This window comes from Cupriavidus sp. 09_S30 (genome assembly GCF_056930435.1).
Window position 1 is genome coordinate 445,011 of sequence record NZ_JBXOWI010000001.1, and the last position, 55,298, is coordinate 500,308.

A 55,298-nucleotide genomic window follows, 5' to 3' on the forward strand; every position below is an offset into this window, starting at 1 on the left:
GCGGCCTTCACGCCCGGCGACGACATCGAAGGCCTGATCTCGGGCGCCATCGACGGCGCGCGCCAGCAGGTGCTGGTGCAGGCCTACCTGCTGTCGAACCGGGCCATCGTGCGCGCGCTGGTCGCCGCGCATGGCCGCGGCGTCGACGTGCGGGTGCTGGCCGACCGCGAGCAGATGATGCGCCAGGGCGGCAGCCGCGTGCCGGAGCTGGCCAGCGTGGGCATTCCGGTGCGGCTGGAGGTGCGCTTTGCCAATGCGCACAACAAGGTCGTGGTGGTCGATGCCGACGGCGCCGAGCCCGTGCTGATCACCGGCAGCTTCAATTTCACGCAAGGCGCGCAGCGCAAGAACGCCGAGAACGTGCTGGTGCTGCGTGGCCACCCCGAACTGGCGCGCCTGTATGCGCGCAACTGGCAGCGGCATGCCGACGAAGCGCTGCCTTACGGCGCGTCCGTGGACAACGGCACACGCTGACCACGCCCCAACCGATCCGTCCGCAAGGACCCATCAATGAACAGCAATACCCTGACCGACCTGAACGTGGCCGACCTCAAGGTCACGCACTCCATGTTCGGCAAGATGCTCGATGACCTGATCCGCGATGCCGGCGGCCCGGGTTTCATCTGGCAGCTCGCCGTGCTCGTCTTCTGCCTGCTGTTGGCCTGGCTGCTGGCGCGCTTCGTGAACAAGCGGCTGGAGGCGCACTACCAGGGCTCCAGCTTTGCGCTGCGCTTTGCCGCTGCCAGCCTCGAGCGCGCCATGTTCCCGCTGTTCGGCTGGCTGCTGGTGCTGGGTGCCCGCTCCGGGCTGGCGCCGCTGATGTCGGTCAGCGTGCTGAAGCTGGCCCTGGTGCCCCTGTTCGGCATCAGCTTCCTTTACTTCGCCTTCTACATCCTGCGCCGCGTGCTGTCCGGCGCGGGCCAGCTGCACAGCCTGCTGATGCTGGTCGAGAAGGTGCTGACCACCCTGGTGTGGTGCGCCATGCTGCTCTATGTCCTCGGCGTGCTGGGGGACGTGGTGGGCTGGATGGAATCGGTGCGCTTCTCGGTGGGGGGCAAGCAGCAGGTCAATCTCGCCGATACGCTGATGGCGGTCGTCTGGATCCTCCTGACGGTGCTGGTCGCGATGTGGTTCGGCTCCTGGCTGGAAGAGCGGCTGATGCGCGCGCACGGACTGGACAGCAACCTGAAGATGGTGCTCACGCGCATCGCGAAGGCGCTGTTGCTGCTCGTCTCGCTGCTGCTCAGCCTGTCGCTGGTCGGCATCGACCTGACCGTGCTGTCGGTCTTCGGCGGCGCGCTGGGCGTCGGCCTGGGCCTCGGCCTGCAGAAGATCGCCAGCAACTACATCTCGGGCTTCATCATCCTGCTCGACCGCTCCGTCAAGCTGGGCGACCAGATCACGGTGGACAAGTACACCGGCATCGTGTCGCAGATCCGCACCCGCTACACGGTGGTGCGCAACGGCGACGGCGAGACGCTGGTGCCGAACGAGCAGCTGGTGGCGCAGGCGGTACAGAATCATTCCTTCTCCAATTCCAATGTCCGCGTCGCCACGCGTGTGCAGGCGGACTACGACGCCGACCCCGAGACCGTGCTGGCGCTGCTGGCCGAGTGCGTGCGCGGCATTCCGCGCCTGCTCGAAACGCCGGCGCCGAGCGCCTTCCTGGTGCAGTTCGCGGACAGCGGCATCGAGTACGAAGTGGCCGGCTATATCGCCGACCCGCAGAACGGCAAGCTCGGGGTGCAGTCAGCGATGAACCGGGCCATCTGGCGTGCGTTGCGCGAGCAGGGCATTTCCATCCCCTACCCGCAACGCGAGGTGCGCGTACTGGGCCAGGACCAGGGAGGGCCGGCGCCCGGCCATGACGCCGAGGGCGCACTGAAGGTGATGCAACATGCGTACGAAAACAGCAAGATGTGATATTTAGTACACTGCGAGAACGAAAACCGTTGCGGTCCGTCAAACTCGGGAAAAAGCGGATGTCCGGCACCACGCGATCCGGTAGAATTACGAGTTGTCGTGGGCTGCCTAGGCGTCCCGACCCCACATGAGACAGCCGCCGGATTGCAGCGGCTCGTGCCCCGTCTCGCCAGCCAAGGCTGGCGCCAGGCAGGCGCACCAGGGGATTCCGCCGAGACAGGCAGGGCCCGTGGCAGACGCCTCCGGATATATCGCAATCACCTGATTTGCAGTCCTTTTTCTGCTTCACGCGTGCGCCGCGCCATCGCGACGCACGGCTGTACCCTGTTTAATCGACGGAGAACGGTTTGTTCGACACTATTCTTGACTGGGCCGCCAACGGCCTTGCCAACTGGTCCTGGTGGGAGATCGTGATCTACACGCTGGTGGTGACTCACATCACCATCTGCGGCGTTACCATCTTCCTGCACCGCTGCATGGCCCACCGCTCGCTGGACCTGCACCCGGTTGCGCAGCATTTCTTCCGCTTCTGGCTGTGGCTGACCACGGGCATGGTGACCAAAGAGTGGACCGCGATCCACCGCAAGCACCACGCCAAGTGCGAGACCGCGGACGACCCGCACAGCCCGCAGACCCGCGGCATCCGCAAGGTGCTGCTGGAAGGCGCCGAGCTGTACCGCGCCGAGGCCAAGAACAAGGAAACCATCACCAAGTTCGGTCACGGCACGCCCGACGACTGGGTCGAGCGCAATGTGTACTCGCGTTTCGGCTGGCAGGGCGTGGGCCTGATGCTGATCATCGACGTGGCGCTGTTCGGCGTGATCGGCCTGACCGTCTGGGCGGTGCAGATGCTGTGGATCCCGATCCACGCCGCCGGCATCATCAACGGCCTGGGCCACTTCTGGGGCTACCGCAACTACGACTGCGAAGATGCGTCCACCAACGTGTCGCCGTGGGGCATCATCATCGGTGGCGAAGAGCTGCACAACAACCACCACACCTATCCGACCTCGGCCAAGTTCTCGATCAAGTGGTACGAGTTCGACATCGGCTGGGGCTATATCCGCGCGATGCAGGCGGTCGGCCTGGCCAAGGTGAAGAAGACGCCGCCCAAGGCACGCCTGGTGGCAGCCCGTCCGGTCGACGAAAATACGCTGGAGGCGATCATCGCCAACCGCTACGACGTGATGGCCCGCTACGCCAAGGCCGTCAAGACCGCCTACAAGGAAGAGCTGCACAAGCTGAAGGCCGGCAGCCTGCCCGCCTACCGCGACTTCAAGCCGGCCCGCAAGTGGTTCCACCGCGAGGAAGGCAAGCTGGCCGCCACGCAGCGCGAGCAACTGGCGGACATCGTCCAGCAGAACAAGTCGCTGCATACCTTCGTGGAAATGCGCCGCGAGCTGGCCGCGATCTGGGGCCGCTCCAACCTGACGCGCGAACAGTTGCTGCAGCAGCTGCAGGCCTGGTGCCAGCGCGCCGAGGCCAGCGGCATCCAGGCGCTGCAGGAGTTTTCGCTGCGCCTGCGCCGCTACGCCTGATACAATCAGGCCCGCGCCCGAAAGGCTCGAGAAAAGCCCCGCCCCTTGGCGGGGCTTTTCTTTTCGCTAGACTGCACCCATGTTGTATCCGCAGATCTCGCGGGCCTGCCGGAGCCGCCGAGCGACAAGAGGAGCACCGGGAAGCACCGGGAGTAGTGGAGGGAGTAGTACGAAATGACCCCAGAGACGATCAAGACCGTCGAGTTCGAGAAGCCGAACCTGGCGGATGACGCCGGCGCGGCCGGCGGCAGCTGCGTGGCCCATGCCTGGGCCAAGGTGCCGCCGGCACTGACGGCCGACCAGCGCAGCGATCTCAAGGCGCGCATCCGCGCGCTGCTCAAGGCGCGCGACGCTGTGCTGGTGGCCCACTACTACGTGGATGCCGACCTGCAGGACCTGGCCGAGGAAACCGGTGGCTGCGTGTCCGATTCCCTGGAGATGGCCCGCTTCGGCCGCGACCACCCGGCCAAGACGCTGGTGGTGGCGGGCGTGCGCTTCATGGGCGAGACCGCCAAGATCCTGAGCCCGGAGAAGACCATCCTGATGCCGGACCTGGATGCGACCTGCTCGCTCGACCTGGGCTGCCCGGCCGACGAGTTCGCGGCCTTCTGCGACGCCCATCCCGACCGCACAGTGGTGGTCTACGCCAACACCAGCGCTGCCGTGAAGGCGCGCGCCGACTGGATGGTGACCTCCAGCATCGGCCTGAAGATCGTCGAGCATCTGCATGCCCGCGGCGAGAAGATCCTGTGGGCGCCCGACAAGCACCTGGGCGGCTATATCCAGCAGCAGACCGGCGCCGACATGCTGCTGTGGCAGGGATCCTGCCTGGTGCATGACGAGTTCAAGGGCATCGAGCTCGACCTGCTGCGGCGCGAATTCCCCAAGGCCAAGATCCTGGTGCATCCGGAATCGCCGGCCAGCGTGGTGGCCCAGGCCGACGTGGTCGGTTCCACCTCGCAGCTGATCGCGGCCGCGCAATCGCTGGACGCGCGCGAGTTCATCGTCGCCACCGACAACGGCATCCTGCACAAGATGCGCATGGCCGCGCCCGGCAAGCATTTCATCGAGGCGCCCACCGCCGGCAACAGTGCTACCTGCAAGAGCTGCGCGCATTGCCCGTGGATGGCCATGAACGCCTTGACCAACCTGGCCGAGGTGCTCGAGACCGGGCGCAACGAGATCCATGTCGATGCGCAGCTCGGCCGCCAGGCCTATACCTGCATCGACCGCATGCTCGGCTTCGCCGCCGCGCAGAAGGCCAACGTGCGTCCCTCGGCCGACCTGGCCAAGGAGCAGGCGCTTTTCCAGGGAGTGGGTCCGGCATGAGCGCGGCCAGCATCAATCCGATCTTCGATAGCTACGGCCCGGCCCTCGCGGCCGCGTTGGCTGCCAACGTCCAGGCGGCCATTGCCGAGGACGTGGGCAGCGGCGACCTGACCGGCATGCTGGTTCCCGCGGACAAGGCGGCGCGCGCCCGCGTCATCGTGCGGGAGCAGGCGGTGCTGTGCGGCCAGCCGTGGTTCGACGCCTGCATGCGCGCGGTCGACCCGCAGTTGCAGGTGCGCTGGCTGCAGCAGGAAGGTGCGCTGATGGCGCCCGACTCGGTGGTCTGCGAGATTGCCGGGCCTGCGCGCTCGCTGCTGACAGCCGAGCGGCCGTCGCTGAACTTCCTGCAACTGCTGTCCGGCGTGGCCACCGCCACGCGCCGCTACGCCGACCTGGTGGCGGGCACGCGCGCGCGCGTGCTCGACACCCGCAAGACCTTGCCGGGGCTGCGCCTGGCGCAGAAATACGCGGTCAAGGTGGGCGGTGGCGAGAACCAGCGCCTGGCCCTCTACGACGGCATCCTGATCAAGGAAAACCATATCGCCGCCGCCGGTGGGATCACCGCTGCGCTGCGGGCCGCCGCCGGGCTCGGCAGCGGTGCGCCGGTGCAGGTCGAGGTGGAAACGCTGGCCGAACTGGAAGAAGCGCTGGACGCCGGAGCGGTCTCGATCCTGATCGACAACTTCACCGAGCCGATGATGCGCGAGGCCGTGCGCATCAATGCCGGGCGAGCGCTGCTGGAAGTGTCGGGCGGCGTCAACCACGAGACCATCCGCGCCTTTGCCGAGACCGGCGTGGACCGGATCTCGGTAGGGGCCCTGACCAAGGACGTGCGCGCGACGGATTACTCGTTGCGGATCGTCGAGTAGACCTGCGCGCTCGCGCATGTTGCCGGCCGCTGGCGGCCGGCAACAGCCTTCTTCTTTCCCTCTTTTCCCTTCTTTCCTGTTGCTTACCTGCGCCGCGCGGGCGGTTGCATGACGGTCGGCAATGCCTTGGGCAGCGTGTCCGGGTAGTCGCGGCTGAAATGCAGGCCGCGGCTTTCGTGGCGGGAGTAGGCGCTGTCGACGATCAGCGAGCTGACCTCGACCAGGTTGCGCAGTTCCAGCAGGTCGCGCGTCACGCGGAAGTTGGCGTAGTACTCGCCGATTTCTTCGCGCAGCAGCCCGATGCGGTGCTGGGCACGTTCCAGGCGCTTGCTGGTGCGCACGATGCCCACGTAGTTCCACATCATGCGGCGCAGCTCGTCCCAGTTGTGCGACACCACCACTTCCTCGTCGGCGTCGGAGACGCGGCTCTCGTCCCAGGCCGGCAGCGCGATATCGGGCTTGCCGGTCTTGCCCTGCGACGCCATGTGCTCGGCCGCCGCGCGCCCGATCACCATGCATTCGAGCAGCGAGTTGGAGGCGAGGCGGTTGGCGCCGTGCAGGCCGGTGCAGGCGGTTTCGCCGACCGCGTACAGGTTGGCGAGGTCGGTGCGCCCGGCCGTGTCGGTCACCACGCCGCCGCAGGTGTAGTGGGCAGCCGGCACGACCGGAATCGGCTCGCGCGCGATGTCGATGCCCAGCTCCAGGCAGCGTGCGTGGATGGTGGGGAAGTGCTCGCGCAGGAAGGCTTCCGGCTGGTGGCTGATGTCCAGGTGGACGCAATCCAGGCCGTGTTTCTTCATCTCGAAGTCGATGGCTCGCGCCACCACGTCGCGGGGCGCCAGTTCGGCGCGCGCGTCGTGCGCCGGCATGAAGCGGGTCCCGTCGGGCAGCCGCAGCAGGCCGCCTTCGCCGCGCACCGCTTCGGAGATCAGGAAGGACTTGGCGTAGGGGTGGTACAGGCAGGTGGGGTGGAACTGGATGAACTCCATGTTCGACACCCGGCAGCCCGCGCGCCAGGCCATGGCGATGCCGTCGCCGGTGGCGGTGTCGGGATTGGTGGTGTACAGGTAAACCTTGCCCGCGCCGCCGGTGGCCAGCACCGTGTGCGTAGCCGTGATGGTGCGCACGCGGCCGCTGGCGTCATCGAGCACATAGAGGCCGTAGCAGCGCTTGCCCGGCAGGCCGAGCTTGCTTGCCGTGATCAGGTCGATCGCGCAGTGGTCCTCGAGGATGGTGATATTGGGGTGCTTGCGCGCCTGCTCGGTCAGCGTGCTGACCACCGCATGCCCGGTCGCGTCAGCGGCGTGGATGATCCGCCGGCGGCTGTGACCCCCCTCTCGCGTCAGGTGGAAGCCCAGTTCGGCCTGTTCGTCCTTGGTGAACGGCACGCCGCGGTCGATCAGCCACTGGATCGTTTCGCGGCCGTGCTCAACGATATAGCGCGTCGCTTCCTCGTCGCACAGGCCGGCACCCGCCACCAGGGTGTCCTGGACATGCTCGTCATGGCTGTCGCCGGAATCGAGCACGGCGGCGATGCCGCCCTGGGCCCAGTCGCTCGCGCCCTGGGTCATGGCGCGTTTGCAGAGAATGACGACCCGATGGGTCTCGGCCAGTTGCAGCGCGACCGTAAGTCCGGCGAGTCCGCTGCCGACAATGGCGACGTCGAAGTTCATGATGCGGGAAGGGCGCAAATGCGTGAGCGTGCGCGGAGGAGGCGGGAAAGCTGAAAAGTGTACACCCGCTATGCTGGCGCCGGACGCAAAAAAGCCCCGCACTGGCGGGGCTTTTTGCCTGCATGCCTGACGGCATGCGAAGGATGACCAGGATCGATTACTTGATCTTGGTTTCCTTGTAAGCGACGTGCTTGCGGGCGACGGGATCGAACTTCATGATCTCCATCTTTTCCGGCATGGTGCGCTTGTTCTTGGTCGTGGTGTAGAAGTGACCGGTACCCGCGGTGGATTCCAGTTTGATCTTGTCGCGTCCGCCTTTGCTGGCCATGGTGTACTCCTAATTAGACTTCGCCACGTGCGCGCAGGTCGGCGAGCACGGAGTCGATGCCTTTCTTGTCGATCAGGCGCAGGCCGGCGTTCGAGACGCGCAGGCTCACCCAGCGGTTTTCCGATTCAACGAAGAAGCGGCGGTTCTGCAGATTGGGCAGAAAACGACGCTTGGTCTTGTTGTTCGCGTGGGAAACGTTGTTGCCGACCATCGGCGCTTTCCCGGTCACTTGACAGACGCGTGCCATGAAGCACTCCTAAATCTCTATTCGTGGACAATGTCGCAACAGATCAACAGAAGGCGCACGGGCCCGGACTGCAGCGGTTGGGACTTCAGCAAAACGAGCATTGTAAACCGAAATCGCAAGGTAGATCAAGAAGTTCTGGGCTTTCGCCGCCGTGCCGCGAGGTGGCGCGCACCACATGTTACGCCTGAGCCACCCCGCATGCCCCTTCGCCGGATCAGAGCTGATGGTGCTCGGCCAGCGAGTAGGCGGCGCCGGCGGTAACGATGAAGTGATCCAGCACCTGGACATCGATCAGGGCTAGAGTCCGCGCCAGGCTGCGCGTCATGTCGAGGTCGGACTGGCTGGGCGTGGCGTTGCCCGAGGGATGATTATGCGCCACGATCACCGCGGCTGCATTGTGCGCGAGCGCCCGCCGAGCCACCTCGCGAGGATAGACGCTCGTGTGCGTCAGTGTGCCGCGGAACAGTTCCTCGCTGGACAGCAGCCGGTTGCGCGCGTCGAGGAAGAGGCACATGAAGACTTCATAGGGCAGGTGGGCGATCGACAGGCGCAGATAGTCGCGCACCGCCTGCGGCGAGGCGAGGTCGGTCGCCAGCCGCAGGTCTTCGGCCAGCGCGCGCCGCGTCAGTTCGAGCGCGGCCTGCAGTTGCGCGTATTTCGCATGCCCCATGCCCCGCACTTGCGCCAGTGCGGCGGCGTCCGCCGCGAACAGGCGCGACAGCGAGCCGAAGCCGCCGATCAGCTCGCGCGCCAGGTCCACGGCGGTCTTGCCCGCCACGCCCACACGCAGGAATACCGCCAGCAGCTCGGCATCGGAAAGGCTGGGTGCCCCGTTCTGAAGCAGTTTTTCACGTGGCCGCTCGTCGGCCGGCCAGTCGGTGATGGACATCGCGCGGTCTCCAGTGGAACGGTTAGGGCGGGTTTGGCCCTGGTCGCTTACAATAGCGGTTGTTTACCGGTTGAACACCCATGAATGTGCAAACTTTTGCCTCGGAGGCAGCGGACGGGCAGGCCCCCGGCCGCAAGACCGTGCAGGCGGATTCCTTCCTGACCCTCCACTACAGCATTTCCCTCGAGAACGGCACGGAAATCGTCAGCACGTTCGAGGACAAGCCCGCCACGCTGCTGCTCGGGCAGGGGCAGATGGCGCCCACGCTGGAGCAGGCGCTGCTGGGCATGCCCGAAGGCGAGCGCACCACGTATCGGCTCGCGGCGGAACAGGCCTTCGGGCCGCGCAACCCCGAGTTGCTGCAACGCGTCTCGCTGACGACCCTGCGCGAGAACAGCTCCTTCGAGGAGGACTACGCGCCGGGCGACCTGGTGGAATTCAACGCGCCGGGCGGCGGCAAGTACGCCGGCGTGCTCAAGGAGATCGGCCCGACCTCGGCCTTGTTCGACTTCAACCATCCGCTGGCCGGGCAGGCGATCCTGTTCGACGTCCAGCTGATCGGTATCCTCTGATGCTCCGCCGCCTGGCGGCTTGAGCGCGGCATTTGCCCGCTCGCCGCCGACGGCCTTCCGTAAGAACTTCAGCATGCCTGAACTCAACACCGCCAACGACGCCGAGATCCTGCTGGCACAGCCGCGAGGCTTCTGCGCGGGCGTCGACCGCGCCATCGAGATCGTCGAGCGCGCGCTGCTGCGCTTCGGCGCGCCGATCTACGTGCGCCACGAGATCGTCCACAACGCCTATGTGGTGGCCCAGCTGCGCGAGAAGGGCGCCATCTTCATCGACGACCTGGCCGAGGTGCCGGAGGGCTCGACCGTGATCTTCAGCGCCCACGGTGTGTCGCGCCAGGTGCGCGACGAGGCCGCTGCGCGCGGGCTGACCGTGTTCGACGCTACCTGCCCGCTCGTGACCAAGGTCCACGTCGAGGTCGGCAAGATGCGCGCCGAGGGCTGCGAGATCGTGATGATCGGCCACAAGGGCCACCCGGAGGTGGAAGGCACCATGGGGCAGGTCGAAGCCGGCATGCTGCTGGTGGAGTCGGCCGAGGACGTGCAGCGTCTGCAGGTCACCGATCCTTCGCGCCTGGCCTACGTGACCCAGACCACCCTGTCGGTCGACGAGACCCAGGAGATCGTGGCGGCGCTCAAGACGCGCTTCCCGCAGGTCAAGGAGCCGAAGAAGCAGGACATCTGCTACGCCACGCAGAACCGCCAGGACGCCGTCAAGTTCATGGCACCCAAGGTGGAGGTGGTGATCGTCGTTGGCAGCCCGAACAGCTCCAACTCGAACCGCTTGCGCGAACTGGCGGCGCGTCTGGGCGTGCCTGCCTATATGGTGGACTCGCCCGACCAGGTGCAGGCCGAATGGGTGGCCGGCAAGCGCCGCATCGGCCTGACCGCGGGCGCGTCGGCACCCGAGGCGCTGGCCCAGTCCATCGTGGAGCGCCTGCGCACGCTCGGCGCCACGCAGGTCCGCGCCTTGGAGGGCATCGAGGAGAACATGTCCTTCCCGCTGCCGCGCGGCCTGCAGGTCGACCCGACCTGATCCGTCCCGGCCGGGTGCAAGGCCCGGCCGCTGCCGCCCGCACCGTTCGCGGGCGTGCCGCCGATCCCGATCTGGCGGCATCCCCCGCCTGAATCGCTTTCCGCATTTCCTTTCCGCATTCCGCTTCCCTTGCGACCGGGGCAGCGTCTTGCGCGAATCGCCATTCGCGATCCGCCTTCCCCCGCGAGCCTTTCCTTCGCATCCCGCTGCATCGTTGCGATGCGTGGCGCCGCTTCGGTGCCGCAAATCGGTATGCGCGCTTTGCGTGCCGTATTGCGCACGAAACCAGTGCGGGATTACTCCCGCCTGTCTGTGGCGAAAGACAAATCAGGGTAATCCCCATTTATCGGGTTTTCCCTATTATGGTGCGAGCGCAATATTCTGCACATTAGGAATTGGCGTACCCTTATAGGAATGGAGCACATAATTAATTCAGAAGTGTCTGGGTGCGGCTTCCTAAACAAAACGCCAGTTTGAATGGCTTGGGCATGAATCTTGTTAGGTTGTAGGCGGGGAGCCGTCCTCTAGGCGGGAATTGCCCCAATCTGGGCATTGGGGAAATTCCCTAGCTCGATTAACGGGTTATTGAATCGGGTTGTTGCGTCGCATATTGCGTCCGCAAAGAAAGGGGATACAATGCGCGCGTTTCAAATTGAAACAAAACATAAGGCGGTTCAGGGGAAACGTCTGGGAGGCGTTGCAGTTCCCTGTCTTGTGAATCCTAGGAGATCACTCATGCAAATCACGTTGGCCAAGATCGTGCCGCTCGCAGCAGCTGTGGCACTGGTCGCAGGTTGTGGCAAGAAAGAGGAAAAGCCTGCCGAATCGGCAGCCTCGGCGCCCGCGGCTGCCGCGCAGGCCGGGGGCGGCGAAGTGGTCGTCAAGATCGGCCACGCCGCGCCCCTGACCGGCGGCATCGCCCACCTGGGCAAGGACAACGAAAACGGCGCCCGCCTGGCCGTGGAGGAGGTCAACCAGAAGGGCCTGGAGATCGGCGGCAAGAAGATCAAGCTGGAGCTGGTGGGCGAGGACGACGCCGCCGACCCGAAGACCGGCACCGCCGTCGCGCAGAAGCTGGTGGACGAGAAGGTCGTCGCCGTGGTGGGCCACCTGAATTCGGGCGTCTCCATCCCGGCCTCCAAGATCTACAGCGATGCCGGCATCGTGCAGATCTCGCCGTCGTCGACCAACCCCGACTACACCAAGCAGGGCTTCAAGACCACCTTCCGCGTGGTTGCCACCGATGCCCAGCAGGGCCCGGCGCTGGCCAACTATGCGGCCAAGAACCTGCATGCCAAGAGCGTGGCCATCGTCGACGATGCCACCGCCTACGGCAAGGGCCTGGCCGACGAGTTCGAGAAGACCATCAAGGCCGCCGGCGTCAACGTGGTGGCGCGCGAGGCCACCAACGACAAGGCCACCGACTTCAAGGCCATCCTGACCAAGATCAAGGGCAAGAAGCCCGACGTGATCATGTACGGCGGCATGGACGCCACCGGCGGCCCGTTCGCCAAGCAGGCGAAGGAACTGGGCATCGGTGCCAAGATCGTCGGCGGCGATGGTGTCTGTACCGACAAGGTGGCCGAACTGGCCGGCGACGCGGTGTCGAACATCATCTGCTCGGAAGCCGGCCTGGCGCTGTCGAAGATGGAGCAGGGCGCGGATTTCGAGAAGCGCTACGAGGCTCGCTTCAAGTCGCCGGTGCAGATCTACGCGCCGTTCACCTATGACGCCGTGATGGTCATCGTCGACGCGATGAAGCGCGCCAATTCGACCGACCCGGCCGCCATCCTGGCCGAGATGCCCAAGACCAACTACAAGGGCCTGATCGGCAACATCGCCTTCGACGAGAAGGGCGACATGAAGGAGGGCACCATCACGCTGTACGAGTACAAGGACAAGAAGAAGACTGTACTTGACGTCGTGAAGATGTAATCTGGGTTTATCGGCCCGAATGGACGGCACCGTGAGGACCTTGCGGTGCCGTTTTTTTCGCCTCGCCCCTCGTGGCATCGTCCTTACCAGGGACGGCGCAGGGCAGGCAGCTTACCAGCTATCGACTTTTCGTTACCCAACCCGTCACGTACCACCGCCCCCGGCATCCACACCATGCCGTGCCGCAAGGCCTGGGGCTGAAGTAGGAGCTCTTCATGGATATCTTTATCCAGCAGATCGTGAACGGCCTGGTGCTCGGCAGCATCTATGCGCTGATCGCACTTGGCTACACCATGGTTTACGGCATTCTCGGCATCATCAACTTCGCCCATGGCGACGTGCTGATGTTCGGCGCGATGACCGCGCTGTCGGTGATCCTCGGTCTTCAAAAATTCGCACCCGGCCTGCCCGACTGGCTGGTGCTGGTGATTGCCACGCTGGTCGCGATGCCGGTTTGCGCGGTGCTGGCCTACACCATCGAGCGCGTCGCCTATCGGCCGCTGCGTAATGCGCCGCGACTGGCGCCGCTGATCACCGCGATCGGCGTTTCCATCATCCTGCAGACGTTGGCGATGATGATCTGGTCGCGCAATCCGCTGACCTTCCCGCAACTGCTGCCCGCCGAGCCGATCGACATCGGCTCCACCGGCGCCACCATCACTGGCAAGGAGATCGTCATCATCGCCATGGCGCTGATCGTGATGTCCGGCCTGCTGGCACTGGTCAACCGCACCAAGCTGGGCCGCGCCATGCGCGCCACGGCCGAGAACCAGAAGGTGGCCGGGCTGATGGGCGTGAACCCGAACTTCGTGATCTCGGCCACGTTCATGATCGGCGCAACGCTGGCGGCGCTGGCCGGCGTGATGATGGCGACGAACTACGGTAACGCGCACTTCTACATGGGCTTCATTCCCGGCCTGAAGGCCTTCACGGCGGCGGTGCTGGGCGGCATCGGCAACCTGGCGGGAGCCATGGTCGGCGGCATGCTGCTGGGCATGATCGAGGCGCTCGGGGCCGGCTACATCGGCGACCTGACCAACGGGGTGTTCGGCTCGAACTACCAGGACGTGTTCGCGTTCATCGTGCTGATCACCGTGCTGGTGTTCCGTCCGTCCGGCATCATGGGCGAACGCGTGGCCGAACGCGCGTGAGGAGAACTGCATCATGACTACCCAGATTCCCTCCTCCGCAACGCAGGCGGCAGCGCCTTCGCGCACGCCCGCCAAGACCCTGGTGGCGCTGCTTGCCCTCCTCGTCGTGGCGCTGTGCGCGCCGTTCATCGTGCAGACGCTGGGCGGCAACTACTGGGTCCGCGTGATGGACTTCGCGCTGATCTACATCATGCTGGCGCTCGGCCTGAACATCGTGGTGGGCTTCGCCGGCCTGCTCGACCTGGGCTATATCGCGTTCTACGCGGTCGGTGCCTACCTGATGGCGCTGCTGGGCTCGCCGCACCTGTCCAACCAGTTCGAGTGGATCCACCAGCTGTTCCCCCACGGGCTGCATGTCAGCGTGTGGTGGGTGCTGCCCCTCGCGGTGCTGGTCGCGGCCACGTTCGGCGTGCTGCTCGGCGCGCCCACGCTGAAGCTGCGCGGGGACTACCTGGCCATCGTCACGTTGGGCTTCGGCGAGATCATCCGCATCTTCCTGAACAACCTGGATCGCCCGCTCAACATCACCAACGGACCCAAGGGTATTACCGGGGTGGAGCCGATACGCCTGTTAGGCTTCGACTTTTCCAAGACGCATGACATCTTCGGCCTGAAGCTCACGCCCGTGTTCCTGTATTACTACCTGCTGGTGGCGCTGGTGGCGATCATCGTCTTCATCTGCCTGCGGCTGCAGAACTCGCGCATTGGCCGCGCCTGGGTGGCCATCCGCGAAGACGAGATCGCCGCCAAGGCGATGGGCATCAACACCCGCAATATCAAGCTGCTTGCCTTCGCCATGGGCGCTTCCTTCGGTGGCGTGTCGGGCGCGGTGTTCAGCTCCTTCCAAGGCTTCGTCTCGCCGGAATCCTTCGTGTTGTGGGAATCCATCTACGTGCTGGCCATCGTGGTGCTCGGCGGCATGGGCCATATCCCCGGCGTGATCCTCGGCGGCATCCTGCTGGTGGGCTTCCAGGAATTGCTGCGCGCCACGGCGGGGCCGGTGCAGAACATGCTGTTCGGGTCGGTGATCGTCGATGCCGAGGTGCTGCGCCAGTTGCTCTTCGGGCTGGCGATGGTGGGCGTGATGCTGTACCGCCCGGCGGGCCTGTGGCCTTCGCCGCGCAAGGAAGACCGCCCCGTGGTGCGCCGCGCGGGCACGGTTGGCCGTTTCTGAGCAGGAGGATACGATGAGCAATGACAACTTCCTCCTGTCCGTACAGGGGGTCAACAAGCGTTTCGGCGGCCTGCAGGCGCTGTCCGATGTGGGCCTGCAGATCAAGCCAGGCGAGATCTACGGCCTGATCGGCCCCAATGGCGCCGGCAAGACCACCTTCTTCAACGTCATCACCGGCCTGTACAACCCGGACTCCGGCGAGTTCCGGCTGGCCGGCGAGGCCTATCAGCCCACCGCCGTGCATGAGGTGGCCAAGGCCGGCATCGCCCGCACCTTCCAGAACATCCGCTTGTTCGGCGACATGACGGCGCTGGAGAACGTGATGGTGGGGCGCCACGTGCGCACCAAGGCCGGCCTGTTCGGTGCCATCTTCCGTCCGCCCGCGGTGCGCCGCGAAGAGGAGGCGGTGGAAGACATGGCGCACGACCTGCTGGACTATGTGGGCATCGGCAAGTACGCCAACTTCACCTCGCGCAACCTGTCCTACGGCCACCAGCGCCGGCTGGAGATCGCGCGTGCGATGGCCACCGAGCCCAAGCTGCTGGCGCTGGACGAGCCGGCAGCGGGCATGAACGCGACCGAGAAGGTGGAGTTACGCGGCCTGCTCGACAAGATCCGCAGCGATGGCAAGACCATCCTGCTGATCGAGCACGACGTGAAACTGGTGATGGGCCTGTGCGACCGCCTGACCGTGCTCGACTACGGCAAGGTCATCGCGCAGGGGCTGCCGCATGAAGTGCAGAGCAATCCCGCCGTGATCGAGGCATACCTCGGCGCTGCGGCGCACTAAGGGCGGGAGGACGGCATATGAAACAAACGATTCTGAAGATTGCGGGCCTGAAGGTTGCCTACGGTGGCATCCAGGCGGTCAAGGGCATCGACCTGGAGATCCAGGACGGCGAGTTCGTCACGCTGATCGGCGCGAACGGCGCCGGCAAGACCACGACGATGAAGGCCGTCACCGGGCTGCAGGGCTGGGCCGGCGGCGACGTGGAGTACATGGGCAAGTCCATCAAGGGCGTGCCCAGCTACACGCTGCTCAAGCAGGGCCTGGCGATGGTACCGGAAGGGCGCGGTGTGTTCGCGCGCATGACCATCACCGAGAACCTGCAGATGGGCGCCTACACGCGCACCGACGAGGCCGGCATCAAGGCCGACGTCGAGCGCATGTTCGGCATCTTCCCGCGCCTGAAGGAGCGCGCCAACCAGCTGGCCGGCACCATGTCGGGCGGCGAACAGCAGATGCTGGCGATGGCGCGTGCGCTGATGAGCCAGCCCAAGCTGCTGCTGCTGGACGAGCCTTCGATGGGCCTGTCGCCCATCATGGTGGAGAAGATCTTCGAGGTGGTGCGCGATATCTCCGGCCAGGGCGTGACGGTGCTGCTGGTCGAGCAGAACGCGCGGCTGGCGCTGCAGGCGGCGCACCGCGGCTACGTGATGGAGTCGGGGCTGATCACGATGAGCGGCGAGGCCAAGCAGATGCTGGACGATCCGAAGGTGAGGGCGGCGTATCTTGGAGAGGGAGGGGAGTGAGGCCAGGGCGGCCTTCTCCTTGCCGCGGGTTTGCTGGCGCGTTGGCTTTCGCCCCGCGCCGGTTTGCTCCCCTCTCCCGCTTGCGGGAGAGGGGCTGGGGGTGAGGGCGGGCGCTGGCGAGCGGCGACGTGCTGGACAACACCGCGGGCTTCGTCTTGGCCTTGCGATGCTGGATCACACCGACGGCTTCGTTTAGGCGTGGCGCCTTGCTAGACCACCCCTCACCCCCGCCCTTGTATCTTTACGACTGGGAATCGGACCGGCTCAGTAGCCCGACCGCCCTCTGGGACAAAAAGAGCCCGCGGGAGAGCACTGGGATCTGAGCCGGACCGTCCTTTCTTGCAGCCCGAACGGTTGTAGGAATTCACAGTTCGCATAAACAAGGAAGGGAGCGAAAGGACGTGTCCGAAGACCTGTTCATCGGCATTGATGTCGCTAGCCAGATGCTAGAGGTGGCTAGCAGCGCGCAATCAGGAAGTTGGCAGATCAGCAATGACACCCCCGGCATTGAGCAACTGGTGACAGAGTTGACTGCGCAGAAGCCGGCCATAGTGGTGCTTGAAGCCACGGGCGGCTACGAGTTCGAGGCCGCGTGCGCACTGCAGGCCGCAGGTCTTGCAGTGGCGGTGGTCAACCCGCGCCAGGCACGCGACTTTGCCCGCGCCATGGGGACGCTAGCCAAGACTGATGCTCTCGACGCGCGCATGCTGGCGGAGTTTGGCCGGGTGTTATACCGGCACCCGGAGCGGGAGCGCTTCATCAAGCCATTGGCCGATGCGCAGTTGCAGCGCCTGCAAGCGTTGGTATTGCGGCGACGCCAGTTAGTCCAGATGCTGACTAGCGAACGTCAGAGGCTACGCATCTCGCATGCGGCAGCACGCCCGAGTATCGAGCGACTCATCGAGTTCCTGAAGGCGGAACTGGATGACAGCGAGACGGAAGTTGCCGAACATGTGCGGCAGCATCATGCCGAGCTGGCGGCCATCCTGATCAGTATGCCGGGGGTTGGCGCGGCCAGCGCGGCTGTCCTGCTGGCCGAGTTGCCTGAGTTGGGGCACCTGGATCGCAGGCGCATCGCCGCGCTGGTCGGCGTGGCACCGCTGAATCGAGATTCAGGGAAGATGCGGGGGCAGCGCTCGATTTGGGGCGGGCGTTCGGACGTGCGCCGCACGCTGTATATGGCTACGCTGGTAGCGGTCCGGCATAACCCGGTGGTGCGGGTCTTCTACGAGCGGCTGGTTGCTGCTGGCAAGCGCAAGAAGGTGGCGCTGGTTGCAGCGATGCGTAAAGTCCTGGGCATGCTAAACGCCATGGCCAAGCATCGCTGCGCCTGGAATCCCGCTACCCACGCTTGACGGGCAAGACGGTTGCTCTCCCCATGAGGGGAGAGGGAGCCAGGACACTATGCTTGGCGATTGGCGTTGGCGCATCCAGTCGGCTTCGGCTGGTGCGATGGACTTTCGCGTCGCGCCGGATTGCTCCCTCTCCCGCTTGCGGGAGAGGAAGCCACTACCTCATGCTTTGCGTGCGGTAGTGGCGCATCCTTTCCGCGTCCCGCTCAGGCCAGCTTCTTCAGCAGCCCGCGCAGCATGCCGATCATCTGGTCGATCTCTTCGCGCTCGACGTTCAGCGCCGGCATGAAGCGCAGCAGGCTGGGGCGCGGCGCATTCAGCAGCAGGCCGTGCGGCTGCATCTCGCGTGCTTCTTCCACCAGTTGCGGCCCGATGTCGCGGTTCAGCACCAGCGCGCGCAGCAGGCCCTCGCCGCGCTCGCCGCCCAGGCTGAACTCGCCGGACAGCGCCAGCAGCTGCTCGCGCAGGTAGGCGCCTTTATCCTGCACGCTCTGCAGGAAGCCAGGAGCGGTCAGCTGTTCGATCACCGAGCAGCCCACCGCGGTCATCAGCGGATTGCCGTTGTAGGTGCCGCCCTGGTCGCCGGCTTCGAAGCTGGCCACCGCGGCGGTGCACATCAGCGCGGACAGCGGCACGCCGCCGCCGATGCCCTTGCCGAGCGTCATGATGTCAGGCTGCACGCCGGACAGTTCATGCGCGAACAGCGTGCCGCAGCGGCCGCAGCCGGTCTGCACTTCGTCGACGATGAGCAGCAGCTTGTGCTTGTCGGCCAGCGCGCGCAGGCCCTGCATGAATTCGCGCGTGGCGGGAATCACGCCGCCTTCGCCCTGCACCGGCTCCAGCATGATGCCGACGGTCTTCTCGTTGATCAGCGCTTCGACCGAAGCCAGGTCGTTCAGCTCGGCCTTGGGGAAGCCCGGCACCTGCGGCGCGAACAGCGTGTCCCAGCCCGCCTTGCCCGACGCGCTCATGGTGGCGAGGGTGCGGCCATGGAAGCTGTGGTCCATGGTGATGATCTCGTAGGCGCCGTCCTTGTGCTTGCGGCCCCATTTGCGCGCCAGCTTGATCGCGCCTTCGTTGGCCTCGGCGCCGCTGTTGGCGAAGAAGACCTTGTCGAAGCCGCTGTTGTCGGTCAGCAGCTTGGCCAGCTGGATCATCGGCGCGTTGTAGAACGCCGGGCTCGGGTTGATGATCTTGTGGGCCTGCGCGGTCAGCGCTTCGATCATGCCGGGGTTGGAATGGCCCAGGCAGTTGACCGCCCAGCCCTGCACGAAATCCAGGTAGCGCTTGCCGTTCTGATCCGTCAACCAGGAACCCTTGCCTTCGGTGAAGACCAGCTCGGGCCGGTTGGTGATGTACATCAGGGATTGGACGGGATACTCATCAGCAAATGCCATGGCAGACTCCAAGGGTCGGCGTGATTCGGAGAAGGCGGAAAGCCAGCGAAAAAAACAAAAAGCCACGGGGGTTGCCCGTGGCTTGTTGACCTGAACAGACGCTGTCGACGGTCAGCCGCGTGGCACCCCGGAGGGGAGCAACGTACGGAAGCTGCGTCGGACGATGGCGTGGTTCATGGCGGCAAATATAAGACGCATGCGCCCGGGTGTCAAAACGAATTTCGGCGGTCCCGGGCATGGCGGCGGTACTGTTGCGTGAACGGAACGCTCGGCAGGGCGCTCAGGCGGCCGGCTTCGCGCCCGCCGGATGCAGGTCTGCTTCCGAGGTGAACGAGTCGGCAAAGAAGGCGTCCTCGTGCAGGCGGCAGGCCGAAGTGAAGTCGCGCCGGGCGGCGTTGACCATCACCGGTGCGCCGCAGGCGTAGACCTCGTGGCCGGACAGGTCGGCATGGTCGGCCATCACCGCCTGGTGCACGAAGCCCGTGCGGCCCTGCCACTGGTCTTCGGGCAGCGCGTCGGAGACCACCGGCACGTAGCGGAAATTGGGCAGTTCCTGCGCCCACTTCTCGCACAATGCGTGCATGTACAGGTCGCGCGGGCGGCGTCCGCCCCAGTAGAGCGTCATCGGCCGTGCGATGCCGGTGTAGGCGGCGTGCTCGACGATGGCCTTGATCGGGGCGAAGCCGGTGCCCGAGGCCAGCAGGATGATGGGTTTGTCGGAATCCTCGCGCAGGAAGAAGCTGCCCAGCGGGCCTTCGAAACGCAGGATGTCGCGCTCCTTCATGACCGGCGCGCCTTCCTTGGCACCGAACACGTAGTCGGTGAACACGCCGCCGGGCATGTGGCGGATATGCAGTTCGAGCGGACCTTCCTCGTGCGGGGGGGTGGCGATCGAGTAGCTGCGGCGCTTGCCGTCGCGCAGCAGGAATTCCACGTACTGGCCGGCCAGGTACTGCAGGCGCTCGGTGGCGGGCAACTGCAGGCGGGTGACCACCACGTCCTCGGCCACGCGCTCGAGTCCCACCACGCGGCAGGGTACCTTCTTGATGGGGATGTCGCCGGCGCCGTGCACCTCGCGGCATTCGATGGTGATGTCGGAGCTGGCCGTGGCGCAGCAGAAGAGGGCGCCGCCCTCGGTCTGTTCCTGCGAGGTCAGCGCGGAGGCGGCGTGGTCGCCCTGTACCACGCTGCCGCTGACCACCAGGCCCTTGCACGAGCCGCAGGCGCCGTTCTTGCAGCCGTAGGGCAGGCCGATGCTCTGGCGCAGCGCCGCGCTCAGGATGGTTTCGTCGGCGGCCGCCTCGAACTGGCGGCCGCTCGGCATGACGGTAACTTGATAAGCCATAATCACTTTATGAGCAAGAATCCTAAGCCCTCGCGCCTTGGGCGTCCGCGCCTGCTGATTGTCGGTTGCGGCGATGTGGGGACGCGCTGCCTGGCATTGCTGGCGTCGCGCCTGCGCATCTTCGCTGTCACTTCACAGCCCGGCCGGTGCGCTGAACTGCGCGCGGCCGGTGCTGTACCGCTGGTGGCCGACCTCGATCGGCCTGAGACGCTGGCTCGCCTGCGCGGGCTGGCCGGGCGGGTGCTGCACCTGGCGCCGCCGCCAGCGCGCGGCGAGGACGACCCGCGTACCTGCGCGCTGCTGGGCGTGCTGCGCCGCCGGCCCTGGCGGCGCGCGCGGCATTCCGGCACGGGCCTGGGCAAGCCCGACATTCTACCCGAGCGGGCCCGGCGCCGGGCGCGCAATGGCGGCCAGGTCAGCGGCCAAGGCGTGCAGCCGGCGCTCGTCTATGCCAGCACGACGGGGGTGTACGGCGACCTCGGCGGTGCGCGCGTGGCCGAGACCCAGCCGGTCAAGCCGCATACCGCCAGGGCGCGGCGGCGGGTCGCAGCCGAGGGCGCCGTGCGGCGCCTCGGCCTGGCTGGCGGCTGGCGCGCCAGCATCGTGCGCATCCCCGGCATCTATGCCGAAGACCGCCTGCCGCTGGCCCGGCTGGCGCGGGGCACGCCCGCGCTGGTGCCGCAGGATGACGTCTACACCAACCACATCCATGCCGACGATCTCGCCCGCGTCATGGCCGCAGCGCTATACCGCGGCCGTCCGCAGCGGGTCGTGCACGCCAGCGACGACTCCGAGCTGCGCATGGGCGACTATTTCGACCTGGTCGCTGACCGCCGTCGCCTGCCGCGCCCGCCGCGGCTGACGCGCAGGCAGGTGGCCGAGAGCGTGGAGCCGACGCTGCTGAGCTTCATGAGCGAATCGCGCCGGCTCGACAACACCCGCCTGAAGCGCGAGTTGCGCCTGCGCCTGCGCTATCCCACGGTGGCCGCCTTCTTCGACGCGACGCCCGACGCCTGAGTACCGCTTGCGCCGCCGGCGCCTCTCCCGGCGCCACGCGGGCATGCCTCTTGCTGCTCCCAGGGGCGAGCCGATCCTGTCTATACAACGAGTGCCCGGTCCGGTGCGGATCGGCATCCGAGCGGTGCAAAGGGCGCCGGCCCGGTGCGCAATGCCGACTGGATTGCCCTTGGCATCAGCCTTTTTCGATGCAAGCACTCGGGAAAGCCCGGCATTGTTTTGTATATACAGGCTTGCTAGATTGGCCGGAAACGAAGGGCGCCGCATGCATGGCGCCGCCGAAGCCGGGCGACGTGGCCGCTGACTCGAGCATCTGCGTCGTTCGCACCACACCAAAGGAGAGCCATCCATGGGAATTCGTATCCGCCGCCGTGCCGCCTGTGCGGCGCTCGCCCTGTTCGCGTCCGCCGCCGGCAGCGCCCACGCCGAGAACACCCCGGTGACACTGGGCATGAGCGGCTGGACGGGATTCGCGCCGCTGACCCTGGCTGAGCGCGCCGGCATCTTCAAGAAGCACGGCGTGGACGTCGACATCAAGATGATCCCGCAGAAGGACCGCCACCTGGCGTTGGCCTCCGGCGCGATCCAGTGCGCGGCCACCACGGTCGAGACCCATGTCGCCTGGAACGCCAACGGGGTGCCGATCACGCAGATCGTGCAGCTCGACAAGTCGTACGGCGCCGATGGCCTGGCCGTGCGCCCCGACGTCAAGGGCTTCGCCGAGCTCAAGGGCAAGACGGTCGGTGTCGACGCGCCGGGTACCGCGCCATACTTCGGCCTGGCCTGGATGCTGCGCAAGAACGGCATGACGCTCAAGGACGTGAAGACCGTCACGCTGTCGCCGCAGGCGGCGGCGCAGGCCTTCGTCAGCGGCCAGAACGACGCGGCAATGACCTACGAGCCCTATCTGTCCACCGTGCGCCAGAGCCCCGACAAGGGCAAGATCCTGGCCACCACGCTCGACTACCCGATGGTGACCGACACGCTGGGCTGCTCGCCCAAGTGGCTCAAGGACAATCCGAAGGCGGCGCAGGCGCTGGTCGACAGCTACTTCGAGGCGCTGGAGCTGATCCGCAAGGAACCGGAGAAGTCCAACGAGATCATGGGCGCCGCGGTCAAGCAGACCGGCGAGCAGTTCGCCAAGTCGTCGGCCTACCTGCGCTGGCAGGACCGCGAGGCCAACCGCAAGTTCTTCGGCGGCGAACTGGCCAGCTTCAGCAAGGAAGCGGCCACGGTGCTGCTGGACATCGGCGTGATCCGGCAAGTGCCGGACGTGACGGCGCTGTATGACGCGCGCTTCCTCCGCTGACCGCAACGAGCCGGCCATGACTCAGGCGCATCCAGGTTCGCCCACTTCGCCGGCGGCAGCGCCGCTGGCTTCCGCCGCCGCGTCCCAGGCCGCGCCGACCGCATCTCCACCCGCGCCCCGGCGGCGCCACCCCTGGCTGGCGCCGCTGGTGCCGGTGGCGCCGCGGGCGCGCTGGCTGCTGGGCTTGTCCTTCTTCGTGCTGTTCTTCGCCGTGTGGTCGCTGGTGACGCTGGGCGGCCTGGTGCCGCGCACCTTCCTCGCCGATCCGCTGACGATGGCGCACGAAGGATGGCTGCTGTTTACGCAGTACGGCTTCCTCGGCGACATCGGCATGACCGTATGGCGGGTGCTGGGCGGCTTCGCGCTGGCGGCGGTGCTGGCCGTGCCGCTGGGCATCCTGATGGGGGCCTACAAGGCGGCCGAGGCCTTCTTCGAACCCTTCGTTTCCTTCTGCCGCTACCTGCCGGCCTCGGCCTTCATTCCGCTGCTGATCCTGTGGGCCGGCATCGGCGAGACGCAGAAGCTGCTGGTCATCTTCATCGGCTCCTTCTTCCAGATCGTGCTGATGGTGGCCGTGGCGGTGGGCGGCGCGCGCCGCGACCTGGTCGAGGCCGCCTACACGCTCGGCGCCAACAGCCGCGGCATCGTGCGCCGCGTGCTGATTCCGGGCGCCGCACCGGAAATTGCCGAGATCCTGCGCCTGGTGCTGGGCTGGGCCTGGACCTATGTGATCGTGGCCGAGCTGATCGGCTCGTCGTCGGGCATCGGCCACATGATCACCGACAGCCAGGCGCTGCTCAACACCGGCCAGATCATCTTCGGCATCATCGTGATCGGCTGCATCGGCCTGGTGTCCGACCTCTTCTTCAAGCAGGCCAACCAGCGCCTCTTCCCCTGGAGTGCGATCCAATGAGCGCCCTGTCCATCCAGCAGGTCTCGCGCAGCTTCCCGAGCCCGCGCGGCGCCGGCCATCCGCCCTTGCAGGCGCTGCAGCCGGTCGATTTCGACGTGCGCGACAATGATTTCGTCACCATCCTGGGCCCGTCGGGCTGCGGCAAGTCCACGCTGCTGCGTATCGTGGCGGGCCTCGACACGCCCTCGGGCGGCCGCGTGCTGCTCGACGGCCAGCCAGTGGTGGGGCCGGGCGCCGACCGCGGCATGGTGTTCCAGTCGTACACGCTGTTTCCCTGGCTTACCATCGAGCAGAACGTGCGCTTCGGCCTGCGCGAGCGGGGCATGAGCGAGGCGGAACAGCGCGAGCGCAGCGACTTCTTCATCCAGAGAGTGGGCCTGCGCGGTTTCGAGCAGCATTTCCCCAAGCAGCTCTCGGGCGGCATGCAGCAGCGCACCGCCATCGCCCGTGCCTTGGCCAACGATCCCAAGATCCTGCTGCTGGATGAACCCTTCGGCGCGCTCGACAACCAGACGCGCGTGCTGATGCAGGAACTGCTGCTGGGGATATGGGAGGCGTCGCGCAAAACGGTATTATTCGTCACGCACGATATCGACGAGGCCATCTTCATGGCCAACCGGGTGGCGGTGTTTTCCGCGCGGCCGGGTCGGATCAAGAGCGAGATCGCGGTGGACTTTCCCCATCCGCGCCACTACACCATCAAGACTTCGCCGGCGTTTTCTGAACTGAAGGCCCGGCTGACCGAGGAAATCCGTGCCGAGGCCCTGGCCGCGGCCGAGCATTGAGCTATGAACCAATCCGCCGGCGCAAGCGCGCGCCCGCCCCGCACCGAGGCTGCGCCCGCCGCCCGCTACCAGCAAGTCAAGGAATTCATTGCGCGCCAGATCCAGAGCGGCGCGTGGCGGCCGGGCGACCGCGTGCCCTCCGAGCAGGAACTGGTCAACCAGTTCAATGTGTCGCGCATGACGGCCAACCGTGCGCTGCGCGAGCTGGCCGAGCAGGGCAGGGTGGTGCGCGTGGCCGGCGTGGGCACCTTCGTGGCGGAGCACAGGCCGCAGTCCACGCTGCTGTCGGTGGTCAACCTGCAGGATGAGATCCGCATGCGCGGGCACAACTACGCCTGCGACGTGGTGCTGGTCGAACGCGTGGCGGCCTCGATCGAGGTGGCGGCCGCGCTCGAGATGCATACCGGGGAATCGGTTTTCCACTCGGTCTGCGTGCATCGCGAGGACGGCGTGCCGGTGCAACTGGAGGACCGCTACGTCAATCCGCGCGTGGCGCCTGCCTTCATCGCCCAGGACTTCACCAAGACGCTGCCCGGCGAGTACCTGCTGCACCATGTGCCCTATGACGAGGTGGAGCACGTGGTCGACGCAATCTCGGCCACCCCCGAACAGGCGGCGCTGCTGGACATGGCGCCGACCCAGCCCTGCCTGCTGCTGACGCGGCGCACCTGGACCAATGGCACGCCGGTGACCTTCGTGCGCTGCCTGCATCCGGGCAACCGCTACCGCCTGGGCAGCCGATTCCGCGCCGAGGGCAATCCGGCATTCGGGTAGATACCTAGGCCTGATCCGAGCCGAAGGCATGGATTCTGAGAGGATTTTGGTTTAACCTGTATATACAGGATCATACAGGTGCAGCGAGATCGTCGCGGCGACCGTATCGAACGACCCAAAGGAGAGCCCCAGATGAACGCCAACGAGCACCAATTCACCCAGGCCGCCGCCCAGCGCGGTCCCCGCGAGATCCGCGCGCCGCACGGTACGCAGTTGCATTGCCGCAACTGGCTGATCGAAGCCGCCTACCGCATGATCCAGAACAACCTCGACCCGGATGTGGCGGAACGGCCGCAGGACCTGGTGGTCTACGGCGGCATCGGCAAGGCCGCGCGCAACTGGGAGTGCTTCGACACCATTCTCGACACCCTGCGCCGCCTGGGTGAGGACGAGTCGCTGCTGGTGCAGTCCGGCAAGCCGGTGGGCGTGTTCAAGACGCATGTCGACGCGCCGCGCGTGCTGATCGCCAACTCCAACCTGGTGCCGCACTGGGCCACCTGGGACAAGTTCAACGAGCTGGACCGCGCCGGGCTGATGATGTACGGCCAGATGACGGCGGGTTCCTGGATCTATATCGGCTCGCAGGGCATCGTGCAGGGCACCTACGAGACCTTCGTCGAGGCGGGCCGCCAGCACTACGACGGTGACCTGTCGGGCAAGTGGATCCTGACCGCGGGCCTGGGCGGCATGGGCGGGGCCCAGACGCTGGCCGGCGTGCTGGCGGGTGCCAGCGTGCTGGCCGTCGAGTGCCAGGAGTCGAGCATCGACTTCCGCCTGCGCACGCGCTACCTGGACAAGAAGGCCACCAGCATCGACGAGGCGCTGGCCATGATCGCCGAGGCCACCCGCAACAAGCAGGCCATTTCGGTGGGCCTGCTTGGCAACGCCGCCGAAGTGCTGCCCGAGCTGGTCAAGCGCGCGCAGGCCGGCGGCATGCGTCCGGACATCGTCACCGACCAGACCTCCGCGCACGACCTGGTCAACGGCTATCTGCCGGTGGGCTGGACCGTGGCGCAATGGGAAGCGGCACGCAAGGCCGATCCCAAGTCGGTCGAGGCCGCCGCGCGGCCTTCCATCGTCGCCCACGTGCAGGCCATGCTGGCCTTCCAGCAGATGGGCGTGCCCACGCTGGACTACGGCAACAATATCCGCCAGGTGGCCTTCGACGAAGGCGTGAAGAACGCCTTCGACTTCCCGGGCTTCGTGCCGGCCTACATCCGTCCGCTGTTCTGTCGCGGCAAGGGTCCGTTCCGCTGGGTGGCGCTGTCGGGCGACCCCGAGGACATCTACAAGACCGATGCCAAGATGAAGGAGCTGTTCCCGGAGGACACCCACCTGCACCGCTGGCTCGACATGGCGCGTGAGCGCATCGCCTTCCAGGGCCTGCCTTCGCGCATCTGCTGGGTGGGCCTGGACGAGCGCCACCGCGCCGGCCTGGCCTTCAACGAGATGGTGCGCAATGGCGAACTGAAGGCGCCCGTCGTGATCGGGCGCGACCACCTCGACTGCGGCTCGGTCGCCAGCCCCAACCGCGAGACCGAGGCCATGCGCGACGGCTCCGACGCCGTTTCCGACTGGCCGCTGCTCAATGCGCTGCTGAACACCGCCGGCGGCGCCACCTGGGTCAGCCTGCACCATGGCGGCGGCGTCGGCATGGGCTTCTCCCAGCATTCCGGCGTGGTGATCGTCTGCGACGGCACCGAGGCTGCCGACCGCCGCCTCGCCCGCGTGCTGTGGAACGACCCCGCCACGGGCGTGATGCGCCACGCCGATGCCGGCTACGACATCGCCATCGACTGCGCCCACGAGAAGGGCCTGGACCTGCCGATGGTGAAGGGCGCATGACGGTCGCGGCCAACGCTGCGCCGCTGACGCATCGGTTCACGCTGGCGGACATCCCCGCCGCGCGCTGGAAGAACGGCGGCGGGCTCACGCGAGAGATCGCGGTGTGGCCGCCGGGCGCCGGCATGGACGACTTCGTCTGGCGTATCAGCGTGGCCGACATCGCCGCCGACGGGCCGTTCTCGGCCTTTCCCGGCGTGGACCGGCAGATCGCACTGCTGTCCGGCGCCGGCGTGCGCCTGCACGCCGCCGACGGCAGCTTCGATCAAGCCCTGGTGCGCGTGGGCGAGCCGTTCGCCTTCCCCGGCGAGACCGGCGTGCAGGCCACGCTGGTCGATGGCGTCACGCGCGACTTCAACGTCATGACGCGGCGCGGCCGCTGCCGCGCCCGCATCGACGTGCGGCGGGCTGCCTTCGCGCTCGACGTGGGCGCCCACCCGGTGCTGCTGCTGGCCGTGGCCGGCCATTGGCATGCCGTCGCTGGCGACGGCATGGCGGAGGCGATGCCGCCCGGCGCGGGACGCCTTTACACAGACGGCGCAGACGGCGCGCCGGCCGGCCGGATCGAGTTCTGTCCGGCCGCCGGCGAGGCCCTTTGCCTGCAATTGACCCTGGAAATGGAGACTGGCCGATGACCCTGCCCAGCATCCGTACGGCGCCCTCCGCGGACGGCGTCTGGCACCGCTGCCACCTGCTGCCCGACGGCGATCCCGCCCATGCCATCCGCGACGCTGCGCTGGTGGTGCAGGACGGCCGCATCGCCTGGCTCGGGCCGGAGGCCGCACTGCCGCCAGCCTGGGCCGCGCTGCCGCGGCATGACGCGGGCCAGGCCTGGATCACGCCTGGCCTGGTCGACTGCCATACGCACCTCGTCTACGGCGGACAGCGCGCCGACGAGTTCGCCATGCGCCTGGCCGGCGCCGATTACGCCGAGATCGCACGCGCCGGCGGCGGCATCGTCTCCACCGTGCGGGCCACGCGCGAGGCCAGCGAGGACGAGCTGTTCGCGCAGGCGGCCGCGCGGCTGGCGCCGCTGCTGGCCGAGGGCGTGACCGCCATCGAGATCAAGTCGGGCTACGGCCTGGCGCTGGAGGCCGAGCGCAAGCAGCTGCGCGTGGCGCGCCGCCTGGGCGAGGCCTTCGGCGTGAGCGTGCACACCACCTTCCTCGGCGCGCACGCCTTGCCGCCCGAATATGCCGGGCGCGCCGACGACTACATCGCGCTGGTGTGCGACACCATGCTGCCGGCGCTGGCCGCTGAAGGCCTGGTCGACGCGGTCGATGCCTTCTGCGAATCGATCGGTTTCTCGCCCGCGCAGACCGAGCGCGTGTTCGAGGCGGCCGCGCGCCACGGCCTGCCCGTCAAGCTGCATGCCGAACAGCTCAGCAACCTCGGCGGCGCCGCGCTGGCGGCACGCCACCGCGCGCTTTCCGCCGATCACCTGGAGCACCTGGACGAGGCCGGCGTCGCCGCCATGGCCGCATCCGGCACGGTGGCGGTGCTGCTGCCGGGCGCCTACTACTTCCTGCGCGACACCCATCTCCCGCCGATCGACCTGCTGCGCCGCCATGGCGTGCCGATCGCGCTGTCCACCGATCACAATCCCGGCACTTCGCCGGTCACCTCGCTGCTGCTGATGGTGAACATGGCCTGTACCCTGTTCCGGCTGACCGTGCCGGAGGCCCTGGCCGGCGTCACCGTCAACGCCGCCCGCGCACTCGGCGCGGCGGACCGCCACGGCCTGCTCGCGCCGGGAAGAGTGGCCGATTTCGCGCTGTGGCGCATCGGCACCCCGTCCGAACTGGCCTACTGGTTCGGGCGCAATCCCATTGCGGCGGTGGTGCGGCAGGGCCGCGTCTTTCCCGCCGCCGGCGCCGATTTCGCTGGAGCACAGCCATGAGCGCGGCACAGAGCCACCAACTGTTCGCCGGCGAGGCCCTGCTGCCGGGCGGCTGGGCGCGCGACGTGCTGCTGGCCTGGGATGCATCCGGCGTCCTCGCCACCGTGGAGGCGGGCGTGGCCGCGCCCGTGGGCGTGCCGCAAGCGGCGGGCGCGGTGCTGCCGGGCATGGTCAACCTGCACTCGCACGCCTTCCAGCGCGGCTTCGCCGGGCTCACCGAGCACCGCACCGGCAGCGACGACTCCTTCTGGAGCTGGCGCACGCTGATGTACCGCTTTGCGCTGCGGCTCTCGCCCGATGCCCTGGAAGCCATCGCCACCCAGGTCTATATCGAGATGCTGCGCGCAGGCTATACCAGCGTCTGCGAGTTCCACTACGTGCACCACGATCCGCAGGGGCGGCCCTATGCCGATCCGGCCGAGATGTCGCTGCGCCTGCTGCGCGCGGCGTCGCGCGCGGGCATCGGCATCACGCTGCTGCCCGTGCTGTACCAGACCGCCGGCTTCGGCGCCAAGCCGGCGCTGCCGGAGCAGCGCCGCTTCCTGCTCGATACCGACGCCATGCTGGCCTTGCTGCAGCGGCTGTCCGGTGCCTGCAGCGGCGGCGATGCCCGCCTCGGGCTGGCGCCCCATTCCCTGCGCGCGGTGCCGCCCGAGGCGCTGGTGCAGGCCGTGGCCGGCCTGCATGCAATGGATCCGCAGGCGCCGGTGCATATCCATATCGCCGAGCAGCAGCGCGAGGTGGACGAGTGCCTGGCCAGCACCGGCACGCGGCCGGTGGCCTGGCTGTTCGACCATGCCGAGGTCGATGCGCGCTGGTGCCTGGTGCATGCCACCCATATGGACTGGGATGAACACCGGCGGCTGGCCCACAGCGGCGCGGTGGCCGGCATCTGCCCGACTACCGAAGCCAATCTCGGCGATGGCGTGTTCGATGCGCCGGCCTACCTGGGCCAGGGCGGCGTCTGGGGCATCGGCTCGGACAGCCATGCCAGCGTTAGCGTGGCGGAGGAGCTGCGGCTGTTCGAGTACGGCCAGCGCCTTGCGCTGCAGCGGCGCAACGTGCTGGCCTCCGAGGCCCATCCGCAAGTCGCCGACCGGCTCTACCTGGAAGCGGTCGCCGGTGGCGCCCGCGCGGCGGGCCGCGCCGTGGCGGGGCTGGCGCCGGGCCAGCGCGCGGATTTCACCGTGCTCGACGGCGCGCATCCCGCGCTGGCAGGGCTGAGTGGCGCGCAGGCGCTGGCCGCCCATGTCTTCGCCAATCACGGGCATGAGACACTAGCGGAAGTCCGCACGGCCGGCCGTAGCCGCGTGCAGCATGGCTGCCACCCTCTACAGGCGGAGGCCGGCCATGCCTTCGCCGCGGCGCGCGCCGGGCTGCTGACCGACTGAAACCGGGCGCGGCGGTGCGCCCAGCCCACCGCGCCCCACTGAGAACGAGATGTCCACCCAGCCACTCTTTGCCACCGACAAGCCCGCCTTCACGCTGCATCGCGGCACGCGCCCGCTGCTGCTGTCGATGCCGCACGTCGGCACCTACGTGCCTGCGGCGCTGGCCGCGCGACTGACCGACGAAGCCCGCACGGTTCCCGACACCGACTGGCACCTGGAACGCCTGTACGACTTCGCGCGCGAGATGGGCGCCTCCATCCTGGCGGCCACGCACTCGCGCTACGTGATCGACCTGAACCGCCCGCCCGACAACGCGAACCTGTACCCCGGCCAGGACACCACCGGCCTGTGTCCGGTCGACACCTTCGACAAGACGCCGGTCTACGCGGATGGCGGCAAGGGCCCGGAGGAGGCGGAGATCGCCGCGCGCCGCGACTCTGTCTGGCATCCCTACCACGCTGCGCTGGCCGAGGAACTGGCCCGGCTGCGCGCCGAGCATGGCACCGTCGCACTGTGGGAAGCGCACTCGATCCGCTCGCTGCTGCCGCGCTTCTTCGAAGGCAAGCTGCCCGACTTCAACCTCGGCACCGCCAACGGCGCGAGCTGCGATACCGGGCTGGCCGCGCGCCTGCTCGCCATCGCCGAGGCGGCGCCGGGCCATACCGCTGTGCTCAACGGCCGCTACAAGGGCGGCCACATCACCCGCCACTACGGCCAGCCGGAGCAGGGCGTGCATGCGGTGCAGCTGGAACTGGCCCAGTGCACCTATATGAGCGAACAATATCCCTTCGCCTACGATGCGCCGCGCGCGACGGCGCTGCAGCCGGTGCTGCGCGACATGCTGGGGACCATGCTGGCCTTCGTGGAAGCATAGGGGAGGGCCAAGGGCGCCGTCCGCGGCGCCTGGCAGGTGTGACATAAGCGGCGCTTGTATCGCCCATCAGTTTTACTTGCTTTACCTTCCGTGCGGCCCTGCGCATACTGGCGGCGCGCCGGGCTGCGCCACGTCCACGACGGCAGGCCGGGATCGCTGCGGTTCCTCCGGAAATTCGAGGACCGGAGAGAAGGTGCGAACCGGCCCGAGAGCCGGTCGCATCGCAGCACGGAGGGCCGCCGGAAAATTCGCGGGGTTGGGCGATGCCTCCATCAGGCCTATGGGAGCTTCCCGGCGCATCCAAACCGGCCATGGCCGCCGGCTGGCGGGCCGCTTGCCTGCCAGCCGGCAAGCCGTGGTTTCTCCGCCCGGCTTCGGCCCTTTCCTGCCCTTTCCGGTACTCTCCGACGCTCTCCAGCACGCTCCGGCCTCCTTCGGCTCCCATCCTCGCGGATCGTCTCTCTTCATCCCGTTTCGCATTCCCCTTGTGTCGGCCACCTCGTGCTTGGCGCCCGAGGGCCGCGGATGTCATGATGGCGGGGTGCGGGAGGGGCCGATGGCGGCAGCCGCGGCCGGCGGGCCTGCATGCACACTGACGATGTCCTCGGGCCTGCGCAGCCAGCGCGGGCAGGCCGCCGCGTGCACCGGATCGGAGTGCTGCGAGCCTGCTCCGGCCGGCGCCGGAGGCGAGGGCGTGACGGCAAGAACAAGGAGGAGACATGGATATGCAAGGCAGGGAAACGCAGGGAATGTCCCGGGAGCGGCTCAGGCGGGTCGAACGCTTCATTGACGAGGCCTATGTCGCAAACGGCAAGCTGCCCGGCGCCCTGGTCCAGGTATGGCGGCGCGGTGAGCTGGCGCTGAATACGGTGCTGGGCCTGGCCGACCGCGAGCGCCAGGTGCCGCTGGCGGAAGACTCGATCTTCCGCATCTACTCGATGAGCAAGCCCATCACCTCGGTGGCGATCATGATGCTGGTCGAGGAATGCAAGATCGCGCTGGACGATCCGGTCAGCAAGTACATTCCCGAGTGGGCGAACCTGGGTGTCTACGCGGGCGGCTTCATGGAGAGCTTCCAGACCCGCCCGCCCGCGCGCCCGATGCTGGTCGTGGACCTGCTGCGCCATACCTCCGGCCTGACCTACGGCTTCCAGCAGAACTCCAATGTCGATGCCGCCTACCGCAAGCTGAAGCTGGGCGAACTGACCACCGACGGCACGCTGGACGGCATGATCGAGAAGCTGGCCACGCTGCCGCTGGAGTTCTCGCCCGGCGAGGCCTGGAACTATTCGGTCTCCACCGATGTGCTGGGTTACCTGGTGGGCAAGGTCAGCGGCATGCCCTTCGAGACCTTCCTGAAGCAGCGCATCTTCGACCCGCTGGGCATGGTCGATACCGCTTTCCATGTGCCCGAAGAGAAGGTCGGACGTTTCTGCGCCTGCTATGCCGTCGGCGCGCTGGGTTCGAAGGTGGTATCCACGAAGGGACCGGCGCTGCAGGACGATCCCCGCACCAGCCTCTACCTGAAGCCCCCCAGCTTCGTGTCGGGCGGCGGCGGGCTGGTTTCCACCGCGGCCGACTATATGCGCTTCGCGCGCATGCTGCTGCAGGGCGGCGAACTGGACGGCGTGCGCCTGCTGGGGCCGAAGACGCTGGCCTTGATGACGGCCAACCACCTGCCGGGCGGCGTCGACCTGCCGCGCATGTCGCGCTCGATGTTCAGCGAGGCCACCTATGACGGCGTGGGCTTCGGCCTGGGCTTTGCCACCACGGTGACGCCCGCGACCACGCTGATTCCCGGCAGCGCAGGTGATTTCTTCTGGGGCGGGGCGGCCAGCACCTTCTTCTGGGTCGACCCGCAGGAAGACCTGATCGGCTTGTTCCTGACGCAGATGCTGCCCTCGTCCGCCTATCCGGTGCGGCGCCAGTTGCGCACGCTGGTCTACAGCGCGATCACCGAGCCAGGCGCCCAGGCGCGCTGAACGGCGCAGGCCGGATGGCGCAGACAGGCAAGCCCTTGCGAAGCAAGGGCTTTTTTCATGCGCGTTTCTGGTGCAAGGACGGGGCGCGGACCCGCGCGCCAGCCCGCCGTGTAACGGGGGACGCCGTGATGGCAAATCCTTGATAGGCTGATCCTTACCGAGGCAGTGCGATGCCTGCCGCGGCAACGCCTGATGCGGAATTGTCGTGGCACACCCTGGCTCGGTCCTTGTCGGATGCCGGCCTGCCCCGCCGGCCGGTGCGCGTGGCCGGCCTGTGCGCTCTGGTGGCCAGCCAAGGGATCGGGATGGCCTGGCCTGCCCGGGACGAAGGCCATCCACTGCGGGACGGAGCGTTGGCGCATGTCCGGCCGCCGTGGCGGTGGCGCCATGCGCGCCCGGCCCCAAGGAGCCATCATGCAAGACCTTGTGCAAGACATCGCCTTCCGCACCCTGTTGTACCGCTACTTCTTCTTCGGCTGGCTGTTCAAGGACGCCAGCCGGGGCGACCTGCACGAACGCTGCGCGGCCTGGCGCTTCAACCAGGCGCAGGCGCGCTGGCTGCTGACCTATATGCGGCGCTGGCTCTGGTGCGGACTGCTGTTCTATGCCCTGGGCGGGGTGGTCGAACTGGTGTTGAGCGCGCCCGGCTTGTCCGCGCTGTTCTATGTGCCCGGCGTGCTCAGCGTGCCGGTCAATGTCGTCATCGGTGTGCAGTGGATCGGCTTGAAGGCGCTTCCCGGGCCGCTGTGAGCGGCCATGCGTCGCTGGAAAACGCCGGCGTGGGGATGGCGGCGCAGGCACGCGCCGTACCAATGGAAAAATGAAAAGGCCCTTCCATGGTTGGAAGGACCAGAATGGGTGCGGGGTCGGACTGGAGTATCGCCTGCTAAGCCGCGCCGGAATGGCTCCGGCACCTGGTCAAACAAGCGCAACGCCCCTGTTCCCATGGAGGTCAGCGTGGAAACCCGGTCATGACGATCCCGGTCCAGGCGGACACCTGTATGCCCGGGGGGCTCGGCAATCGCCGCAAGCGATGTGGCAACCCCATGGCTCCGGCAACCAGCCCGTCAATTCAGCCGTTCTGAGGCCTTCCGCACAAACGTCACCATCCTTTGGTATGAAGCGGCCCCTGATTGTTCCTAGGCTAGAACATGCAAACCTATTCATGCATGTATCCCTAGGCAGGAGGCAATATGACTACGACTACGGCAGCCACTTCCGCACGTTCCGTGCTGGTGCAACGAGTCAAACAACGGCTGAAACCCTTGATTCCGGCGTGGTTGCTGAAGTCCCACCGGGATCGTGTGAGGCGCATGGAAGGCCTGCTGTATGAAGGCAAGTCACTGGGTGAAGTGTTCACCCATGTCTATCAGACCGGCGCGTGGGGTGTGGCGGAGGACCAGTCTGGATTCTACAGCGGCAGCAGCTCCCATGACCCGAAGATCGTCGAACCCTATGTGAAGGCGGTGACCGAATACCTCAGCGCGGTGCCGAAGCGGCCGGCGGTCGTCGACCTCGGCTGTGGCGACTTCAATGTCGGCAAACGCATTCGCGCCGTTTGCGGACCCTACATCGGCTGCGACGTCGTCGATGCGGCGATCCAGTCAAACCGGACGAGGTTCGCCGATCTCGATGTCGACTTCCGTTGCGTTGACATCACGACCGACCCGCTGCCTCCTGGCGACATCGTGTTCCTGCGCCAGGTGCTGGACCATCTGGACAATGCGCGCATCGCCACCGTCCTGTCGAAGCTGGGTCCGTACAAGGTCTTGATCCTGACCGAGTACCTGCCGCAGAGCGCGAACTTCACGCCTAATCTCGACAAAGCGATCGGCTCGCATCTGCGCCTGTTCGGGGAACAACCGAGCGGGCTCGTCCTGACCGCGCCGCCGTTCAACCTGAAGGTGCTGTCCGCGCGGATCCTCTGCGAAGTCCCCGACAGCGGTGGTGTCATCCGCACCATCGCCTACGAATTGCAGTGATGCTGAGCGTGCGTCCTTGTCCGGGCAAGCACACGAGGCGCTCGAGGAACCACTGACGGCAAGCGGCAGGAAATTCCCGCTGTCAGTGGACGTTCTCGGACCACTCCGGAAACAAAAAACCCCGCAAAGCTAGGCTGGGCGGGGTTTGGCGGAATTCTTGGGACTGCTTGGGAATTGCAGTTGGTGCCCGGGGTCGGACTCGAACCGACACGCCTTGCGGCGGGGGATTTTGAGTCCCCTGCGTCTACCTGTTTCACCACCCGGGCGGGTGGGCATGGCACCAGCGACGGTGTCATGCCGAGCCGCGGATTATGCCCGATTTCGCATGGTCCCACAACCGAGGCCGGGCTGCTAGCGCCCGCGCCGCGCCAGCATGGCGCGGCTGCGGTCGTAGTACTCGGGCGGCTTGCGCGCGACCCAGCGGATGAAGTCGGCGATTGCCGGGTGGCTGCGCAGGCGCTTCCAGTCGTGGTAGATGGTGGCCAGTTCCGCTTCGGTGAAAACGGAGTGGATCTTCTGGTGGCAGACGCGATGCATCTCCACCACCTCGCGGCCGCCCTGGCTGCGCGGCACCGGATGGTGCAGGTCGGTGCTGGGGCCGGCTACCAGCACGCGGCCGCACAGCGGGCAGTGCGGCCGCGCGGCGGGGGCCTCGGCGATCGGCGGCCCTTGCTGCGCATCGTGGCTGGCACGCAAGCGGCGCTTGACTACCATGGCCGGCGGAGTGACGAGTGGGGTAGCATGGCCGCATTATCGCGCCGGGCCCACGCCCGGTGTGCTCCCGCCGCCTTCCTGGGGCTTCCACTGCTGTGCCGCTGTCTTTTTTGCCTGGAACTGACATGACAGACCGGTTGGAACTGGCTGACCTGGCCCAATTGCCGACGCAGGACCCTGATTTCTACGCGAGCGAGTACAACAACCGGGAGCGGGTGCCGTCGCACCCGGCCAACCTGGCGCGCTGGGCGGAATGGTCGCGGCAGGTGCGTGAACGCGCTGGCGCGCGGCTCGACCTGCCCTATGCCGACGCCGGTTCGCTGCGGCCGCAAGACGAGCGGCTCGACTATTTCCCGGCGCAGGGCGGCGGCGTCGCACCGCCGCTGCTGGTGTTCCTGCATGGGGGCTACTGGCGCGCCCTGGGCAAGGGCGACCACAGCTTCGTGGCAAGCGTCCTGCCCGAGCGTGGTGTTTCGGTCGCGGTGGTCGGCTATTCGCTCTGTCCGGCCGTCAGCATCGAGGCCATTGTCAGGCAGGCGCTGCGCAGCGTCGCCTGGCTCTACCGGCAGGCTGCGGAACTGGGCCACGACCCGGCGCGCATTTACGTGGGCGGCCACTCGGCCGGCGGCCACCTGGCCGCGATGATGCTGGCGGCGCACTGGCCGATGCTGGATGCCGCCCTGCCCGCCGACCTGGTCAAGGGGGCCATGTCGATCAGCGGACTGTACGATCTCGAGCCGATCCGCCGCGCGGCCTTCCTGCAGACGGACCTGCGCCTGTCCGAGACCGATGTGGCACGCCTGTCGCCGGCCTATCTGCCGCCGGCAAGCACGGCGCCGCTGCTGACCGCCGTGGGCGGCCTGGAATCGTCCGAGTACCACCGGCAGAACGCGTTGATCCGCGCCGCCTGGCGGGCCAATGCCAGCGCGCCCGGCACAGCCGATGTGCCGCTGCCAGGCCGCGACCATTTCACGGCGCTGGAAGCGCTGGCCGAGGCGGACAGTCCCCTGGTCGCGGCCTCGCTGGCGATGACGGCGGCCAGCCACTGACCCCTGCCGAAGAGCGCAGCGGGCCGGCGCTGGTGTCTCTGCCCTAGTCCTGGCCTTGGCCCGGCGCCTGCTCGAGCACGCGCAGCAGCGAAGAGGTGTCGTCCTTGCCCCAGCCGTTCGCCATCAGCTTGCGCAGCTGGCCGGCGGTGGCGGCCATGGCGGGCAGCGCCAGCCCGAGCTCGCCGGCGATGTCGCTGGCCAGGCCGAAGTCCTTGTCGTGCAGGCGCGCCTCGATGCCGGCGGCGTAGTCGTCGGCCACCATCTTGGGGCCCATCAGGTCGAGCATGCGGCTGCCGGCCATGCCGGTGGCCATCGCCTGCAGCACGCGGCCGGTGTCGACCTGCTGCGCGCGCGCGAAGCGCATGGCCTCGGCAATGCCCTCGATATTGACTACCTGTGCGATCTGGTTGCACAGCTTGGCCACCTGGCCGGCGCCATGGTCGCCGATATGGGTGATGGTCTTGCCGAGCAGCGCCAGCAGCGGGCGCACACGCTCCAGCACCTCCGCCTTGCCGCCGACCATGATGGTGAGGGTGGCCGCCTCGGCGCCCGCGGTGCCGCCCGAGACCGGGCAGTCGAGCGCCTCGATGCCGCGCTCGGCCAGGCGCACCGCGATCTCGCGCGTGACGATGGGCGAGATGGTGCTGTGGTCCACGCAGATGGTGCCGGCGGCCGCGCCTTCGATCACGCCGCGCTCGCCCAGCAGCACGGCGCGGACGTCCTCGGACGAAGTCACGTTGGTGAAGACGACGGCCGCGCCCTGTGCGGCTTCGGCCGGCGAGAAGAAGGGCTCGGCGCCAAGCGCGCGGGCGGCTTCGGCGGCCTCGGGACGGCGCACGAAGGCGCGCACGGCGTGGCCGGCGGCCAGCAGGTGGCGGACCATGGGCGTGCCCATGGCGCCCAGGCCGATGAAGGCGACGGTCGTCATGTCGGGAAATCCTTGCGTTGCGGTTGAAGGCGCGGCGGTCCGCTTGCGCGTTGCGGGGGCGAGGGCAGCAGGCGCCTGGGATCCGCATTGTGGCATGCGGCGGCCCGCGGGGTTTCGCGCTGCGCCCCGGCCGGCGCCGGCATGGACAAGCCAGGTGGCGCCGATCGGGGCGGCGGGCGCGGCGTCCGCCGCTCTTTACTGCCCCGCTGCGTAGGCGAACTTGCCGTCGCGGATCACGCCCATCACGCGCGAGCGCTGGTCGAAGCCCTGGTGGTCTTTCGCGCTCATATTCATCACGCCGTTGGGAATGGTCAGGTTGGTGGTGCCCTCGATGGCGTCGCGCATGGCCTGGCGGAATTCACGCGTGCCCGGCTGGGCGCCGCTCTTGAGGGCGCGGCGCGTGGCGTCGTCCAGCAGCATCCAGGCGCCCCAGGCATCGCCGGCGAACTGGGTCACACTGTCGGCGCCGTAGCGGGCCTCGTAGCGGGTGGCGAATTCGAGCGCCACCTTCTTGACCGGGTGGCCGTCGGGCAACTGCCGTGCCACCACCACCGGGCCGGTGGGGAAGAGCGTGCCCTCGACGTCCTTGCCGCCCACGCGCAGGAAATCCCAGGTGGCGATGCCGTGCGTCTGGTACACGCGCCCCTTGTAGCCGCGCTCGCCCAGCGTCTTCTGCGGCAGCACCGAGGGCGTGCCAGCGCCGGCGATCAGGATGGCGTCGGGATTGGCCGCCATCAGCTTGAGCACCTGGCCCGTCACCGAGGTGTCGTTGCGCGAGAAGCGCTCATTGGCCACCACCTTGAGCTTGCGCACCTCGGCCAGCTTCGAGAATTCGCGCCACCAGCTCTCGCCATAGGCGTCGTTGAAGCCGATGAAGCCGACCGTCTTGATGCCGTGGTTGCTCATGTATTCGGTCAGCACCGTAGCCATGTGCGAATCGTTCTGCGGCATCTTGAAGGCCCAGCGCCGCTTGGCATCGGTCTGCGGCTCGACGATGGCAGCCGAGGCGGCCAGCGCCACCATCGGCGTCTCGCCTTCCGAGACGGCATCGAGCGCCGCCAGCGCGGTCGGGGTGATGTTGGGGCCGACGATCACGTCGACCTTGTCCTCGGAGATCAGCTTGCGCACGTTGCGCACGGCCGCAGCCGGGTCGGAGGCGTCGTCCAGCACGATGTACTGCGCCTTCTGCCCGCCCAGGGTGGCCGGCCACATCAGCACGGTGTTCTTGGACGGGATGCCGATGGAGGCGGCCGGGCCGGTGGTGGACACATCGACGCCAACGCGGATGTCGGCGCGCGCGGCCATGGCGGCCAAGGTCAGGCAGGCGGCAAGCAGGGTGGTGCGGACAGCGGGACTGGACATGCAGGGTCTCCTCTTCGGTTTGTTCTCGGCCGCGCGCCGTGCGTCGGCGCGACGGGCGTGTCTTGTTGCCGGAAGAGGATAGCCGAGGCCGGGCCCGACACGCCATCCGGGGCGAGCCCGGGGGAGGGGGCGGCCCGCCGCGGCATTGCCGCGGCGCACGACTCGGCGTCTTAGGCGTCTAGGCGTCGACGATCACCTCGAAGCCGCCGAAGATCATGCGCTTGCCATCGAAGGGCATGCTTTCCGGCTGCTTCATCCGGGGATCTTCCATGACGGCCTTCATGCCCTTGTCGCGCGCCTCGCGCGAGGGCCAGGTGATCCACGAAAAGACCACGGTTTCGTCGTCCTTGCGCTGGACGGCCATCGGGAAGGAGGTCAGCTTGCCCTCCGGCACGTCGTCGCCCCAGCACTCGACCAGTCCCAGCGCGCCGTGGTCCTTGAAGACGACGGCGGCTTCCAGCGCCATCTTTCGGTAGATCTCCCGGTTCGCGGTGGGGACGGGGACGACGAATCCTTCGACATAGGCCATGTCAATGCTCCTTTGGGTTGGTCCGAAATCTGGTGGGCGCCGATGGGCGCCGCATCCTGACGACGAACGGCGGGAGCGGATTTCGACAAGCGCGCGAACTCTTTTTCGCCCCCGGCTGCATCGGCCGGGGGCCAGGTGCCCGCGGATGCCCGCGGGGGCCTGCGAGTGCCTATCGGGCCCCCAGGCGCCAGAGCGAGGTCACCTCCGCCGCGCGCGCCGCGTGCAGGGCGTCGTCCTGGTCGGCAGCCTTCGGGTGGCGCGGCCGGATCTCCAGCCGGCCCAGCACTTTCAGCCCGGCCGCATCGATCCAGGCGAGCAGCTCGTCGCGCGTGCGCAGGCCCAGGTGCTCGGCCAGGTCAGACAGCAGCAGCCAGCCCTCGCCGGCGGGTTCCAGGTGGGCAGCCAGGCCGGCCAGGAAGCCCTTGAGCATGCGGCTGTCCGGGTCATAGACGGCGTGCTCGATCGCCGAACTGGGCCGCGCCGGCACCCAGGGCGGGTTGCAGACCACCAGCGGAGCACGGCCCGCCGGGAACAGGTCCACCTCGGTCACTTCCACCTGCTTGCCGAGCCCCAGGCGGCCGATGTTGTCGCGCGCGCAGGCGAGCGCGCGCGGATCCTGGTCGGTGGCGACCACGCGCCGCACGCCGCGCTGGGCCAGCAGCGCCGCCAGCACCCCGGTGCCCGTGCCGATATCGAAGGCGAGCGCGTCCGCGCCGGCCGGCAATGGCGCCTTGGCGACGAGATCGACATATTCGCCGCGCACCGGCGAGAACACGCCGTAGTACGGATGGATGCGCGCACCCAGCGCCGGGATCTCCACGCCCTTCTTGCGCCACTCGTGCGCACCGATCAGGCCCAGCAGCTCGCGCATCGAGGCCACGTAGGGCTCGTCCGCCGCGCCATACGCCTCGGTGCAGGCCTGGTGCACATCGGGGGCGCGGCGCAGCGGCACTACGTGGCCAGAGTCGAAGGGCAGCAGCAGCATGGCCAGCGTGCGCGCGCGCTGCGATTGCGCCAGGCGGTGCAGGTTGAAGGACTCCGTGGGGGAGGGTGGGGTCTTGGCCTTGGCGGCCTTGGTCCGGTGCGCCTTCTTGGGTTTGTCGGCGCGGCGTGCGAGCGCCTGCAGCAACTGGCGGGCGTTCTGGAAGTCGCCGCGCCACAGCAGGGCGGTGCCTTCGCAGGCCAGGTGGTAAGCGGTGTCGGCGCTGGTGGTGTCGTCGGCGACGACCACGCGCCGGGGCGGCGGCAGGCCGGCCTCGGAGCGCCAGCGGGCGCTGCGCTCGGCGCCGTCTTCGGTCCAGTGGATCAGGGGCAGGTCGCTCATCGGCTTGCCTCCTGGCGCAGGCAGCCGGTTGGCGTGCCCGTAGGGGATTGTTGCAGCATGAAAAAGTGCGTTGGTTGAATGCGGGGGTGGCGGCTTCAGAGCTCGTAGGCCTCGTGCTCGCCGGACATCGCCTGTTCCACCAGCCTGCGGTTCAGCGTCGGCGAGAACAGTTCGATGAAGGTATAGACGAAACTGCGCAGGTAGGCGCCCTGCTTGACCGCCAAGTGCGTCACATTGGTGCCGAACAGGTGGCCGGCCGTGATGCCGCGCAGGTTGCGGTCGCGCTCGGGGTCGAAGGCGACGCCGGCCACGATGCCGACGCCGAGCCCGACCTCCACATAGGTCTTGATCACGTCGGCGTCGATGGCCTCCAGCACGATGTCCGGCTCCAGGTGGCGCAGCGCGAAGGCCTTGTCGATCTTGGGCCGCCCGGCGAAGTTCGGATCATAGGTGATCAGCGGAAAGGCCATCAGGTCTTCCAGCGCGAGGTGCTTCTTCTCCAGCAGCGGGTGATCGGGTGGCGTCACCACCACGTGCTGCCATTGGTAGCCGGGCAGGGATACCAGGCCCTTGTCGTTGGAGATGCCCTCGGTGGCGATGGCCACGTCGGCCTGGTCGTGCAGCACCATGTCGGAGATCTGGGCCGGATTGCCCTGCTGGATCGACAGCCGCACCTTGGGGTAGCGCTTGGTGAACTCGGCGATCACGCGCGGCAGCGCGTAGCGGGCCTGGGTGTGCGTGGTGGCGATGGTGAAGTTGCCCTGGTCCTGGGCGGCGTAGTCCTTGCCCACCCGCTTCAGGCTTTCCACCTCCTGCAGGATCTTCTCCACCGAGCTCAGGATGCGCCGGCCCGGCTCGGTCAGGCTGCGGATGCGCTTGCCGTGGCGCGTGAAGATATCGACACCCAGCTCCTCTTCCAGCTCGATGATGGCCTTGGAGACGCCTGGTTGTGACGTATAGAGCGCTTTAGCGGCCTCGGTCAGATTGAAGTTCTGCCGGACAGCCTCCCTGACGAAGCGGAACTGGTGAAGATTCATATAACTCGCCTCGTATAAACAAACAACTTCTTATTAGTTTGGGATATGAGGCCAGTTTATTACGATTTGCGGACTTTGTTAACGAACGGCCAGACCCTTTAGCGCACACGTGCGGATGGGCCGAGGCCACAGGCGGCGCGCTCCCCATGTCCTTTGCCTATACCGTTTCCGGTCTGCTCGTAGGCGTCCTCGTCGGTCTCACCGGCGTGGGAGGGGGCTCGCTGATGACGCCGCTGCTGACCCTGCTGTTCGGCTTCTCGCCGGCCACCGCGGTCGGCACCGACCTGGCCTTCGCCGCCATCACCAAGAGCTTCGGCACGCTGGCGCACCGCGCGCACGGCCATGTGCAGTGGCAGGTGGTGCGCCGTCTGTGCCTGGGCAGCCTGCCGGCGGCCGTGGCCACCATCCTGGTGCTCAAGAGCGCGGGCGAGCTGAACAGCCAGTGGCTGCACGCGATCCGCGTGACGATCGGGGTGTCGGTGCTGCTGACCGTGGCCTCGCTGCTGCTGCGCAGGCAGATGCTGGCCTGGCTGGCGCGCCATCCGCGCTTCCAGCTCGAAGGCCGCCGCCAGGCCGTGGCCACCGTGGCGGTGGGTGCCGTGCTCGGCGTGCTGGTGACCATCTCGTCGATCGGCGCGGGTGCCGTGGGCGCCACGCTGATCCTGCTGCTCTACCCCCGCCTGAAGCCGGCCGAGGTGGCCGGCACCGATATCGCCTACGCCGTCCCGCTGACGGCGCTGGCCGGTCTGGGCCATGTCTGGCTCGGCACCGTGGACTTGACCCTGCTTGTTTCGCTGCTGGTGGGCTCGATCCCCGGCATCTGGGCGGGCGCGCAACTGTCGCGGGCGCTGCCCGAGCGGCTGACGCGCGCCGCGCTGGCCACCACGCTGACGCTGGTGGCCATCAAGCTCGTTTCCTGACGCATTCAACGCATACTGAACGGACCCTCACCATGTATCAGTACGATCAATACGACCAGCGCATCGTCAACGAGCGCGTGGCCCAGTTCCGCGACCAGGTGCGCCGCCGACTCAGTGGCGAGCTGACGGAAGAGGAATTCCTGCCGCTGCGGCTGCAGAACGGCCTGTACCTGCAGCGCCACGCCTACATGTTGCGCGTGGCCATTCCCTACGGCCTGCTGGCCAGCCGCCAGCTGCGCAAGCTCGCCCACATCGCGCGCGAGTTCGACCGCGGCTACGGCCACTTCTCCACCCGCCAGAACATCCAGTACAACTGGATGGAGCTGGAACGCGTGCCCGACGCGCTGGCCGAGCTGGCCAGCGTCGAGATGCACGCCATCCAGACCTCCGGCAACTGCGTGCGCAACATCACCACCGACCACTTCGCCGGCGTCGCGCCGGACGAGTCCGTGGACCCACGCGTGCTGGCCGAGCTGCTGCGCCAGTGGAGCACCTTCCAGCCCGAGTTCGCCTTCCTGCCGCGCAAGTTCAAGATCGCCATCTCCGCCTCGACCGACGACCGCGCCGTGGTGCAGATGCACGACATCGGCATCTACGCCTACCGCAACGACGCCGGCGAGACGCGCCTGCGCATCCTGGCCGGCGGCGGCCTGGGCCGCACGCCGATCCTGGGCTCGGTGATCAAGGAAGACCTGCCCTGGCAGCACATGCTGAGCTATGTCGAGTCGGCCATCCGCGTCTACAACCGCTACGGCCGCCGCGACAACAAGTACAAGGCGCGCATCAAGATCCTGGTCAAGGCCATCGGCGTGGAGAAGTTCGCGCAGGAAGTGGAAGACGAGTGGCAGCACAGCAAGGACGGCCCCGCCACGCTGACGCAGGCCGAGTTCGACAGAGTCGCGCAGTACTTCGCGCCGCCCGCCTACGAGAAGCTGGCCGACACCGATGCCAGCTACGAGAAGCACCTGCTGGAAGACAAGGCCTTCGCGCGCTGGGTCAGCCGCAGCGTGCACGGCCACAAGGTGCCGGGCTATGCCGCGGTGACGCTGTCGACCAAGCCTGGCATCGTGTCGCCCCCGGGGGACGCCACCGCCGAGCAGATGGAGGCCGTGGCCGGCTTCGCCGACCGCTACGGTTTCGGCGAGCTGCGCGTGGCGCACGAGCAGAACCTGGTGCTGCCCGACGTGAAGAAGCGCGATCTCTACGCGCTGTGGCAGGAGGCCCGCCAGGCCGGCCTGGCCACCGCCAATATCGGCCTGCTGACCGACATCATCGCCTGCCCCGGCGGCGATTTCTGCTCGCTCGCCAACGCCAAGTCGATCCCGATCGCGCAGGCCATCCAGCAGCGCTTCGACGACCTCGACTACGTGCATGACCTGGGCGAGATCTCACTGAATATCTCGGGCTGCATCAACGCCTGCGGCCACCACCACGTCGGCAACATCGGCGTGCTCGGCGTGGATAAGGACGGCGAGGAGTGGTACCAGGTCACGCTGGGCGGCGCGCAAGGCAACGACACCGCGCTGGGCAAGGTGATCGGCCCCTCCTTCAAGGCCGAGGAGATGCCCGACGTGGTCAGCCGCGTCATCGACACCTTCGTGGCCAACCGCCACGAGGACGAGCGCTTCATCGAGACCCTGTCGCGCATCGGCATCGCGCCGTTCAAGGAACGCGTCTATGCAGACAAGCAGCGCGAGCGCGTCGAAGCCTGAGGCCCGGAGAAAGCACATGCAAAAGATCATTCAACTGCAGGCCGGTACTCCGGTCATCGTCGACGACGCCTGGACCGTGCTGCGCGGCGCCGAGGGCCAGCCCGTGAGCGAGGCGCAGGTCGCCGAGGCGGCGCAGGGCACGGCGCCGGTGCTGTTCCCGCTCGCCGCCTGGCTGGCGCACAAGGACGGCGTGCTGGCCGGCCGCGCCGCCGACATCACCGGCGTCTGGCTAGCGCCCGAGGACGAGCCCGCCGACTCTCAGGCGGCCTTCGACCATGTGGCCGTGGTCGCGGTGGACTTCCCGGTGTTCCGCGATGGCCGCGGCTTCTCCACGGCCTATCTGCTGCGCAGCCGCTACCAGTGGAAGGGCCAGCTGCGCGCCATCGGCGACGTGCTGCGCGACCAGCTCAACTTCATGAAGCGCTGCGGCTTCGACGCCTACGCGGTGCGCGCCGACAAGAACATCGACGACGCGCTCAAGGGCTTCAGCGAGTTCACCGTGGCCTACCAGGCCTCGGTCGACGAACCGCTGCCGCTGTTCCGCCGCGCGCGTGCCGAAGCGGGCGTGGCGCAGAAGGAGACGGCATGAGCGCGGTGCTGAACGAGATCCCGGTGGTGGCCGCGGCCGGCGAGGTCTCCTCGCTGCGCCCGCCCGCGCTGTGGACGCCGCCGGAGTACACCGGCAGCCTGGAGTCCCTGCAGGAAAAGGAAGCCGCGCTGGCCGAGCGGCTGGCCGGCATCGCGGCACGCTTCTTCCGCGCGCGCTTCGCTTCCAGCCTGGCGGCCGAGGACATGGTCGTGACCGATGCCATCCTGCGCGGCTCCCCCGCCGTGCGCGCCGGCATCCGCGTCTTCACGCTGCAGACCGGCAGGCTGCATGCGGAAACGCTGGCGGTGCTGGATGCGGTCAGCGAGCACTACGGCTACAAGATCGAGCAGTTCACCCCCGATCCCGAGGCCGTGGAGAACTACCTGCGCAATCACGGCCTGAACGGCTTCTACGACAGCCTCGACGCGCGCAAGCTGTGCTGCGGCATCCGCAAGGTGGAGCCGCTGAACCGCGCGCTGTCGCACGCCGACGCCTGGCTGACCGGCCAGCGCCGCGAGCAGGCCGTGACGCGCGCCGAACTGCCCTTCGAGGAAGTCGACGAGGCGCGCGGCATTCCCAAGTTCAACCCGCTGGCGGACTGGTCCGAGGCCGAGGTCTGGGCCTACCTGAAGCGCCACCAGGTGCCGGTCAACGCGCTGCACGCCAAGGGCTATCCCAGCATCGGCTGCGAGCCCTGTACGCGCGCGGTGCGCGCCGGCGAGGACGTGCGCGCCGGACGCTGGTGGTGGGAGAACAAGGACTCGAAAGAGTGCGGGCTCCACGAACAGAACATCAAGCATTGAAGCATTGACATCGAGGCCACACGACATGGGCATCATGAACGAAATCGCAGGCGCCGACGTGGCGCACCTGCTGCAAGTACAGAACGACCATCTCGACAAGCTAGAAGCCGAGTCGATCTACATCATCCGCGAGGTGGTGGCCGAGTGCCGCAACCCGGCGCTGCTGTTCTCCGGCGGCAAGGACTCGATCGTGATGCTGCATCTCGCGCTGAAGGCCTTCCGCCTCGGTGAGCGCAAGATCGAGCTGCCCTTCCCGCTGGTGCACATCGATACCGGCCACAACTACCCGGAAGTGATCGCCTTCCGCGACCAGCGCGTGGGCGAGCTCGGCGCGCGCCTGGTGGTGGGGCATGTCGAGGACTCGATCAAGCGCGGCACCGTGCGCCTGCGCAAGGAGACCGATTCGCGCAATGCTGCGCAGGCCGTCACGCTGCTGGAAACTATATCAGCGCACCAGTACGACGCGCTGATGGGCGGTGCCCGCCGCGACGAGGAAAAGGCGCGCGCCAAGGAGCGCATCTTCTCCTTCCGCGACGAATTCGGCCAGTGGGACCCCAAGGCCCAGCGCCCCGAGCTGTGGAGCCTGTACAACGGCCGCATGGCGCCGGGCGAGCAGATGCGCGTGTTCCCCATCTCCAACTGGACCGAGCTGGACGTGTGGCAGTACATCGCCCGCGAGAACCTGGCGCTGCCCCCGATCTACTACGCGCACCAGCGCGAAGTGGTGCGCAAGAACGGCCTGCTGGTGCCGGTCACGCCGATCACGCCCAAGCAGGACGGCGACACCAGCGAGGTGCTGTCGGTGCGCTTCCGCACCGTGGGCGACATCAGCTGCACCTGCCCGGTGGCGAGCACCGCGGCCACGCCCGACGAGATCATCGCCGAGACCGCCGTGACCGAGATCACCGAGCGCGGCGCCACCCGCATGGACGACCAGACCAGCGAGGCGTCGATGGAGCGCCGCAAGAAGGAAGGCTACTTCTGAGCCACGCTTGCCCGCGCGACACACCAGACAGGAATTGCACCATGACCACCCACCAAGCCACCCACCAAGGCCTGCTGCGCTTCATCACCGCTGGCTCGGTCGACGACGGCAAGAGCACGCTGATCGGCCGCCTGCTGTTCGACAGCAAGGCCGTGCTGTCGGACCAGCTCACCGCGCTGGCCAACGCCAAGAACAAGCGCACCGCCGGCGAGGAGATCGACTTCTCGCTGCTGACCGACGGCCTGGAGGCCGAGCGCGAGCAGGGCATCACCATCGACGTGGCCTACCGCTATTTCTCTACCGCGCGCCGCAAGTTCATCATCGCCGATACGCCGGGCCATGAGCAGTACACCCGCAATATGGTGACCGGCGCCTCGACCGCGCATGCCGCCATCGTGCTGGTCGACGCCACCCGCGTGACGGTGCAGGACGGCCGTGCCGAACTGCTGGCGCAGACCAAGCGCCATTCGGCCATCCTGAAGCTGCTGGAGCTGCAGCACGTGATCGTCGCCGTCAACAAGATGGACCTGGTCGACTACAGCGAGCAGCGCTTCAATGAGATCCGCGCCGCCTACACCGATCTGGCCGCCCAGCTCGGCCTGAAGGACGTGCGCTACGTGCCGGTGTCGGCGCTGCGCGGCGACAACATCGTGCACGCCAGCGAGGCCATGCCCTGGTACCAGGGCGAGCCGCTGCTGCCGCTGCTGGAAGACCTGCCGGTGGAAGAGGCGGCGCCAGCCGGCGAGGCTGCGCTGCGCTTCCCGGTGCAGCTGGTGATCCGCCAGGATGGCTCGCAGTCGGATGACTTCCGCGGCTACGCCGGGAGAGTCGAGGCGGGCACCGTGCGCGTCGGCCAGACGCTGCGCGTGCTGCCGGCCAACCGCGAGGCGGTGGTGGCCGAGGTGCTGACGCCCAATGGCGCGGCCGAGTCGGCCAGCGCCGGCGAGACCGTGACCGTGCGCCTGACCGAGGACGTGGACATCTCGCGCGGCGACATGTTCGTCGCCGCCGAGGCCACGGCCCAGCCGGCCCGCAAGCTGCAGGCTGACCTGTGCTGGTTCGACGACGAGGCCCTGAACCCGGCGCGCAAGTATGTGCTCAAGCACACCACGTCCAGCGTGTTCGCGCGCGTGTCTGCGGTGGACCGCGTGCTCGACGTGCACACCTTGTCGCACGAGACCGGCCGCCACGAGATCCGCCTGAACGACATCGGCTCGGTGCACATCTCGCTGCAGAAGCCGGTGGTGTGCGACACCTATGGCGACAACCCCGCGACCGGCGCCTTCGTGCTGATCGACGAGGTCAGCAACCATACGGTGGCGGCGGGCATGATCCGTGCATACGCCTGAGTCCATCTGAACCGGCATTCGGCCAAGTGGCAAGGAAGGAGCAAGGCATGGGCAAGGTCTATCTGATCGGTGCGGGTCCCGGCGCCGCGGACCTCATTACGGTGCGTGGTGCACGCCTTTTGGGCGAGGCGCAGGTGGTGCTGCACGATGCACTGGTGTCGCCCGAGATGCTTGCCTGGTGTCCGCAGGCCCAGCTGGTCGAGGTCGGCAAGCGCTGCGGCAAGCGTTCCACCGCCCAGCTCTTCATCAACCGCCAGATCGTCGACCTGGCCCGCAAGCATGAGCGCGTGGTGCGTCTCAAGGGCGGCGACCCGATGCTGTTCGGCCGTGCCGACGAGGAGTTGCAGGCGCTGGAGGCTGCGGGCATCGAATACGAGATCGTGCCCGGCATCACCGCCGCGCTGGCGGCCGCCTCTGCCATCGCCAAGCCGCTGACCAAGCGCGGCGTGGCGCGCAGCGTGGCCTTCGCCACCCAGGCCAAGGCCGCGGAGGGCGTGGCCGCGGTCGATATCGAGGCCGACGTGAAGGCCGATACCTTGGTCTACTACATGGGGCGCGACCAGGCCGCGGCGATCGCCGCGCAACTGATCGCGCACGGCAAGCCCGCCGCCACGCCGGCCTGGGTGGTCGAGGCGGTGAGTACGCCGCAGCAGCGTAGCCGCGCCTTCACGCTGTGCGAGATGGCGGCAGGCCAGGCGGCGGCATGGATCGATCCGGTGCAACCAAGCCTGCTGATGATCGGCGAAGCGCTGGCGGCGCGCGCCACGGAAGCCGCGCCCGAGGTGCAGCGCGGCGGGCAGGCCAAGGCCGCCTGAGCCGCGAGCCACGCTGTCGTGTACACGCCGGGCCATGCCCGGCGTTGTTGTTTTGGGGGAAGCCGCGCCCCGGGTGCTTCTGTACGTCAGGAGCGCAGGGCAGGGGGTGCCGGCGTTTCCACCGGCCGGCTCAGTTGGCCGGCGGCGCGTCTGCCGGCAGGCTGGCCAGGCAGTAGGCAGCGATGGCGTCCAGCACGCTGTCGGCCTCGCCGACGGCCGCCGCGCAACCGATGCGCAGTTCCGGGTGGTGCTGGCGGCATTGCTCGATCAGCAGCGGCAGGTCGCGCCGCAGGTGGCCGCCCTGGCCGAAGAAGACCGGTACCACCGTGATGTCGGCGATGCCTTCGGCCGCCAGCGCAGCAAGCGCGTCCGGCAGCGACGGCTGCATCAGTTCCAGGAACGCCAGCCTGACCGCGCCGTGCGGCAGCGCGGCGGCCAGCCGCGCCTGCAGGCGGTCGAACGGCTCGCGCCAGCGCGCATCGCGCGCGCCGTGCGCGAACAGCACCAAAGCCTGGCGGGCGGGCGCATTCATGGCTGTCTGCCCCGTCTGCCGCTAGTGCCGGTCGACCCAGCGCAGCGCGCCAAGGGCCACCAGCAGGTAGAGCGTGCCAGGCACCAGGGCCGAGACGATGGGCGGCCAGGTGTGCAGCAGGCCGACGTGCGAGAACAGCGTGTTGGCCAGGTGGAAGGACAGGCCCAGCATGATGCCGCCGAACACCTTGATGCCCACCGCGCCGGCCCGCGCATGCAGGTAAGCGAAGGGCAGCGCCAGCGCCACCATGACGAACAGCGTCAGCGGGTACACCACCTTCTTCCAGAAGGCGATCTCATAGCGCTGCGTGTCCTGCTTGTTGTCGCGCAGGTGGCGGATGTAGCGGAACAGGTCGAGCGTGGACATGCGCTCCGGGCTGAGCAGCAGCACCGACAGGATCTGCGGCGTCAGTTCCGAGCGCATCGCCTGCGTCGGGAAGGTGGTCTGCTGCGCGCGGAAGTGCGGCACCAGGGCGTCGCCCTGGCCGCCGGCCCCGCGCGGCAGCTCGATGAAGCGGGTCTCGCTGACATTGCTGAGCTGCCAGGATTGCCCGCCCTGATAGCGGCCTTCCTGCGCCACGCGGATCACTCTCAGGCGGTAGGCCGGGTCGAATTCATAGATGGTCACGCCGACGATGCTCTGGTCGGGACGCAGGCCCGCCACGTTGACGAAGCGGGTCACTTCGCCTTCGGGCTCGTTGTCGCGGTCCTTGACCCAGACCCCGGAGCGGAAGCCCGCAGCAACCGTGGCGCCGATGGCCTCGAGCTTGACCTTCTGCGCGAACTCCTCGGCACGCGGCCCGATGAACTCGCCGAACACGAAGGTGATGATGACCAGCGGGATGGCCAGCTTGAACAGCGAGAACAGGGCTTGCCGGGTGTTGAGGCTGGCCACGCGCAGGATGGTGAATTCCGACTGGCTGGCGAGCTGGGACAGCACGTAGATGGCGCTGATCAGCACTGCGATCGGCAACACCTCGTAGATCCGTGTCGGCGCCTCCAGCATCACGTGGAGGAAGGCGACCAGCGTGGTGTACCTGCCGGTCACGCTCTCCAGTTCGCTGAGCATGTCGAAGAAGATGAACAGCGCCAGCACCGCGAAGAGGATGAAGAAGAAGACGCTGTAGATCAGCCGGCCGAGATAGCGTTCATAGACGCGCATGAAGGTCATGCTCGGCCTCCCTTGCTGCGGCCGATGCCGAACACCGCGCGCCAGCCGCCCAGGCTGCGGTTCTGGCGGTAGCGGAACAGCATCAGCGCGCCCAGGAAGGCGACCAGGTGGAAGGGCCACATGGCCATCCAGAACGACAGGGCGCCCGAGCGCACCCAGGATTGCGCCAGGTTGATCAGGTTGCTGTAGGTCAGGTAGATCAGCACGGCGAAGACCAGCGGCGTGTAGCGGCCCAGGCGCGGATTCACGTAGGCCAGCGGAATGGCGATCAGCGCGAAGTTGAAGGCCAGGATCGGCAGCGACAGGCGCCACAGCAGCTCGCCCAGGTTCTCCCGGGTCGGGTTGCGCAGCAGTTCCGAGGTGTCGCGGCTCTTGGTCGGCAGGCTGGCGTCTGTTTCGGGTGGTTTAGCGTCCACTTTGACGGCGTAGCGGTCGAACTCGACGATGCGATAGTCGAGCTGGCCGGGCGTGCCGGCGTAGCGGCGGCCGTTCTCCATCACCACCAGCCGGTTGCCGTTGGGCATGGTCTCAAAGCGGCCCTGGTGGGCCAGCGCCACGCCGATCTTGCCGGCCTCGGAGTTGGCGACGAAAACATTGCGCGCATTCTTCATATCGCTGTCGATGCCCTCGATGAAGAGCACATAGTTGGCGTTCGACGGCTCGATAAAGCGGCCCGCAGCGATCATCGACAAGACGCCGCGCTGCTCGAAGCGGTCGCGGAACAGCGCGCTCTGCTGGTTGGCCCAGGGCCAGGCGAACAGGCCCAGCAGCAGCGCCAGCACGATGAAGGGCGCGGCGAACTGCAGCACAGGCTTGATCAGGTCGCGCAGCGAAATGCCGGCAGCGAACCACACCACCATCTCGGAGTCCTTGTACCAGCGCGTCAGCACGATCAGGGTGGAGATGAACAGCGTGGCCGACAGCAGGATGGACAGGTAGCCCACCGTGGCCAGCCCGATCAGCATCAGGACATCGTTGGGGCTGGCCTGCCCGTTGGCGGCCATGCCCAGGATGCGGATCACGAGCGAGGTCAGCATGAAGGTCAGCATGACCAGGAACACCGCACCGGCGGTGTAGGCGAGCTCGCGACGCAAGGCTTGTTGGAAGATCATGCGGTGTCGGTTCCGGGCTGCCGGCCGGCGCGGGCGATGCTGCCGGACGCCGGTAAGGGCGGCGCGCTGTCGGTCGGCAGGGCGGGCCGGCGGCAAATCGCGGTCAAAAATCGCGGATAATAGGGGCTTTCTGTCTTGGACAAGCCCCTGGAAGGAAGCGCGATGGAATTTAGCACAAAAGCCCTGGATTGGAGCAAAGCCGGCCAAAATGGTTTCCTGGCGACCAAGACCGACTGCCTGGTGGTCGGTCTGTTCGAAGGCCAGAGCCTGGACGGTGCCGCCAAGGTCCTCGACGTGGCGACCAAGGGCTTGGTAGGGCGCCTGCTCAAGCAGGGCGATTTCGAAGGCAAGCGCGGCACGCACCTGATGCTGCACGAATTGGCCGGCGTGGGCGCGGCGCGCGTGCTGCTGGTCGGGCTGGGCAAGGAATCGGCGTTCAGCGACAAGGCTTACGCGGACGCCGTGCGCGCTGCCGTACGTGCCGTGTCCGACACACGAACCGCCTCCCTGCTGTGGTGCCTGCATGAGCAGCACCTGCCACAGGGACGCGACCTGGCCTGGGGCCTGATCACCACCGTCACCCTGGTGCGCGAGGTCACCTACCGCCTGCTGGAACGCCACCCCGAACTCAAGCAGGCCGGCGGCAAGAGCGCCAGCGGCAGCGCCAAGCCCAGCCTGCGCAAGGTGCTCATCGCGGTGGACGCGGCGGACGCGAAGCCGGCCGCACAGGCCGTGAAGCGCGGCATCGCCATCGCCAACGGCATGGAGCTCGCACGCGATCTCGGCAACCTGCCTTCCAACGTCTGCACGCCGAGCTACCTGGCCAACGCCGCGCGCGGCATCGCCAAGAGCTTCAAGCTGAAGGTCGAAGTCCTGGGCCGCAAGCAGATCGAGGCCCTGAACATGGGCGCCTTCCTGGCCGTGACCAAGGGTTCGGTGGAGCCGCCGCAGTTCATCGTGCTGCGCTATGAGGGTGCGGGCGCGCGCCAGGCGCCGGTGGTGCTGGTCGGCAAGGGCATCACCTTCGACTCGGGCGGCATCTCGCTCAAGCCGGGCGAAGGCATGGACGAGATGAAGTACGACATGTGCGGCGCGGCTTCGGTGCTGGGCACGCTGCAGGCGGTGGCGGAAATGGGCCTGAAGCTCAATGTGGTCGCCGTGGTGCCCACGTGCGAGAACATGCCCAGCGGCATCGCCACCAAGCCGGGCGACGTGGTGAGCAGCATGTCCGGGCAGACCGTCGAGGTCCTCAATACCGACGCCGAAGGCCGCCTGGTGCTGTGCGACGCGCTGACCTATGTCGAGCGCTTCAAGCCGGCCGCCGTGGTCGACGTGGCCACGCTGACCGGCGCCTGCATCATCGCGCTGGGACACGTCAACTCGGGCCTGTACTCGCGCAGCGACGCGCTTGCCGACCAGCTGCTGGCAGCCGGGCGCAAGGCCATGGACGGTGCCTGGCGCATGCCGCTGGACGACGAGTACCAGGACCAGCTCAAGTCCAACTTTGCCGACATGGCCAATATCGGCGGCCGTCCGGCGGGCAGCGTGACCGCGGCCTGCTTCCTCTCGCGCTTCGCCGAGAAGTACGACTGGGCCCACCTGGACATCGCCGGCACGGCCTGGAAGAGCGGTGCCGCCAAGGGCGCCACCGGGCGTCCTGTGCCCTTGCTGGCGCAGTTCCTGATGGACCGGGCCGGCTGAGGCGAAGGCGGATGACGCGCATCGACTTTCACAGCAACGTGCCCGACAAGCTCGGCTACGTGTGCCGGCTGGTGCGCAAGGCCTACGGCGCCGGGCTCAAGCTGGTGGTGTTGGGCGAGCCCACCCAGCTCGCCGAGCTGGACTCTCGCCTGTGGACCTTCTCCCAGCTCGACTTCCTGCCCCACTGCGGTGCGGAGCACCCGCGCTCGGCGGAAACCCCCATTGTGCTGGCGGCGGGTCTGGAGCGCGTGCCGCATCGCCAGGTGCTGATCAACCTGATGCCCGAGGCACCCGAGCAGTTCGCCAGCTTCGAACGGCTGATCGAAGTCGTCGGCGCTGACGCCGGCGACCGCGCGGCCGGCCGCGAACGCTACCGCTTCTATCGCGAGCGCGGCTATCCGCTCACCCATCACGACATCGGCCAGGCCAAGGGCCAGGAGTCCGCATGAGCGAACGCACCACCTCGCGGGTGATCCCGCGCCTCGGTCCCGAAGACAGCATTCCGCTGCTGACCGAGGTGATCGAGCTGCCGCCCGAGGTGCCGCTGCGCAACGCGCGCACGGTCTCGCCGCCCGATGCCGTGGTCGACACTGCCGGCATGGCGCCGACCGGGCTGGTGACCCAGGTCGGTGACACCGGCGGTGCGGAACTGGAACCGCTGGAATCGGTGGAGCCGGCGGAGCCGGCCGGCCTGTCCTACCAGCCCGAGGAAGACGAGCTGCGCGCCGTGCGCACCGAGTTGCTGTCACGGGTGATGATGCGCTTCCGCGCCGAGTGGCCGCAGGTGGTGGAGGCGCACACGGAAGTCGCGTTGCAGTCGTGGCTGGCGCCGCTCACCGCGCAGCTCGCGGCCGAGCTGACCCGCTCGCTGGAGGCGAGGCTGGTCGAATGGCTGGATGCCACGCTGGAGGAGATCGAGCGGGATCCCGACGGGGTGTGAGAGGCAGGCGCCGATCCGGCGCGATCCGGCGCGATGCGCCTGCTGACGAGAAAAAGCCCGCGAGCGATCGCGGGCTTTTTTTATCGAGGGGCGCGTGCGGAGCGGACCGCGTCCGGCCCGCTTCCGTGCGTTCAGTCCAGCTCAGTCCCGTTCAGTCGGTGACCGCGCCCTTGCTGGCCGTGGAGGCCAGCCTGGCGAACTTGGCGAGCACGCCGCGCGTGTATCGCGGCGCAGGCTGCTGCCACGCGGCACGCCGGCGGGCGAGCTCCTCGTCGCTGACATTGAGCTGCAGCAGCAGTTTGTGCGCATCGATGGTGATGGTGTCGCCTTCCTGCACCAGCGCAATGGTGCCGCCGACGTAGGCTTCCGGCGCGACGTGGCCGACCACCATGCCCCAGGTGCCGCCCGAGAAGCGGCCATCGGTGATGAAGCCGACCGACTCGCCCAGGCCCTTGCCGATGATGGCCGAGGTGGGCGCCAGCATCTCCGGCATGCCGGGACCGCCCTTGGGGCCGAGATAGCGCAGCACCAGCACGTCGCCGGCCTGGATCTTGTCGCCCAGGATGGCGTCCATCGCGCTTTGCTCGTCCTCGAACACGCGCGCGGGGCCAGTGATGACCGGGTTCTTCAGGCCGCTGATCTTGGCCACCGCGCCTTCCTCCGCCAGGTT

53 protein-coding genes and 1 tRNA gene (2 of these 54 cut by a window edge) are annotated in these 55,298 nt (G+C 67.6%); 37 read left to right on the forward strand and 17 right to left on the reverse strand.

Features of this window, described 5'->3' with window-relative positions; translation table 11 throughout:
- The 5 genes from AC1Z3O_RS02150 to nadC form a co-directional block, all read left to right on the forward strand.
- Positions 1 to 474 carry the 3' portion of a phospholipase D family nuclease gene (locus AC1Z3O_RS02150; RefSeq protein ID WP_483513144.1) on the forward strand. It extends 105 nt beyond the left edge of the window, so the window shows 474 of its 579 coding nt (coding positions 106-579); its start codon lies beyond the left edge, outside the window; the stop codon is at positions 472 to 474.
- Positions 475 to 510: 36 nt separating this feature from the next.
- Positions 511 to 1,923, forward strand: a complete 1,413-nt coding sequence (locus AC1Z3O_RS02155) for a mechanosensitive ion channel family protein (protein ID WP_483513146.1) — start codon at positions 511 to 513, stop codon at positions 1,921 to 1,923.
- A 347-nt stretch (positions 1,924 to 2,270) separates the two neighbouring features.
- Entirely contained in the window at positions 2,271 to 3,461 is a 1,191-nt protein-coding gene (locus AC1Z3O_RS02160) for a DesA family fatty acid desaturase (RefSeq protein WP_483513148.1), read from the forward strand.
- A 174-nt stretch (positions 3,462 to 3,635) separates the two neighbouring features.
- Entirely contained in the window at positions 3,636 to 4,790 is a 1,155-nt protein-coding gene (gene nadA / locus AC1Z3O_RS02165; protein ID WP_483513150.1) for a quinolinate synthase NadA, read from the forward strand.
- Complete coding sequence (nadC, locus tag AC1Z3O_RS02170; RefSeq protein WP_483513152.1) at positions 4,787 to 5,659, forward strand: carboxylating nicotinate-nucleotide diphosphorylase; 873 nt, start codon at positions 4,787 to 4,789, stop codon at positions 5,657 to 5,659. Before nadA ends, nadC begins: the two co-directional genes overlap by 4 nt.
- An 83-nt stretch (positions 5,660 to 5,742) precedes the next feature.
- Here nadC and nadB read toward each other — a convergent pair whose 3' ends face one another.
- The 4 genes from nadB to radC form a co-directional block, all read right to left on the reverse strand.
- On the reverse strand, positions 5,743 to 7,332 hold the full coding sequence (gene nadB / locus AC1Z3O_RS02175; RefSeq protein WP_483513154.1) for an L-aspartate oxidase: 1,590 nt from the start codon (positions 7,330 to 7,332) through the stop codon (positions 5,743 to 5,745).
- 157 nt (positions 7,333 to 7,489) lie between these two features.
- A complete protein-coding gene (gene rpmG / locus AC1Z3O_RS02180; RefSeq protein ID WP_010814980.1) occupies positions 7,490 to 7,660 on the reverse strand; it encodes a 50S ribosomal protein L33 in 171 nt (56 codons plus the stop codon).
- Positions 7,661 to 7,673: 13 nt separating this feature from the next.
- Positions 7,674 to 7,907, reverse strand: a complete 234-nt coding sequence (gene rpmB, locus AC1Z3O_RS02185) for a 50S ribosomal protein L28 (protein ID WP_006575661.1) — start codon at positions 7,905 to 7,907, stop codon at positions 7,674 to 7,676.
- Positions 7,908 to 8,121: 214 nt separating this feature from the next.
- A complete protein-coding gene (radC, locus tag AC1Z3O_RS02190) occupies positions 8,122 to 8,796 on the reverse strand; it encodes a RadC family protein (RefSeq protein WP_483513158.1) in 675 nt (224 codons plus the stop codon).
- A gap of 80 nt (positions 8,797 to 8,876) precedes the next feature.
- Here radC and AC1Z3O_RS02195 point away from each other — a divergent pair, with 80 nt between their 5' ends.
- The 8 genes from AC1Z3O_RS02195 to AC1Z3O_RS02230 all read left to right on the forward strand — a co-directional run bounded on the left by AC1Z3O_RS02195 (position 8,877) and on the right by AC1Z3O_RS02230 (position 17,549).
- Entirely contained in the window at positions 8,877 to 9,368 is a 492-nt protein-coding gene (locus AC1Z3O_RS02195) for an FKBP-type peptidyl-prolyl cis-trans isomerase (RefSeq protein WP_483513159.1), read from the forward strand.
- Between the two features lie 73 nt (positions 9,369 to 9,441).
- Positions 9,442 to 10,401 carry a 4-hydroxy-3-methylbut-2-enyl diphosphate reductase gene (ispH, locus tag AC1Z3O_RS02200; protein WP_483513161.1) on the forward strand — a complete coding sequence of 320 codons (960 nt, stop codon included), beginning with the start codon at positions 9,442 to 9,444 and terminating at the stop codon, positions 10,399 to 10,401.
- 735 nt (positions 10,402 to 11,136) lie between these two features.
- Positions 11,137 to 12,336 (forward strand): branched-chain amino acid ABC transporter substrate-binding protein, encoded by a 1,200-nt coding sequence (locus AC1Z3O_RS02205; protein ID WP_483513162.1) that lies wholly within the window; start codon positions 11,137 to 11,139, stop codon positions 12,334 to 12,336.
- 215 nt (positions 12,337 to 12,551) lie between these two features.
- Positions 12,552 to 13,487, forward strand: coding sequence for a branched-chain amino acid ABC transporter permease (locus AC1Z3O_RS02210; protein ID WP_483513164.1), 936 nt, complete (start codon positions 12,552 to 12,554; stop codon positions 13,485 to 13,487).
- A gap of 13 nt (positions 13,488 to 13,500) precedes the next feature.
- Positions 13,501 to 14,661: an ABC transporter permease subunit gene (locus AC1Z3O_RS02215; protein WP_483513166.1), complete on the forward strand. Its 1,161-nt coding sequence runs from the start codon at positions 13,501 to 13,503 to the stop codon at positions 14,659 to 14,661.
- Positions 14,662 to 14,674: 13 nt separating this feature from the next.
- Positions 14,675 to 15,451, forward strand: a complete 777-nt coding sequence (locus AC1Z3O_RS02220; protein ID WP_483513168.1) for an ABC transporter ATP-binding protein — start codon at positions 14,675 to 14,677, stop codon at positions 15,449 to 15,451.
- A gap of 17 nt (positions 15,452 to 15,468) precedes the next feature.
- Positions 15,469 to 16,194, forward strand: a complete 726-nt coding sequence (locus AC1Z3O_RS02225) for an ABC transporter ATP-binding protein (RefSeq protein ID WP_483513170.1) — start codon at positions 15,469 to 15,471, stop codon at positions 16,192 to 16,194.
- Positions 16,195 to 16,595: 401 nt separating this feature from the next.
- The gene (locus tag AC1Z3O_RS02230) at positions 16,596 to 17,549 is read left to right on the forward strand and encodes an IS110 family RNA-guided transposase (protein WP_483513172.1); all 954 of its coding nucleotides are present in this window, start codon (positions 16,596 to 16,598) and stop codon (positions 17,547 to 17,549) included.
- A gap of 203 nt (positions 17,550 to 17,752) precedes the next feature.
- Here AC1Z3O_RS02230 and AC1Z3O_RS02235 read toward each other — a convergent pair whose 3' ends face one another.
- Both AC1Z3O_RS02235 and AC1Z3O_RS02240 read right to left on the reverse strand, forming a co-directional pair.
- A complete protein-coding gene (locus tag AC1Z3O_RS02235) occupies positions 17,753 to 18,943 on the reverse strand; it encodes an acetylornithine transaminase (protein WP_483513173.1) in 1,191 nt (396 codons plus the stop codon).
- A gap of 280 nt (positions 18,944 to 19,223) precedes the next feature.
- A complete protein-coding gene (locus AC1Z3O_RS02240) occupies positions 19,224 to 20,288 on the reverse strand; it encodes a CDP-6-deoxy-delta-3,4-glucoseen reductase (RefSeq protein WP_483513175.1) in 1,065 nt (354 codons plus the stop codon).
- A gap of 9 nt (positions 20,289 to 20,297) precedes the next feature.
- Here AC1Z3O_RS02240 and AC1Z3O_RS02245 point away from each other — a divergent pair, with 9 nt between their 5' ends.
- From AC1Z3O_RS02245 to AC1Z3O_RS02305, 13 genes are all read left to right on the forward strand, one after another.
- Positions 20,298 to 21,305, forward strand: coding sequence for an NAD-dependent epimerase/dehydratase family protein (locus AC1Z3O_RS02245; protein WP_483513177.1), 1,008 nt, complete (start codon positions 20,298 to 20,300; stop codon positions 21,303 to 21,305).
- 349 nt (positions 21,306 to 21,654) lie between these two features.
- Positions 21,655 to 22,614, forward strand: coding sequence for an ABC transporter substrate-binding protein (locus AC1Z3O_RS02250; protein WP_483513179.1), 960 nt, complete (start codon positions 21,655 to 21,657; stop codon positions 22,612 to 22,614).
- 16 nt (positions 22,615 to 22,630) lie between these two features.
- Positions 22,631 to 23,527: an ABC transporter permease gene (locus tag AC1Z3O_RS02255; protein WP_483513181.1), complete on the forward strand. Its 897-nt coding sequence runs from the start codon at positions 22,631 to 22,633 to the stop codon at positions 23,525 to 23,527.
- Positions 23,524 to 24,312 (forward strand): ABC transporter ATP-binding protein, encoded by a 789-nt coding sequence (locus AC1Z3O_RS02260; protein WP_483513183.1) that lies wholly within the window; start codon positions 23,524 to 23,526, stop codon positions 24,310 to 24,312. The genes AC1Z3O_RS02255 and AC1Z3O_RS02260 overlap by 4 nt, the downstream gene beginning before the upstream one ends.
- Positions 24,313 to 24,315: 3 nt before the next feature.
- Positions 24,316 to 25,086 (forward strand): histidine utilization repressor, encoded by a 771-nt coding sequence (hutC, locus tag AC1Z3O_RS02265; protein WP_483513185.1) that lies wholly within the window; start codon positions 24,316 to 24,318, stop codon positions 25,084 to 25,086.
- Positions 25,087 to 25,218: 132 nt separating this feature from the next.
- Positions 25,219 to 26,931 (forward strand): urocanate hydratase, encoded by a 1,713-nt coding sequence (hutU, locus tag AC1Z3O_RS02270; RefSeq protein ID WP_483513187.1) that lies wholly within the window; start codon positions 25,219 to 25,221, stop codon positions 26,929 to 26,931.
- Complete coding sequence (locus tag AC1Z3O_RS02275; RefSeq protein WP_483513189.1) at positions 26,928 to 27,563, forward strand: HutD/Ves family protein; 636 nt, start codon at positions 26,928 to 26,930, stop codon at positions 27,561 to 27,563. The genes hutU and AC1Z3O_RS02275 overlap by 4 nt, the downstream gene beginning before the upstream one ends.
- Positions 27,560 to 28,828 carry an imidazolonepropionase gene (gene hutI / locus AC1Z3O_RS02280; RefSeq protein ID WP_483513191.1) on the forward strand — a complete coding sequence of 423 codons (1,269 nt, stop codon included), beginning with the start codon at positions 27,560 to 27,562 and terminating at the stop codon, positions 28,826 to 28,828. Before AC1Z3O_RS02275 ends, hutI begins: the two co-directional genes overlap by 4 nt.
- The gene (locus AC1Z3O_RS02285; RefSeq protein WP_483513193.1) at positions 28,825 to 30,219 is read left to right on the forward strand and encodes a formimidoylglutamate deiminase; all 1,395 of its coding nucleotides are present in this window, start codon (positions 28,825 to 28,827) and stop codon (positions 30,217 to 30,219) included. Before hutI ends, AC1Z3O_RS02285 begins: the two co-directional genes overlap by 4 nt.
- 49 nt (positions 30,220 to 30,268) lie before the next feature.
- On the forward strand, positions 30,269 to 31,093 hold the full coding sequence (hutG, locus tag AC1Z3O_RS02290) for an N-formylglutamate deformylase (RefSeq protein ID WP_483513194.1): 825 nt from the start codon (positions 30,269 to 30,271) through the stop codon (positions 31,091 to 31,093).
- 719 nt (positions 31,094 to 31,812) lie between these two features.
- Positions 31,813 to 33,075 (forward strand): serine hydrolase domain-containing protein, encoded by a 1,263-nt coding sequence (locus AC1Z3O_RS02295; protein ID WP_483513196.1) that lies wholly within the window; start codon positions 31,813 to 31,815, stop codon positions 33,073 to 33,075.
- Between the two features lie 426 nt (positions 33,076 to 33,501).
- Positions 33,502 to 33,825, forward strand: coding sequence for a hypothetical protein (locus tag AC1Z3O_RS02300; RefSeq protein ID WP_483517498.1), 324 nt, complete (start codon positions 33,502 to 33,504; stop codon positions 33,823 to 33,825).
- A gap of 443 nt (positions 33,826 to 34,268) precedes the next feature.
- Positions 34,269 to 35,057: a class I SAM-dependent methyltransferase gene (locus AC1Z3O_RS02305; protein WP_483513198.1), complete on the forward strand. Its 789-nt coding sequence runs from the start codon at positions 34,269 to 34,271 to the stop codon at positions 35,055 to 35,057.
- A gap of 181 nt (positions 35,058 to 35,238) precedes the next feature.
- On the opposite strand, the gene AC1Z3O_RS02310 is transcribed toward AC1Z3O_RS02305, so the two are convergent.
- Together AC1Z3O_RS02310 and AC1Z3O_RS02315 are read right to left on the reverse strand one after the other, a co-directional pair.
- Positions 35,239 to 35,323 (reverse strand) — tRNA-Leu (locus AC1Z3O_RS02310).
- Positions 35,324 to 35,408: 85 nt separating this feature from the next.
- Positions 35,409 to 35,771 (reverse strand): HNH endonuclease family protein, encoded by a 363-nt coding sequence (locus tag AC1Z3O_RS02315; protein ID WP_483513200.1) that lies wholly within the window; start codon positions 35,769 to 35,771, stop codon positions 35,409 to 35,411.
- 125 nt (positions 35,772 to 35,896) lie between these two features.
- Between AC1Z3O_RS02315 and AC1Z3O_RS02320 the strand changes: the two genes are divergently transcribed.
- Positions 35,897 to 36,820 (forward strand): alpha/beta hydrolase, encoded by a 924-nt coding sequence (locus AC1Z3O_RS02320; protein WP_483513201.1) that lies wholly within the window; start codon positions 35,897 to 35,899, stop codon positions 36,818 to 36,820.
- A gap of 43 nt (positions 36,821 to 36,863) precedes the next feature.
- Here the strand turns inward: AC1Z3O_RS02320 and AC1Z3O_RS02325 are convergent, their stop codons facing one another.
- The 5 genes from AC1Z3O_RS02325 to AC1Z3O_RS02345 all read right to left on the reverse strand — a co-directional run bounded on the left by AC1Z3O_RS02325 (position 36,864) and on the right by AC1Z3O_RS02345 (position 42,000).
- A complete protein-coding gene (locus AC1Z3O_RS02325; protein ID WP_483513203.1) occupies positions 36,864 to 37,748 on the reverse strand; it encodes an NAD(P)-dependent oxidoreductase in 885 nt (294 codons plus the stop codon).
- Between the two features lie 195 nt (positions 37,749 to 37,943).
- Positions 37,944 to 39,110 (reverse strand): ABC transporter substrate-binding protein, encoded by a 1,167-nt coding sequence (locus AC1Z3O_RS02330; RefSeq protein WP_483513205.1) that lies wholly within the window; start codon positions 39,108 to 39,110, stop codon positions 37,944 to 37,946.
- A 178-nt stretch (positions 39,111 to 39,288) separates the two neighbouring features.
- Complete coding sequence (locus AC1Z3O_RS02335; RefSeq protein ID WP_483513207.1) at positions 39,289 to 39,639, reverse strand: DUF1428 domain-containing protein; 351 nt, start codon at positions 39,637 to 39,639, stop codon at positions 39,289 to 39,291.
- A gap of 169 nt (positions 39,640 to 39,808) precedes the next feature.
- Positions 39,809 to 40,963, reverse strand: a complete 1,155-nt coding sequence (locus tag AC1Z3O_RS02340; protein WP_483513209.1) for a methyltransferase — start codon at positions 40,961 to 40,963, stop codon at positions 39,809 to 39,811.
- Between the two features lie 95 nt (positions 40,964 to 41,058).
- Positions 41,059 to 42,000 carry a CysB family HTH-type transcriptional regulator gene (locus tag AC1Z3O_RS02345; protein ID WP_483513210.1) on the reverse strand — a complete coding sequence of 314 codons (942 nt, stop codon included), beginning with the start codon at positions 41,998 to 42,000 and terminating at the stop codon, positions 41,059 to 41,061.
- Between the two features lie 146 nt (positions 42,001 to 42,146).
- Between AC1Z3O_RS02345 and AC1Z3O_RS02350 the strand changes: the two genes are divergently transcribed.
- The 7 genes from AC1Z3O_RS02350 to cobA are packed head-to-tail and all read left to right on the forward strand — an operon-like array spanning position 42,147 to position 49,173.
- Positions 42,147 to 42,920 (forward strand): sulfite exporter TauE/SafE family protein, encoded by a 774-nt coding sequence (locus AC1Z3O_RS02350; protein ID WP_483513212.1) that lies wholly within the window; start codon positions 42,147 to 42,149, stop codon positions 42,918 to 42,920.
- Between the two features lie 32 nt (positions 42,921 to 42,952).
- Complete coding sequence (locus AC1Z3O_RS02355; protein ID WP_483513214.1) at positions 42,953 to 44,632, forward strand: nitrite/sulfite reductase; 1,680 nt, start codon at positions 42,953 to 42,955, stop codon at positions 44,630 to 44,632.
- Between the two features lie 16 nt (positions 44,633 to 44,648).
- Positions 44,649 to 45,221, forward strand: a complete 573-nt coding sequence (locus AC1Z3O_RS02360; protein ID WP_483513216.1) for a DUF934 domain-containing protein — start codon at positions 44,649 to 44,651, stop codon at positions 45,219 to 45,221.
- Entirely contained in the window at positions 45,218 to 46,024 is an 807-nt protein-coding gene (locus tag AC1Z3O_RS02365) for a phosphoadenylyl-sulfate reductase (protein WP_483513218.1), read from the forward strand. Before AC1Z3O_RS02360 ends, AC1Z3O_RS02365 begins: the two co-directional genes overlap by 4 nt.
- Positions 46,025 to 46,049: 25 nt before the next feature.
- The gene (gene cysD / locus AC1Z3O_RS02370; protein WP_483513220.1) at positions 46,050 to 47,009 is read left to right on the forward strand and encodes a sulfate adenylyltransferase subunit CysD; all 960 of its coding nucleotides are present in this window, start codon (positions 46,050 to 46,052) and stop codon (positions 47,007 to 47,009) included.
- A gap of 41 nt (positions 47,010 to 47,050) precedes the next feature.
- Positions 47,051 to 48,358 (forward strand): sulfate adenylyltransferase subunit 1, encoded by a 1,308-nt coding sequence (locus AC1Z3O_RS02375; RefSeq protein ID WP_483513222.1) that lies wholly within the window; start codon positions 47,051 to 47,053, stop codon positions 48,356 to 48,358.
- A 47-nt stretch (positions 48,359 to 48,405) separates the two neighbouring features.
- Positions 48,406 to 49,173 (forward strand): uroporphyrinogen-III C-methyltransferase, encoded by a 768-nt coding sequence (gene cobA / locus AC1Z3O_RS02380; RefSeq protein ID WP_483513224.1) that lies wholly within the window; start codon positions 48,406 to 48,408, stop codon positions 49,171 to 49,173.
- A 130-nt stretch (positions 49,174 to 49,303) separates the two neighbouring features.
- Here cobA and AC1Z3O_RS02385 read toward each other — a convergent pair whose 3' ends face one another.
- From AC1Z3O_RS02385 to lptF, 3 genes are read right to left on the reverse strand one after another with little or no spacing between them, the layout of a single operon-like run.
- Complete coding sequence (locus tag AC1Z3O_RS02385) at positions 49,304 to 49,705, reverse strand: sirohydrochlorin chelatase (RefSeq protein WP_483513226.1); 402 nt, start codon at positions 49,703 to 49,705, stop codon at positions 49,304 to 49,306.
- 21 nt (positions 49,706 to 49,726) lie between these two features.
- Positions 49,727 to 50,875, reverse strand: coding sequence for an LPS export ABC transporter permease LptG (gene lptG / locus AC1Z3O_RS02390; protein ID WP_483513228.1), 1,149 nt, complete (start codon positions 50,873 to 50,875; stop codon positions 49,727 to 49,729).
- A complete protein-coding gene (gene lptF, locus AC1Z3O_RS02395; RefSeq protein WP_483513230.1) occupies positions 50,872 to 51,987 on the reverse strand; it encodes an LPS export ABC transporter permease LptF in 1,116 nt (371 codons plus the stop codon). Before lptF ends, lptG begins: the two co-directional genes overlap by 4 nt.
- Before the next feature lie 162 nt (positions 51,988 to 52,149).
- Here lptF and AC1Z3O_RS02400 point away from each other — a divergent pair, with 162 nt between their 5' ends.
- The 3 genes from AC1Z3O_RS02400 to AC1Z3O_RS02410 are packed head-to-tail and all read left to right on the forward strand — an operon-like array spanning position 52,150 to position 54,628.
- A complete protein-coding gene (locus AC1Z3O_RS02400; protein WP_483513232.1) occupies positions 52,150 to 53,688 on the forward strand; it encodes a leucyl aminopeptidase in 1,539 nt (512 codons plus the stop codon).
- A gap of 11 nt (positions 53,689 to 53,699) precedes the next feature.
- A complete protein-coding gene (locus tag AC1Z3O_RS02405) occupies positions 53,700 to 54,137 on the forward strand; it encodes a DNA polymerase III subunit chi (RefSeq protein WP_483513234.1) in 438 nt (145 codons plus the stop codon).
- Positions 54,134 to 54,628, forward strand: a complete 495-nt coding sequence (locus tag AC1Z3O_RS02410) for a hypothetical protein (RefSeq protein ID WP_483513236.1) — start codon at positions 54,134 to 54,136, stop codon at positions 54,626 to 54,628. The genes AC1Z3O_RS02405 and AC1Z3O_RS02410 overlap by 4 nt, the downstream gene beginning before the upstream one ends.
- A 151-nt stretch (positions 54,629 to 54,779) precedes the next feature.
- Here the strand turns inward: AC1Z3O_RS02410 and ilvD are convergent, their stop codons facing one another.
- Positions 54,780 to 55,298: the 3' portion of a dihydroxy-acid dehydratase gene (ilvD, locus tag AC1Z3O_RS02415; RefSeq protein WP_483513237.1), read on the reverse strand. 1,155 nt of this gene lie beyond the right edge of the window; only the last 519 of its 1,674 coding nucleotides appear in the window; its start codon lies beyond the right edge, outside the window; its stop codon occupies positions 54,780 to 54,782.

Coding starts and splice junctions, on each gene's coding strand:
- AC1Z3O_RS02195 (WP_483513159.1), top strand. CDS start 8,877: ATGAATGTGCAAACTTTTGCCTCGGAGGCAGCGGACGGGCAGGCCCCC.
- AC1Z3O_RS02345 (WP_483513210.1), bottom strand. CDS start 42,000: ATGAATCTTCACCAGTTCCGCTTCGTCAGGGAGGCTGTCCGGCAGAAC.
- hutG (WP_483513194.1), top strand. CDS start 30,269: ATGTCCACCCAGCCACTCTTTGCCACCGACAAGCCCGCCTTCACGCTG.
- AC1Z3O_RS02375 (WP_483513222.1), top strand. CDS start 47,051: ATGACCACCCACCAAGCCACCCACCAAGGCCTGCTGCGCTTCATCACC.
- AC1Z3O_RS02320 (WP_483513201.1), top strand. CDS start 35,897: ATGACAGACCGGTTGGAACTGGCTGACCTGGCCCAATTGCCGACGCAG.
- AC1Z3O_RS02240 (WP_483513175.1), bottom strand. CDS start 20,288: ATGGCTTATCAAGTTACCGTCATGCCGAGCGGCCGCCAGTTCGAGGCG.
- AC1Z3O_RS02385 (WP_483513226.1), bottom strand. CDS start 49,705: ATGAATGCGCCCGCCCGCCAGGCTTTGGTGCTGTTCGCGCACGGCGCG.
- AC1Z3O_RS02405 (WP_483513234.1), top strand. CDS start 53,700: ATGACGCGCATCGACTTTCACAGCAACGTGCCCGACAAGCTCGGCTAC.
- ispH (WP_483513161.1), top strand. CDS start 9,442: ATGCCTGAACTCAACACCGCCAACGACGCCGAGATCCTGCTGGCACAG.
- AC1Z3O_RS02295 (WP_483513196.1), top strand. CDS start 31,813: ATGGATATGCAAGGCAGGGAAACGCAGGGAATGTCCCGGGAGCGGCTC.
- AC1Z3O_RS02410 (WP_483513236.1), top strand. CDS start 54,134: ATGAGCGAACGCACCACCTCGCGGGTGATCCCGCGCCTCGGTCCCGAA.
- AC1Z3O_RS02250 (WP_483513179.1), top strand. CDS start 21,655: ATGGGAATTCGTATCCGCCGCCGTGCCGCCTGTGCGGCGCTCGCCCTG.
- cobA (WP_483513224.1), top strand. CDS start 48,406: ATGGGCAAGGTCTATCTGATCGGTGCGGGTCCCGGCGCCGCGGACCTC.
- AC1Z3O_RS02260 (WP_483513183.1), top strand. CDS start 23,524: ATGAGCGCCCTGTCCATCCAGCAGGTCTCGCGCAGCTTCCCGAGCCCG.
- AC1Z3O_RS02215 (WP_483513166.1), top strand. CDS start 13,501: ATGACTACCCAGATTCCCTCCTCCGCAACGCAGGCGGCAGCGCCTTCG.
- AC1Z3O_RS02285 (WP_483513193.1), top strand. CDS start 28,825: ATGAGCGCGGCACAGAGCCACCAACTGTTCGCCGGCGAGGCCCTGCTG.
- AC1Z3O_RS02255 (WP_483513181.1), top strand. CDS start 22,631: ATGACTCAGGCGCATCCAGGTTCGCCCACTTCGCCGGCGGCAGCGCCG.
- AC1Z3O_RS02275 (WP_483513189.1), top strand. CDS start 26,928: ATGACGGTCGCGGCCAACGCTGCGCCGCTGACGCATCGGTTCACGCTG.
- AC1Z3O_RS02235 (WP_483513173.1), bottom strand. CDS start 18,943: ATGGCATTTGCTGATGAGTATCCCGTCCAATCCCTGATGTACATCACC.
- AC1Z3O_RS02340 (WP_483513209.1), bottom strand. CDS start 40,963: ATGAGCGACCTGCCCCTGATCCACTGGACCGAAGACGGCGCCGAGCGC.
- AC1Z3O_RS02335 (WP_483513207.1), bottom strand. CDS start 39,639: ATGGCCTATGTCGAAGGATTCGTCGTCCCCGTCCCCACCGCGAACCGG.
- hutI (WP_483513191.1), top strand. CDS start 27,560: ATGACCCTGCCCAGCATCCGTACGGCGCCCTCCGCGGACGGCGTCTGG.
- AC1Z3O_RS02305 (WP_483513198.1), top strand. CDS start 34,269: ATGACTACGACTACGGCAGCCACTTCCGCACGTTCCGTGCTGGTGCAA.
- AC1Z3O_RS02205 (WP_483513162.1), top strand. CDS start 11,137: ATGCAAATCACGTTGGCCAAGATCGTGCCGCTCGCAGCAGCTGTGGCA.
- AC1Z3O_RS02330 (WP_483513205.1), bottom strand. CDS start 39,110: ATGTCCAGTCCCGCTGTCCGCACCACCCTGCTTGCCGCCTGCCTGACC.
- AC1Z3O_RS02360 (WP_483513216.1), top strand. CDS start 44,649: ATGCAAAAGATCATTCAACTGCAGGCCGGTACTCCGGTCATCGTCGAC.
- radC (WP_483513158.1), bottom strand. CDS start 8,796: ATGTCCATCACCGACTGGCCGGCCGACGAGCGGCCACGTGAAAAACTG.
- lptF (WP_483513230.1), bottom strand. CDS start 51,987: ATGATCTTCCAACAAGCCTTGCGTCGCGAGCTCGCCTACACCGCCGGT.
- nadB (WP_483513154.1), bottom strand. CDS start 7,332: ATGAACTTCGACGTCGCCATTGTCGGCAGCGGACTCGCCGGACTTACG.
- AC1Z3O_RS02210 (WP_483513164.1), top strand. CDS start 12,552: ATGGATATCTTTATCCAGCAGATCGTGAACGGCCTGGTGCTCGGCAGC.
- nadC (WP_483513152.1), top strand. CDS start 4,787: ATGAGCGCGGCCAGCATCAATCCGATCTTCGATAGCTACGGCCCGGCC.
- AC1Z3O_RS02155 (WP_483513146.1), top strand. CDS start 511: ATGAACAGCAATACCCTGACCGACCTGAACGTGGCCGACCTCAAGGTC.
- lptG (WP_483513228.1), bottom strand. CDS start 50,875: ATGACCTTCATGCGCGTCTATGAACGCTATCTCGGCCGGCTGATCTAC.
- AC1Z3O_RS02365 (WP_483513218.1), top strand. CDS start 45,218: ATGAGCGCGGTGCTGAACGAGATCCCGGTGGTGGCCGCGGCCGGCGAG.
- AC1Z3O_RS02350 (WP_483513212.1), top strand. CDS start 42,147: ATGTCCTTTGCCTATACCGTTTCCGGTCTGCTCGTAGGCGTCCTCGTC.
- cysD (WP_483513220.1), top strand. CDS start 46,050: ATGGGCATCATGAACGAAATCGCAGGCGCCGACGTGGCGCACCTGCTG.
- nadA (WP_483513150.1), top strand. CDS start 3,636: ATGACCCCAGAGACGATCAAGACCGTCGAGTTCGAGAAGCCGAACCTG.
- AC1Z3O_RS02245 (WP_483513177.1), top strand. CDS start 20,298: ATGAGCAAGAATCCTAAGCCCTCGCGCCTTGGGCGTCCGCGCCTGCTG.
- AC1Z3O_RS02220 (WP_483513168.1), top strand. CDS start 14,675: ATGAGCAATGACAACTTCCTCCTGTCCGTACAGGGGGTCAACAAGCGT.
- rpmG (WP_010814980.1), bottom strand. CDS start 7,660: ATGGCCAGCAAAGGCGGACGCGACAAGATCAAACTGGAATCCACCGCG.
- hutU (WP_483513187.1), top strand. CDS start 25,219: ATGAACGCCAACGAGCACCAATTCACCCAGGCCGCCGCCCAGCGCGGT.
- AC1Z3O_RS02355 (WP_483513214.1), top strand. CDS start 42,953: ATGTATCAGTACGATCAATACGACCAGCGCATCGTCAACGAGCGCGTG.
- AC1Z3O_RS02325 (WP_483513203.1), bottom strand. CDS start 37,748: ATGACGACCGTCGCCTTCATCGGCCTGGGCGCCATGGGCACGCCCATG.
- rpmB (WP_006575661.1), bottom strand. CDS start 7,907: ATGGCACGCGTCTGTCAAGTGACCGGGAAAGCGCCGATGGTCGGCAAC.
- AC1Z3O_RS02400 (WP_483513232.1), top strand. CDS start 52,150: ATGGAATTTAGCACAAAAGCCCTGGATTGGAGCAAAGCCGGCCAAAAT.
- hutC (WP_483513185.1), top strand. CDS start 24,316: ATGAACCAATCCGCCGGCGCAAGCGCGCGCCCGCCCCGCACCGAGGCT.
- AC1Z3O_RS02225 (WP_483513170.1), top strand. CDS start 15,469: ATGAAACAAACGATTCTGAAGATTGCGGGCCTGAAGGTTGCCTACGGT.
- AC1Z3O_RS02315 (WP_483513200.1), bottom strand. CDS start 35,771: ATGGTAGTCAAGCGCCGCTTGCGTGCCAGCCACGATGCGCAGCAAGGG.